The following is a 56,391-nucleotide window of genomic DNA, read 5'->3' as shown; positions in this document are numbered from 1 at the left end:
TGTACACCATGGTGATCAGGCCGGTGACGGCGGCGAACTCGGCGTATTCGTCTTCGATGCGGCGGGCCAGGAGGTTGTAGACCTGCTGGGCCACCAGAGGCCGGGGCGCCCCGACTTCGTCAGCAAGGTGGTTGATCTCGGCGATCTGCCAGGCCGCGTAGTTGGACACTCCGAGGGCACCGATCTTGCCTTCCTCCACCAACTGGGCCACGGTGCTCAACGTGTCGCGCAAGGGTGTGGCGCGGTCAGGCTGGTGCAGATAGAACAGGTCGACGCGCTCGATACCGAGGCGGCGCAGGCTGCCTTCCACGCTGGCACGCAGGCCGAAAGGCGACAGTGGTGCATTGCCGTCGGCATCGGGATGCGGAATCCCGGCTTTGGTGGCGATGGTGACATCGTCGCGGCGACCACGCAGCACCTGAGCGAGGATCTTCTCTGATTCACCCCCGGCGTAGCCGTTGGCGGTGTCGATATGGGTGATGCCGGCGGCCAACGCGGCATCGACCATCTTCCCGGCATCGGCGGCCGCCACGGTGTCACCAAACGTCATGGTGCCCAGCGCGGGGCGGGTGAAGTCGAGATCGGGCATCAGGCTGCTCCTTGCACGGCGGTGTGGGTGGTGGTCATGCGTGCGACGACGTTGCGGGGTTTGATTCCGACCATGGTCGTGGGATCCAGCGCCGCTGCTCGCAGCGCGATGGTGTAGGGCTCGCGGGGGTGGGCGAGAACCTCTGCGGTGGAGCCGGATTCGACGATACCGCCCGATCGCATGACGACGATGGTGTCGCTGATCTCGCGTACCACCCCGAGGTTGTGGGAGATGAACACATAGGTCAGCCCGGTCTCGCGTTTGATGTCGCGCAGCAGGTCGAGCACCTGCGCCTGCACGGACACATCGAGCGCGCTGGTGGCTTCGTCGCACACCAGCAGGTCGGGTTCGCTGGCCAGTGCACGCGCGATCCCGATCCGTTGGCGCTGGCCACCGGAGAACTCGGCCGGCTTACGCCGCAGTGCGCTGGTGGGCAGCCCCACCTGATCGATGAGTTGGGCGGCGCGGGCCTCGCGGTCACGCCGGCTCCGGACACCGCGCAGGCGAAGCGGTTCGCCGACGATGTCCACCGCGTTCAGGTGCGGGTCCAACGATCCGTACGGGTCTTGGAACACCATCTGGATGCGCGAGCGGAAAGGCCGCAGCTTTCGTTCCGAGAGCCCGGCGATGTCCACGCCGTCAAAGCAGATCCGGCCCGACGAGGGCCGCACCAGCCGCACGATCGCTTTGGCCAGTGTGGACTTCCCGCAACCGGATTCGCCGACGACGGCCAGGCATGAGCCTTGCTCGACGCTCAGGCTCACCGTGTCGAGTGCCCGGAACACCCCGCCGGGAACGGGGTATTCGACCACCAGGTCTTCGATACTCAACAAGGGTTCGGTCATGCCGGTACCTCCATGCCGGGCCGGGCGTCCAGCCGGGGAACTGCGTCGAGGAGTCGTTTCGAGTAAGCGGTCTGCGGGTTGCCCAGCAGTGCCTCAGCGTTGCCGCCTTCGACGAAGCGGCCGTCTTTCATGACGTAGATCTGATCGGACATCAAACGCGCCACTCCGAGGTCGTGGGTGATCAGCAGCATGGCCACACCGGTGCGTTCCTGGAGTTCGAGCAGCAAGTCCAGGATGCTGGCCTGCACGGTGACATCCAGTGCACTGGTGGGTTCGTCGGCCACGATCAGCTCGGGTCCGGCTGCCAGCGCGGCGGCGATCAGGACACGTTGCAGCATGCCACCGGACAGTTGGTGCGGGTACTTCGAGAGCTGTTCGGCGGGGCGCGGAATGTGTACCTGGTCAAGCAGTTCCACCGCGCGGGTGCGCTGCGCCGCGCGGCCGGTGACGCCGCTGTGGCGGATCGCGTCGCGCAGCTGGGAACCGATGGTGTGCACGGGGCTCAACGCCGTCATGGGGTCCTGGGGGATCAGGGCGATGTGCCGGCCGCGGACCTTTTTCAGCGCCGCGTCCTTGCCCAGGATGTCGATGTCCTTGAACTGGGCGCGGCCTGACATCACGGCGAGATCCGGGGGGAGCAGCCCCAGCACGCCCATGGCGGTGGTCGATTTGCCCGAGCCGGATTCACCGATGATCGTCACGGTCTCACCGGAGCCGATGCAGAACGTCACCCCGTCGACGGCGCGGATGACACCGGCCGCGGTGATCAGTTCGATCTGCAACTCGTCAATGCGCAGCAGATTACCCATCTCATTTGTCCTTCCGGCGCAACGTGAACAACTTCAGCAGGCCGATCCTGGGGCCTCCGGCGCGGTCGCGGAGTCCGTCGCCGAGCAGATTGACACCGACCACCAGTAGGGCGATCACCAGGCCCGGCAGCGTGACCAGCCACCAGGAGGTGGTGACGTAGTCCTGGCCGTCGGAGATGATGCGGCCCCACGTGGCGAACGGGCGCTGCGGGCCGGCACCCAGGTAGCTCAGGGCGCTTTCCAGCAGCACGGCCTGCGCCAACAGCAGCAACACCACCAGCGAGACCTGCTTGACGATGTTGGGCACGATGTGGCGGGTCAGGATGGCGGTATGTCCCAGGCCCAGTACGTGCGCCGCCGCGATATACGGTTTCTCCCGTTCCACCAGTGTCAAAGATCTTGTGAGCCGGGCGATCTCGGGCCACTGGGCGATGGCGATGACGAAGGTGATGACGGGGATCGACGGACCGAACAGCGCGACCACCAGCAGCAGCATCATCAGCAGCGGCAAGGAGAGCTGTGCTTCGAGCAGGCGGCTGACGACCGTGTCGATCCAGCCGCCGCGGTAGCCGGCCACGGCGCCCAGGGTCAGGCCGATAAGCCCGGACACCAGCACGGCCAGTATGCCGATCGTCAGCGACACCTGACCGCCGTAGAGGACGCGGGCCAGCAGGTCGCGGCCCAGTTGATCGGTGCCGAACAGGTGGCCGTCGGTCAGCGGGGGAAGCCGTCGCGCGGCGAGGTTGGTGGCATCGGGGGAGGGTAGCGGGAGAACCCGCGCCAAGGCCACCGGCGCGACGACGAGCAGGACGGCGATGGTGCCCACCCAGATCTTGACCCGGCTGTCGCGCTGACGGCGGGTGGCGCCGGCGCGGGCGATGTCACGGGCGGTGACCGCCGAGGGGCGGGGCTGTGCCGGCGGGTCGATGACAGTGGTTGCGGGAGTAGTCATTTGCCGCGTGCCTTTCCGAGCCGGACGCGCGGGTCCAGCAGTGGGTAACAGAGGTCGACCAGCAGCTGGACCAGGATGGCCAGCACCGCCGTCACCAGGACGGTGGCCTGGATGAGGGGGTAGTCGCGGGTCTCCAGTGCGCGGACCACCAGCGAGCCGACGCCGGGCCACGCGAACACCACCTCGACGACCACGACACCGTTGAGCATCGAGGCGAAGCGGGTTCCCAACGCGGTGAGCACGGGGATGGCGGAGTTGCGCAACGAGTATCGCCAGATCAGCTCGGTTTCGGACACACCGCGCGAGCGGCCGACGGTGATGTAGGGAGACAAGAACGCGCCGACCATCTCGCGTCGCACCATTCGGGAGATGAGCGCGACTTGCAGGACGGCGATGGTCACGGTCGGCAGGATCAGGCTGGACCAGGTGGTGAATCCGGCCGGCGGGAGCACCGGGAACAGCACGGCGAACACCGTGATGAGCATGAGGCCGGTCCAGAAGTCCGGCATGGACTGCCCGGCGATGGTGACGGCGTTGGCGGCCAGTTCACGACGGCTGTCGGCGCGCCGGGCCATCCACACCCCGAGCGGAATGGCCACCAGGGTGGTCAGCAGGATCGCCGAGACCGCCAAGGTGATCGTGTAGGGCAGCCGGGACAGCACCACGTCGAAAGCCGGGGCCTGGAACGAATACGACGTGCCCAGATCCAGGTGCAGAAGACCCTGCAGGTACTTGAGGTACTGGACGAACACGGATTCGTCCAAGCCCATGTCGGTGCGAATCCGGGCCAGATCCTCCGAGCTGGCCAGCGGCCCGGCCAGCGAGTAGGCCGGGTCGCCGGGGGCCATGCGGATCAGCACGAAGACGGTGGTCAGTGTCAGGAAAACCGTCAGCAGGCTCTGGCCGAGCCGACGCAGGATGTAACGCGGCATCGGCCCCAGCAGTCGGCTGAGTGCACCTCGTGGTGCGGTGCCGGCCGTCGACGCCGGCATGGGTGCAAGAAGCTGGTCGGCCACGTCAGTCACCGACCTCGAGGAATACCTGTGCGGTCATCGTCGACCCTTCTGATCTGCGGCGGCGACCTGTGGTCGGAGCCAGAAAGCGACGGGGCTGTCGTCTAAATCACAATGACACCAATGCGCGTAATACGCAAGGTGTGGCACGCATATTGCGTGTTGTGCGCAGAAGGGCTAGGGTTCGGTGTGGCACCAGTCACAAGCGCGGGACCGCCGAGCGCGGCGCATCCCCGACTGCGGCACCCCTCAAACTCGGAGGTCGACGATGACCGAGTCGCTACTCGATCGACGCTTTTCCCGCAGGTCGATGCTGCGTTCCAGCATGCTGTTCGGCGCCGGACTGGCGCTGGCCCCGGCCATTGCGTCGTGTGCGACACCGACCGGCCGACCGGGACCCGATGCGGTAAGCCTGGGTCTGAACCGGGCGCTGAACACGTTGGACAACAAGCTGTTGCAGTACGACGCGGCGCTCACGGTTCAGCGCGCAGTGCGGCAGGCGCTCACCGAGATCGATTCGAACCTCAAACCTCAACTGGTGCTCGCCGACCAGTTCCGCCTGGTGGAGCCGACGCGCTGGTTTGTACACCTGCGGCCCGGCATCCGGTACTCCGACGGCAGTGCCGTGCAGGTGCAGGATGTGGCGACGGCGTTGTCGATGTACTCCCAGGTCGACGGGTCCTTTGTCGGGGGGTTTTTCCCCGAGTGGCCCACCGTCGAACCGATCGACCAGACCAGCTTCTTCCTCAACACCATTCGACCGGTGCCGGTACTCGACTACCTGATGTCGAACATCCTCATCACCCCCGCGGCGGCCAACAAACCCGAAGACCTCTCCGACGGAGTGGGTACGGGCCCCTACATCGTCACCGCATCCGACCGCGGGTCGGGCACATATTCGTTGGCGCGCAACGAAAACTATTGGAGCGCAGCCCCGCACGTGGAGTCGGTGCAGGTACGGTTCATGCCCGACGAGTCCAGCCGGGTGGTGGCCCTGCGCAGCGGTGAACTCGATGTCATCGATTCGATCACCCCGGATTCCACCGATCAGATCGAGGGCCTGGCCGGGGTGGCCGTCCAGCACGCCGACGGGGTGCGTCTCAACCAGCTGTTCTACAACTTCCGCAAGCCTCCGGGCCATCCGCTGGCCGACGCCCGGGTGCGCCGCGCCCTGACGTACGCCATCGACGGGCAGTCCCTGGTCGACAACGTGATGCAGGGCTCGGCCACCGCGTCGCGTGGCGTCATCCCGCTGAGTCTGGCCGGCGCCATCGAAACCGGCACCTACACCTACGATCCCGACCGCACCAAGGCCGAGCTGAGGTCCCTGGGCATCAACGATCTGCGCGTCAAGATCATCTGGGAGAGCGGCGAATTCGCCGCGGACACCGACATCATGGAGTCGGTGCTGCAGATGCTCTCGGCCGCCGGTGTCGGCGCCACGCTGCAGCAGTTCGAGCCCGGCGGCGACATCGCGCAGTGGCGTCAGGGCAAAGCCGGCGACTGGGACATCCTGGGCAACGGATATCCGAGCCCCACCGGTCTGGCTCTGACCATCATGCAGGGCATGTACGCCGGAACACCTGAGAAAGAAGAAACCCGCGACACCTATCACGGGTACCAATTCCCCGAGATCACCGCCATCATCACCCAGGCCTCGGAAGAGGTGGAGCCCGCCCGCCGTGATGCACTGCTGGCCGATGCCCAGCGCCGCATCTGGGACACCTGCCCCATGCTGTGGTCCTTCGTCCCCAAGGCGGTGCTCGGACGGCGCACCCGTATCGACGGAATCAACCTGCGGCCCAACAACTCCTACGATCTGGCCGCAGTGACCCTGAACGGAAACTCATGACCACCACCGCCGATACCGCCACCCTCCACGCCGACGGCGTGCTGCGGCCCCACCATCAGCACGGCCGCCGGGAGACGTTGCTACCGCCGCCGCACATCCAGAACCACGCCGCCAACCTCACAGTGCTTCCCGACGGCGCCCTGGCCTGTGTGTGGTTCTCCGGCACCCAGGAGGGTGTCGCCGACATCAGCGTGTGGTTCTCCCGGCTGGACGCAGGAGCGGACACCTGGACCGCACCCGTGCAGCTGTCCCACGACGACACCCGCTCCGAACAGAACCCCGTGTTGTACGTCCATGGTGACAACGAGGTGTGGTTGTTGTGGACCTCGCAGCACGCCGGCAATCAGGACACCGCACGGGTACAGCGGCGTATCTCCTCTGACGGCGGGCGCACGTGGGGCGACGTGCACACGCTGATTCCCGCCACCGACGCCGCCGGGGTGTTCATCCGTCAGCCACCGGTCGCACTGCCCGGTGGCCGTCTGCTGCTGCCGATCTTCTACTGCGTCCGAATTCCTGGCGAGAAGTGGGCAGGCAACCGTGATTACAGCGCGGTGATGATCTCCGATGACGGTGGCCACACGTGGAGTGAAGTCGAGGTGCCCGACAGCATCGGCTGCGTGCACATGAACATCGGGCGGCTCTCCGACGGCACCCTGGTCGCGTTGTTCCGCAGCCGCTGGGCCGACTCGATCTACCGCAGCGTCTCCACCGATGACGGGCAGAGCTGGTCGGTGCCGCAGCCCACCGAGCTGCCCAACAACAACTCCTCCATCCAGTTCGTGGTGCTCCCGGATGATCGACTGGCCCTGGTGTTCAACGAATCCAGTGCCGCCGACGCCACCGCGCGGCGGGTATCGCTCTACGACGAGATCGACGACGACGGGATCGCCGACAACCCCGCGCCGGCCCCCGCCCCGGTGGCGACCAGCACCGCCGAACGCACCGCATTCTGGGGAGCGCCACGGGCGCCGATGACACTGGCGGTCTCCGCTGACGGCGGCCTGACCTGGCCGGTGCGACGAAACATCGAAGAAGGTGACGGGTACTGCCTGTCCAACAACTCCCGCGACGCCCTGAACCGGGAGTTGTCCTACCCCTCCATCTGCACCGACGGCGGCACCCTGCACGTCGCGTTCACCCGGTACCGCCAGGCCATCGAACACGTTGCTCTCGAGAGTGACTGGGTGAGTGCAGCCACATGACGGCCCAGCGCGCGATCGTCACCGGCGCCAGCTCCGGAATCGGGGCGGCGATCGTGACGCGGCTGCTCGCCGGTGGCTGGGAGGTCACCGGCCTGAGTCGACGCCGGCCGGACATCGAGGACACCCGATTCACCTGGCTGCGCGCCGACATGACGGATTTCGAGGCACTGGAAACCGAACTGCGCCAGCTGGACTCGGTGGATGCACTGGTTCATGCGGCCGGTCTGCAATTCAGCGCACCGCTGGGCCACCTCGACACCGCACACAGCGCCCAGATGTGGCGGGTGCACGTGGGAGCCGCTGAGGTGCTGGCCAACACGCTGGCGCCGAAGATCCGCGATGGCGGGCGCATCATTCTGCTCGGCAGCCGAACCATGACCGGCAGCGCAGGCAAGAGTCAGTACGCCGCCACCAAATCCGCCCTGGCCGGGATGGCCCGGTCCTGGGCTGCCGAACTGGTTCAGCGTGGGGTGACGGTCAACGTGGTGGCTCCCGGACCTACGGACACCCCGATGCTGATGGATCCCAACCGGACTCACACCCCACCCAAGACACCGCCGATGGGCCGTCTGATCGACGCCGATGAAGTGGCCGGACTCGTGGGGTTTCTGATGAGCCCCGACGCCCGCAGCATCACCGGCCAGGTCATCACCCAGTGCGCGGGGATGTCGCTGTGAGGACGGCACTGTGAGGACGGTACTGTGAGCCTCGACCTCTCCATCTTCGCCGACGACCTCTCCGGTGCCGCCGAGACGGCGGCGGCGTTCCTGGACCGGGATGTCGACCTGGTACTGGAACTCGATGCCGGACAATCGCTTCGGCGCGGTGTCACCGTGACCGACCTCAACAGCCGGACCATGCCGGTGGCGGACGCCGATGGTGTGCTGCGCACCGCATTGAGTGCCGTCAGCCCCGGGCGGATGGTGATGCACAAGATCGATTCGCTGCTGCGCGGCCACGTCGGCGCCGCCGTCGACACCCTCGCCGAACGAGGTCCGGTGATCGTGGCCGCCGGCCTGCCCGCCCTGGGACGGCAGATCCGCGGCGGTGTGCTGTACGTCGGTGACGTTGCGCTGCACCACACCGACCTCTGGCACCTGGAACCGCAACCAGCCCCACCCACCGTGGCCGACCTCATCAGCCATCCGGCTGCGGTGTGCGCCTCGCCGCGTGACGCGGCAACCGCTGTGGCGGCGGGCGAGGTGGCGATCTGCGATATCGCCGACGATTCCGATCTGGACCTCGTGGTGGCTGTCGCACAATCCATCCCGGGGGTTCAGCTGGTCGGTGCCTCGGCCTTGGCCGCTGCGCTTGCCCGCACGCAACCGGTGGTCGCCGCGGCGCGCAGCGCCCCCGCGGGCTCTGCCACGGTGTTGACCGTGGTGGGTACCGCCGCACCGAATGCGCCTTCGCAAGTCGAGGCACTCATCGCCGGCGGCGCCGCCCACGTCGCTGTCGATGCCGACCGGCTGCTGGCCGGCACGGCGGACATCACCGCTGTGACAAACGCGTTGAGGGCACATCGCAATGTCGTCCTGACGATCAGCGGGTCAGTTACGGCGCTGCATCAGCGCGCGCTGTCCACGGCGATGGGCGGCTTCATCGCCGAGGTGGACCGCCACTCGAGGCAACGGCCTGATCTGGTGCTCACCGGTGGGGAAACCGCTCGGGCCGTCATCGACGCCCTGGCCGTCAGCGCCTTGCGCCTCGCCGGCGTCGTCCACCACGGCGCCGTCGTCAGTATCGCCCCGGATGGACGGCGCATCGTCACCCGTCCGGGCAGCTTCGGTGACCGCGCCAGCCTCGCCGAGATCACCGCACACCTGGCACCGACGCCAGGGCCCGAATCAGACACCACACCTCAGGAGAGTTCCGCCATGACACCCCAACCCGGCCCCGAAGCGCGGCCCATCGTCGCCATCACCATGGGTGACGGCGCCGGAATCGGCCCCGAAGTCATCGTCCCCGCACTGCTCGACGACGCCACTCTGAACCGGTGCATCCCCGTCGTCATCGGCGATGCCAAGCGGCTGGCGCAGGCCGCCGAGATCCTGGGCATCCGCTGCGACATCGTGACCGTCGACTCCGTCGCCGACGCGCATCCCGCACCCGGCCGGATCAACGTCATCGATCTCGACCTGCTGCCCGCGGATCTGCCGTGGGGCGAGCTGTCCGCGGTCGCCGGGCATGCCGCCTACGAGTACATCCGCGTCGCCGCCGAACTCGCCGTCCGCGGTGAGGTCCAGGCGATCTGCACCGCACCCCTGAACAAGGAAGCGCTGCACGCCGCGGGCCACATCTATCCCGGCCACACCGAACTGCTCGCCGACCTGACCGGCACCGAAGAGGTATCGATGATGCTGTCGACGCCTAAACTCAAGGTCATCCACGTGACCACACACATCGGTTTGATCGACGCGGTGGCCAAGATCGAGCCGGGGCTGGTGGAACGCACCGTGCGCCGCGGTCACGAGGCCCTGGTGCGAGCGGGTAACCCCCATCCCAAGATCGGCTTGTGCGGCATCAACCCGCATGCCGGCGAGGGCGGATTGTTCGGCTACGGAGAAGAGGACGCCAAGATCGTTCCCGCGGTACAGGCGTTGGTGGCCGACGGCATCGACGCGCACGGCCCGTTGCCCGCCGACACGGCCTTCTTCCTGGCGGGCCGGGGCGACTACGACCTGATCGTGGCGATGTACCACGATCAGGGACACGGTCCGGTCAAGGTGCTCGGGATCGAAGCCGGCGTCAACATCACCGTCGGACTTCCGGTGATCCGCACCTCGGTGGATCACGGCACAGCCTTCGATATCGCCGGTAAAGGGATAGCCGAAGCAGGTAGCATGATCGAGGCGCTTCGTCAGGCGACCGAACTGGCAACCAGCACAACTGTTCTCAAATAGGAGAGGTTGATGCCCCCACGGGGTTCCAAAGCGCGGCGCGCCGAGATCGTCAGACTGGCGCGTTCCACCGGACTGGCCAGCGTCGAGGAACTCTCCACTCAGTTCGGGGTCACGGCATCCACCATTCGGCGGGATCTGAGTCTGCTCACCGATCAGGGACTGATCGCGCGCACTTACGGCGGCGCCATCGCCTTGAAGCGTCACCCGGAATCATCGTTGCGCCAACGCGCGCAGCAGGGCTTCGACGCCAAGCACGCGATTGCGCGGTGGGCCGCCCGGCAGGTGCAGCCGGGAGAGACCATCCTGCTGGATGCCGGAACCACCGTCGGAGCCATGGGGGAGTACCTCGGTCGGGTTCGTGACCTGACGGTGTTCACCGCGGGACTGACCGCGCTGGAAGCGCTGGCCGACGCCAACGCCGTCCGGGTGGAGTGCATCGGCGGCACACTGCGGCATCTCAGTCAGGGGTTCGTGGGGCCACTGGCCGAGGCCACACTCGAGCGGCTGACGTTCGACCGCGCGTTCCTGGGGGCCGATGCCGTCACCGCCGAGTTCGGGATCTGCGAGGCAGAACTGGAGCAGACGCGGCTCAAAGAACTGATGATGCAACGGGCGTCGGAGCTCTACATACTGGCGCACGCAGACAAACTGGGCCGCAGGCCGTTTCACGCCTGGGCGCCCATTCCGGCCGGCACCACGCTGGTCACCGACAGCGCGGCCACCGACGAGCAGATCAAGGCCTTCGAGAAGGCGGACGTCACTGTCGTTCGAGTCAGCGAGCTCTCGGAGACTTCCGACCTCAGCGCGGGGTGAGCGCGCCGGCGCGATGACCGCAGCACCGGAGGGTACCGGGGCTCGAAGGGCAGCCGCGTCAACATCATTCGCCCGGATGAGTTGGCGCTTTTTGCATACATGCCGAAGAGATGAGCTCGGCCTCTGTTGCAATCCGGCAAGTGCTGGCAGGCTGAAGGTGCACGACCGCGGTCACTTCGGAGGCTGCCATGGACGCCGTCGACCACAACGTCAGGAACGTGTGGTTGTCGCGGGCCTTGGGACACAACCCACTGGTGCGTTGCAGCGATCGAGTGGAAGCAGCCCTGGCCGCCGTAGTGGCTGCCGTGCTGCTGTTCTTGATCCCGGTGGCGTGCGCGGTGGGCACCGAGGTGCACGAGACCAAGGCCCGCGCCCTCACCGAGTACATGGCGACCCACCGTCAGGTCAGCGCCCAGGTGATCGCCGAGAGTGTGGGGCCGGCGGATCTCTACACACCGGGCGCGGTCACCCGGGTGCAGTGGACCGACGGAGGGCGTATCCGCACCGATGCCATGTTCTCGCGGGAGTGGCACGAAGTCGGTGACGCGCTGGGCATCTGGGTGGATCAGCGCGGCGAGCGGACACCGCCGCCACCTGAGTCTGCGGTTCCCGCCGCGGTGACCGCGGCGATGTCGGTCTGGGTGGGCGCGGCGGCGGTGGCCGCGACCCTGCTCGGGGTGTTGCGTGTGTGGCTGGACCGACGGCGGTACGCGGTCTGGGAGCAGGAATACCAATTACTGGTCGGGTGACCCGGGGCGGGTCACATAGTGGTGCGCTGTCTCGTCAATACGGGTGTGGGCCGCCGCGGCCCGGCTGACTGATTGGAGAACACCATGGCCACCCGCACGTTGCTGAGCACCGCGATCCCCGAGGCGTACAAGACGATGTTGGCCCTCGACGAGCAGGTGACGCAGGCAGCCGAGGCCGTGGGAATCCCCAAACTCACGCTGGACTTGCTGAGGATCCGGGCCTCGCAGATCAACGGTTGCGCGTTCTGTTTACGGATGCACACCCGCGACGCCCTGGCCGGCGGGGAGACCGCGGATCGGCTGGCGGTGCTGTCGGCGTGGCGGGAGACGCAGTACTTCTCGGATGCCGAGCGGGCGGCGCTGGCGATCGCCGAGGAGGTCACCCTGATCGCCGACCGCACCGCCGTGGACACCGACGCGGTGACCTCCGAGCAGGCCGCGGCGCTGCGGTGGGCCGCCGTCGTCATCAACGCGTTCAACCGGGTGGCGATCAGCAGCCACTACGTCGTCAAGCCGTGAGCCGTGCAGGCCGTCACACGATGCTTGCCCCGCCGTCGACGTGCAGGGTGGCGCCGGTGATGAAGCTCGCCCGCGGTGATGCGAGAAACAGGACGGCCTCGGCGATTTCGGCGGGTTCGGCGGCGCGTCCCAGCGGAACGGACGTGTCGGCGGGCCCGCTCACGACCCTGTTGACCCTGATGCCGTAGGAACCGAATTCCGCGGCCCAGGTGCGGGTCAGCGCGGCGCCGGCATCGGTCTCCCCCGACGAGACGTGGACGATCGACCCCCCACTGTGGCGGATCATGCACGGCGCGACGGCGGCCACCAGGAAGTACAGACCGGCCAACGTATCGAGGTCCGCCAGGGCGGCGTTGTTGACCAAGATGTCGACGGGCATCTGTCTGGCGAGGTGGTCGACGGATTCCAGGTCGGCCAGGTTTGCGGTGATGAAGCTGGCGCCGGGACCGAGCGCGTTGACGGCCACCCGTCCGGCGTCAGCGTCCCGGCCGCTGACGATGACGTGGGCACCGGCGCGCCGCAGTAACCGTGCGATGGAAACCCCCGGTTCGGAGGTGCCCTCGGTGACCAGGGCCGTGCTCCCCGACAGTTCCGGAGCGCTCATCACCGGCCCTCCCTCCGCTGCACTGCGACCACACTGGCAGTCGCGCCAGGCGGCAGGGACCACGGAAAACCCGTAGTCCCCGGGTAGCCCTGCATCCGCCGGGCCGACGTGACAGGATTTGCCGGTACCGCGGCCAGGGACGATGGCCGCATCCGGCGTTCCAGACAGGTGGGCAGCTCGATCGTGACGGCGATCCACGACCGAAGCAACGCGGTGTTGCCCGGCCGCGGCGTCGAATGCCAGACGCTTCGGGAGATGGTGGACGCTCTCCGATCCGGCCGGAGCGAGGTGCTGGTGCTGCTCGGGGAGGCCGGCATCGGCAAGACGGCGCTGCTGACATATCTGCGGGAATTTGCGGGGGACTGCGCTGTGCTGAGCGCGGTCGGCGTGGAATCCGACATGGAGTTGGCGTTCGCCGGGTTGCAGCAGCTGTGCGCGCCGGTGATGGATCTCCGATCGGGCCTACCGCAACCGCAGCGCGAGGCGTTGGAGCGGGCCTTCGGGCTCCGCGATACCGGAACCGCGCCGAACCGGTTCCTGGTGGGGTTGGCGGTGCTCGGACTGCTCGCCGCTGCCGCTGCCGAACGGCCGGTGCTGTGCGTGGTGGACGATGTGCAGTGGCTGGATCAGGTGTCGGCGCAGACGCTGTTCTTCGTGGCGCGCCGTCTGCAGGCCGAGTCGGTCGGGTTGGCGTTCGCGTTGCGCACACCGATCGAGGGCACCGCGGGCTTGCCGACCCTGGCTGTGGGTGGCCTCGACGACGGTTACGCGCGCAAGTTGTTGGAATCAGCGTTCCCGGGGTTGTTGGACGCGGCGGTACTCGACCGGATCGTGGCCGAAGCACGGGGAAACCCGTTGGCGCTGTTGGAGACTCCGAAGGACAGCACGTCCATCCACACCGAGACCGTCAGCGCCGGCATCGAGGAGCATTACCGCGCCCTGATCGCCGACCTGCCCGACGACACCCGGATGCTCCTGCTCGTCGCTGCGGCCGAGCCCGTCGGGGACCCCGCCCTGCTGTCGCGTGCGTTGGCGCATCTGGATCTCAAACCCGCGGCGATGACGCCCGCGCATGACCTCGGTTTGATCGCCGTCGACACCCGCGTGCAGTTCCATCACCCGGTGGCGCGTTCGGTGGCCTACCGCTCGGCCACCGCCGAGCAGCGGCGGCTTGCGCACGCCGCGCTGGCGGCGGTGACCGACCCCGCTGTCGACCCGGACCGGCGGGCCTGGCATCGCGCCCTGGCCGCGGATTCCCTCGACGAGCAGGTGGCAGGAGACCTGGAAAACTCCGCCGGGCGGGCGCTGCAGCGGGGCGGAACCGCCTCGGCCGCAGCATTTCTGACACGTGCGGTGGAGTTGACTCCCGACCCGTCGATCCGTACCGGCCGCGCACTGGCCGCTGCCGAGGCGCACCGCGAGATCGCGTCCTTCGACAGCGCCCGTCGCCTTCTGGCCACCGCGGACCTGGGGCCGCTGACCGATCTGCAACGGGCCCGCTCCGCGCAGCTGCGGACTCGGCTGGCGTTCGCCTCAGCGCGCGCCGGCGGTGATGCCGACGCGCTCGTCGTCGCCGTCTCCGAGTTCACCGCGGTGGCAAAGCAACTGGAGGCCCTCGACAGCACGCTGGCCACCGAGGCCTACCTGGAGGCGCTGAGCGCGGCGATGTACGTCGGGCGCATCGGCGAGCGCCTGGCCACCGATGTTGCCGTGACCGCTCGGTCCGCGCTGGCGACGATGCAGCCGAAGACCCCGCTGGACCTGGTGACCCATGCGCTGGCCGCGCGGTTGGCGGTGGGTGCTGTGGAGGCGATGCCCGCCATGCGCCGCGCCCTGGACGCACTCAAGGAAGCCACGGTCGACGGGTCGGGGTGGTTCTGGCGGGCGTTCCCCCTGGTCCACGACTGCTTGATCCACGAGACATGGGATGACGGCTGGCATGACATCGCGGCGCATGCGGTGCGGCTGGCCACCGACAGCGGCGCCCTGGCGCTGCTGCCGTCGGCGCTGTTGTCGCGGGCCGGCGCCTCCGTCGAGCGCGGTGAACTGGCAACGGCGAGTGCCCTTGTCGCCGAAGCCAACGATCTGTCGATCGCCATCGACTACGCGCCGTTGAAGTACCACCGCATCGTCGTGGCGGCCTGGCGCGGCGACGAACCCGAGGTCACCCGATTGGCGACGGCTGCCCTGGCCTCCGGCCGGGCCCGTGGTGAGGGGCGGGTGATCGGGCTGGCGCATTACGCCACCGCGGTGCTCAACGTCGGGTTGGGCCGCTACGGCGACGCGCTGGCGGCCGCGCGCAGCGCCGCCGAGTACGACGATCTCGGGTTCTACCCGGAGGTGTTGTCCGAGATGGTGGAGGCGGGCGTGCGCGGCGAGCACACCGCCCTTGCCGCGCAGGCCTTCGACCGGCTGCGGGACCGTACGCTGGCGTCCGGCACACCACGTGCGCTCGGCTCGTTGGCCCGGTCACAGGCGCTGCTCAGCAGCGGTGACGAAGCTGAAGCCCGGTACCGGGAGGCGATCGGGCACTTCGACCGAACCGGGCTGCGGATCCAGGTCGCTCGCAGCCACCTGCTCTACGGGGAATGGTTGCGCCGCAACGGTCCTGCCACCGTCGCACGTGAGCCGTTGCGGATAGCCCACCACGAGTTCGTCCAAATGGGTTCGGTGGCGTTCGCCGAACGGGCGCGCCGCGAACTGCAGGCCGCCGGCCAGAAGACCCGTAAGCAGCCGACCAGAGCCGGTGACCAGCTGAGCCCGCAGGAACGTCAGATCGCCGAACTGGCGGGCCAGGGTCTGACCAACCAGGAGATCGGCGGCCAGCTGTTCATCAGTGCGCACACCGTGGAGTGGCATCTGCGGAAGGTGTTCACGAAGTTGGGGATTCGGTCGCGGCGGCAGCTGCGGCAGAAGTTCCCCTAACTGCCCGGGGCAGGCGCTTCGAGCGGCAGGCACACGATGAACCGGGTGTCGCCCGGTGTGGACTGCACCGAGATGTGGCCGCGGTGCCGGTCGACGACGATGCGCCACGCCAGGTCCAGACCCAGCCCGGGGCCCTCACCCACCGGCTTCGTGGTAAAGAACGGGTTGAAGATGCGACCGATGAGGTCGTCGGGAATGCCGGGTCCGTCGTCGCAGATTTCCACCCGGATCATCGAGTCGCCTTCACGTCTGGTGCGCACCGTCAGTGTGCCGTGACCGTTCATCGCGTAGAGAGCGTTGTCGATCAAGTTGGTCCACACCTGGTTGAGATCGGCCGGGTAGCAATGTAGTTCGGGCAGCGACTGGTCGAGGTCCTTGACCAGTGTGACGGGTTTGCCGACCATGGCGACCCTGTCACCGAACATCAGCACGGTGCTGCGCAGCATCTCGTGGATGTCGATGCACTGGTAGGGTCCGCGGTCCATCTGGGAGTAGGGCTTGGCGCCGTTGACCAGTGCCGCGATGCGGTTGCCGGCCTCGGCGATCTCCCGGATCCGCAGGTCGATGTCGATGAGCTGTTTGAGCCAGTTCACGGCACACTCCAGCGACGCCCGTCCGACGGCCGCCGCGACGCAGTTCAGCCAGCCGATATCCAGACCCGCCTCCACCAATGTCGAGGCGTAGCGCCAACTGTCGTTGATGCCGTGTTCGGTGAACCACTGCTCGATCGCGTCCTCGCGATCTGCGGCCTCCAGCGGCGACAGTGCTGATGCCGGCATGGCTACGGCAATCTCGGCCTGAAGGCCCAGCAAGGTCGGCAGGGCGTCCGGAGTGGCAGTGGCGAGCACACCGAGATCGCGATGCGACTCGGCCAAACTGTCGCGGAGGTCGGCGACCGCGCGCACGGTGGCCGCGGCAGGGTTGTTGAGCTGATGGGTGAGCCCGGCGGTGATGGTGGCCAGCGCGTGCTGCTTCTCCTGTAGGCCCAGGAGCTGACGCTGGCGCAGCCCGCCGATCGCGGTGCTTTCGAGCAGATGCACTGCGACGGGCCACACCGTCTGCATGAACCGCGTGAAGAAGTCGGCTTCCACTACGAACAACCGCGATGGGCGCGTCACCCGCACCGTGACGTCGTAGACGGAGCCCCAGCCCGAGATCGCGCCGAAGTAGAAACCTCGTTCCGATGTTCGGTGCAGTTCCACGTCGTGGTCCCCGGAGCGCTTGGTCATCACCACATCGCCACCGTCGAGCAACACGTAAAAGGACTGTGCCGGCTCACCTTCCCGGCACACCGGTCCTGCCGGCATGGTGGTGATGGTGCCGTTCCCGGCGAGGGCGTCGAGTTGCTCATCGGTGAGGAACTCGAAGATGAACACCGTACGCAGTTCGACCTTGAGGCTCTGCGCCGCCACCCGCGGCGCAGGGTCGAGGAGTTCGCGCCACCCTGCCATGGGTTGGCCGGTGGTCAGCGGAGTCTGGCTGTCCATGTCAGTCGTCGAGGAAAACGACGTTGTCGGTCACCGGGTTGCGCGGTGTCTCGATGCTGTTGGCCGCAAAACTCGGGTCGGCGTAACCGATGCAGATACCGCACAGCACGGTGAGCTCGTCGGGGATGTCAAGCTGTTGGCGCACCACGTCCGGGTAGAGGGCGGTGGAGACCTGCACACAGCTGTCGAGGCCACGTTCGGTCAGCGCCAGGAGCAGCGTCTGCAGGAACATCCCCACGCCGAGGGCGTCGGGGAGACCGAGATCGCGATGCATGCAGACGATGCCGGCCACCGGGGCGTGGAAGAAGTCCCAGTTGCGTAGCTGCGCGTTCCAGCGGCCCTCGTCGTCGTCGCGGGCTATGCCCATCGCGCCATACAGCAGGGCGCCCAGCTGGCGGCGAAGGTGGCTGTGCGATTCTGGCAGACCGAGAGTCGGCGGCGGAGTGGTGCGCACCTGCGCTGCCAACGCCGCGCCCAGGCGCTCCCGTCGAGCGCCGGACGCCAGGAACAGCCGCCACGGTTGCACATTGGAGTTCGAGGGTGCGCGCATGGCCAGCGTCAGCGCCTCCTGCAGCAGTTCCTCTGGTACGGGTTTGTCCGGTAGGAACATTCGCGAGGAATGACGCCGAAGGACCACGTCGTCGAAGTCCACCATTCTCCTTTCAGACGGCGGTGCCGCCGCCGTCGACATGCAGAGTGGTACCGGTGATGAAACTGGCGCGCGGGGAGGCCAGAAAGTAGATCGCTTCGGCGATCTCCGCGGGATCCGCCGTCCGCCCGAGCGGCAGTGCCCGGCCGAGTTCGTCGTTGGTGTCACCCCATTCGGCCGCGACGCCCTCGGTGGCGGTCGGACCCGGCGCGACGTTGTTGACCCGGATGTTGTGGGCGCCGAATTCGACCGCCCAGGTGCGGGTCAACTGCTCGACCGCGGCTTTGGACGCGCTGTACACCGAGGCGCCGGGAACACCCTTGGAGGCCACCATGGAGGAGACGTTGACGATGGCCCCGCCACCTCGACGGATCATGGTGGGTACCGTCGCGGCCACCAGGAAGTAGAGGCCGCGCACATTGGTGGCGAAGGTGTGCCCGAACTCGTTCTCGTCCTGGTCGACGGTCAGGCTGGCCGGGAAGCGTGCCGCGTTGTTGACCAGGATGTCGAGCGCGTGCTCGCGGGCCAGCCGCTCCACTCCGGCCGAGTCGGCCATGTCCACGGCGACGAACTGTGCCGTCGGTCCGAGGGCGTCGCGAGCCTGTTGTCCGCGTTGAGGATTGCGCCCGGTGATGATCACCGAGGCCCCCGCGTCCACCAGCCGGCGGGCCGTCGCAAAGCCGATGCCGGCGGTGCCGCCGGTGACCAGTGCGGTACGGCCGGCCAGCTCATTCATCGGTCCAGCCACTCCGCGAGCCGGGTGGTGCCCAATTCGGCGCCGTCGCCGGTGACCAGACTGTTCTGGGCCACGGGGACACCGAAGTAGGTGGCCTGCGGATCGACGACGACGGGCAGGTCCTTGCCCTGAGCGGTGAAGATGGCGCGCGCCAGGTCGGCGAATGACATCTTCTCCGGCCCACCGAAATTCAGCACACCGTTGCGCGGTGCTTCGGTGGCGACACGGGCGACCACCCCGGCGACCTCGGCGGCCGAGACCGGCTGGATCAACGCGTCGGGGGCGTGTACTTCACCGTCGACCACCAGTGATCCGGCGATGCCCTCGGTGAACTCGTGGAACTGGGTGGCCCGCACGATGGTGTAGGGCACGCCGGAGTTGGCCACCAGTTCTTCCTGGAGATGTTTGCCGCGCAGATAGCCGTCGGCCTCGATGCTGCCGACACCGACGATGGACAACAGCACATAGTTCTGCACGCCGGCCTTCTTGGCTTCTGCGAGCAAGGTGGTGGCCGAGCCGGTGAAGAAGTCCACGGCGGGGCCGGGTTCCATACTGGGGGAGTTGAGGACGTCGACAACGGCGTCGGCACCGGCGAACGCGGCCGCCACCCCCTCGCCGCTGACCGCATCCACGTCGGAGGACCGCGATGCTGCGTTGATGGCATGTCCTGCGGCGGTGAGCAATTCGACGACCTGCGCGCCGATCTGGCCGGTGGCGCCTACCACGGTGATCTTCATCCTTCTTGTCCCTTCTGGAAGCGGCGGTCTTTGCGTTGCTCGAGTTCTGCGTCGTCGACGAGGACGAACATGTCGACGCCCGGTTGACAGAGCATGGTCACCAGGAACCGCAGCGGGATGTCGTCGCGGTTGTTGCCGTCGGAGTAGTGGATGACGTCGCCGCCGGGCTCCCAGAACGCTTCACCGGCCTTGATGACCCGCGGCGCTTCACCTTCCAACTCGAAGAGCATCTCGCCCTCGAGGACGTAGCCGAAGCACGGCCCGCCGGGATGCCGGTGCGGCGGGGCGCCTTTGTCGCCGGGGCCCCATTCGATGATCGCGGTCATCGCGTCGGCACCCTCGGGAATGTGGGGCGGTTTGACCGACTGGATGACGGTCATCGCCTTCATCAGCTTGTCCATGACGTCAGACACCGACTGTCCCTCTCTTCAGATTCTTCTGGCGTTTACCGCCTTTGGGCCAGAAGTAGCTGCCCGGCTTGCGGGCCTCCTTGGCCAGGAACGACAGCGTGCCCTTGCACACCGACTCCTTGATGGACGCCGCGAGGCGGCCGCCGATGTGCAGCGGCAGCGCTTCATCATTGAAATGCGACATCTGGATGGTGCCGGCGTGTCGGCCCAGGCTGATGCACTGACCCACCGAGGCTGGGTTCAGGTTCTTGGGCTCTCTGCCGTCGAGGCGCGCCAGGATGGTGTCGGCGGCGTGGGATGCCAGCGGCATGGCGAGCTGGCAGCTCATCCGCAATGGGACACCCGACGGTGAGGCCGCATCGCCGGCGGCGATGATCGAGGGATGGTCAAGGCTGGTGAGGGTCTCGTCGGTAAGGAGCCGGCCGAGCCGGTCGACGCGCAGGCCGCTGTCGGCAGCCAGGGTGGGGACACCGAAGCCGGCGGTCCACACGGTGGCCGCGCTCGGCAGTTCGGTGCCGTCGCGCAATGTGATTCGATCCTTGTCGACGCGGGTGACGGTGGCGTTGTCCAGCACGGTGACGCCGAGCTTGTCGAGGTGTTTGGCCACCGACCTGCGGCCGCCGTTGGCCAGTGAAGGGCCCAGTGCGCCGGTCACCAGGGTGACGGTGCGGCCTGCTTCCGCGAATTCGGAGGCGGCCTCGATCCCGGTCAAACCACCGCCGACCACCACGATCGGTGCCTGCAGCGGGACATCCTTCAGCCGTTCCGTCAGGCGCTGTGCGGCTTCCAATTCGCCGAGCGGGAAGGCAAACTCGCGGGCGCCCGCCACGGTGGCGGGTACGGCTGCGGTGCTGCCGACGGCGTAGACCAGGTAGTCGTAGTCCAGGGTCGCGCCCGATGTGAGGAGTAGTTTCTTGGTGCCGGCGTCGATGCGGTCGGCGCTGTCGACCACCAGCTTGGCGCGGTCGGTCAGGATCGTCGAGTAGTCGGCGACGGCGTCATCGTTGCCGGCGACCAACTGGTGCAGGCGGATTCGCTCGACGAAGGTGGGGCGCGGATTGACCAGGGTGATGTCGATGTCGGGGCGCTGGCTCAGCCGGTTGGCGGCCAGGACGCCGGCGTATCCGCCGCCGACGACCACGATCTTCGTTGTTCGCATATTTCCTCCTATGCGCTATTGCTGAAGTGGCCGGCCTTGGCGAGCAGTGCGTCGGCGGAGTCGGCGGGTGGGTAGATCCACAGGGTGTTGATGGCCAGTTCGGTGGCGCTCTCGAGGCCGGTGAACCCGGCGCCCACCACCACCGCGGTGTACTGGCACTCTTTGGCGAGGTGGGGGAGTCGGTGCGGGTGGGCATCCAGTGCGGTGGCGGCGTCGAGGGTGTCGAAGTCGAAGGCTTGCGCAGAGCCGGGGAAGGTGGGCCGGTTGAGTTGGCTGCCAGTGGCCAGCACCAGCCGGTCATAAGTTGCGGTGACGAGTGCGCCGTCGTGCCCCCGGGCGGTGACGATCTGGGCGGCGACGTCAATGGACTCGACCCGGGCGTTGATGCGGTTGGCGCCGATGGGGCCCAGCAGGCTGTCCAGGCTGATCTGCATCTTGTCGGGATTGCGCTCGTACAGTCGCGGGCGGACCACCATGTCGTCGCCGGCGCTGATCAGCCGCACGCGGAGGTCGTCCTCACTCACCGAGCGGGCCAGGCGAACCGCGCCCGCTGCACTCCATACGCCGGTGAAGCCGCCGCCGAGTACCACTACGTCCTTCATGCCTACGACGATGGCACCTAGCCGCGTGGTCAGGGACCACGGAAAACCCGTAGTCCTTGGTGCGTGGGGCAGGGGCGCAGGCGGCTGTCGGGTCACCCCTGGAATCGGACTGCTGATGCGGTCGCGCGAGCAGCTCAGTCACACCCGTCAATTCCTTACCCGTCCTTACCCGAATTTTCCAGCACCTCTTGCCCGCCTCTGTGCGACACCACCGCGACAAGCGGGGTTGTCGCACCGAAGTCGCACAGAGGGGGGCTAACTGTACTGACCACGGACGTTAGGTACGGATTACGGCGTGGCGTGGTGACATGAAGAAGACCTCCGAGTGAAGTGCGAGCTGTCTAAGGAACGCACCAACTCATCTCGGAGGTCTTCGTGTCCCACCGTAATGCCCCCTTGTCAGAAACCGGGCGTCTGCGCCTGGCTCGCTGCATCATCGAGGATGGCTGGTCGCTGCGACGAGCTGCCGAACGATTCCAGGTCGCCGTCACCACCGCCCAGCGCTGGGCGAAGCGCTACCGCGAGGAAGGGCCGGCCGGGATGGCCGATCGCAGCTCACGGCCCCACCGCAGCCCCAATCAGACCTCGACCCGGACCGAACGTCGCATCATCAAAGTCCGCGTCATCCGGCGTTGGGGCCCCGCCCGGATCGCCTACCACCTGAGCTTGAACGTCTCGACCGTGCGCCGCGTTCTGACCCGCTACAAGCTGGCCAGGCTCTGCTGGCTGGACCGACCCACCGGGCGGGTCATTCGGCGGATGGAGTCCGCCGCTCCGGGTGATCTGGTGCATGTCGATGTCAAAAAGCTCGGCAAGATCCCGGCCGGCGGCGGGTGGCGGATGCTGGGCCGAAGTGCAGGTCGGCGCCACTCTCGGGCGGACAAACGCCACGGCACCGGAGCGGACAACGACGGACGGCGCGGCTATCACTTTCTGCACACCGCCATCGACGCGCACTCCCGGCTGGCCTATTCAGAGATCCTCAGCGACGAATGCAAAGAGACGGCTGCACAGTTCTGGCTACGTGCGCATTCCTGGTTCAACAAATGCGGCTTCACCGTACGGAAAGTATTGACCGACAACGGATCCTGCTACCGGTCTCAGACATTCCGAGACGCGCTCGGTGACATAGAACACCGCCGCACCCGACCCTACCGACCGCAGACCAACGGCAAGGTGGAGAGGTTTCATCGCACGTTGGCCGACGAATGGGCCTATGCGCGCCTCTACACCAGCGACGCCGAACGTTGCGCCGAGTTCCCGATCTGGCTACACCACTACAATCATCACCGCGGCCACACCGCACTCGCAGGTAACGCACCCGCCAGCCGCGTACCTAACCTCTCAGGTCAGTACAGCTAACTCGGTAATTCGTCAGCCAGTGGTGTGCCCGTCTCGGGGACACCTTCACCGACTTGAGTAGGCCAACGCCCGCACCGCGATCTCCCGCCGAATATCGATCACATCCGGGCGCCTAAGACCACGGAAACTTCGGCCCGTGGCGCTGACTACCGGCCGTCCACGCCCTGAGGTAAGTTGCCGACGGTAGCCAGCAAACGGGGGTGGCGGTGGGCATGTCGTTGGCGGATCTCGACCGCTGGGATCCCAACGCTATCGAGACGGTGTTCTCGGCTGCCACCGACAACTCGGCGGCCACCCGCATGACGTCCGAGCAGCTGGGCCGGGTCATCGACGCGATCCCGTGGGAGGGTGAAGCCTACGACGCCGCCCGAGCGGCCAACACCGATCTCCGCCGCGACCTCAATCTGCACGCCGACGAGCTCGATGCCGTCGCCGAGGCCGCCAAAGCCGCCGAGACGGCGATCCGTTCCATCAAGTCGGACTGGCAACACCTACAGCAGGAGGCGGCGGCGGTGGGCATGACCATCGACGCAGCCGCGGGAACGGTCACCTACGTCCAGTCCAGTGATCCGGAGGAAGCCGCGATCCAGGAGGAGAACTACCGGATCATCTGCGCCGAGATCGAACGGTTGTTGAGCCGGGCAGACCAGGCTGACGAGACCCTGGCGTCGGCGATCGAGGGCGCCGACGGAGGCAAGACGGCTGACGAGATCACCCAGGGGCTCAATGAGCACTGGGTTGCCGCCGAGGACGCCGAAGGGATTGTCCACGACGCGCTGGCCGGTGACACAGACGCGGCGGGCCGGGTGAACGGGGTCCTGGACACCATCACGGCGGAGCAGCAGGCCGGTCAGGTGCCGCTCACGGCCGAGCAGGCGGCGGTGGTCAGTCAATTGCAGGCGCAGCAGCACGGTATGTCGGTCGAGGCGCTGCAGACCGCCGAGGGGCGACTTGGTGCCGAGCGGGACATGATCGGCAACTCGTGGCAGCTGATGAGCAATCCGAAAGTCGAGTTCCCGAAGACGGAGCTCAAGCCGGGAGCCAAAACCGATTTCGACACCAGCACCCGGGGCGGCTTCGATCAGTTGCCTGCGAGTGTGCAGGAACCGCTGCGTCAGACCACCTGGGTGGACGGTGAACTGGAGACGGCCCAGGATCTGAGTGTGATCGCCGGGATCGTGGACAACGGCGACAGCCGGTTCCAGAGCGGCACCGACGTCGACCGCGGGATCATGGGCCGCGCCACCGATCTGATGAAGGTGTCAGCGTTCGACCAGCAGTTGGGGGGATTGAACGGCCCGCCCGGGCTGACCCGACAATTGGCGAATCCGTTGGCCGAGCAGCTGTTCGCCGCAGGTAACGCCGACCATGTGGTGAACCACGAGTTGGTGACCAACGTGCAGAACGCGCTGCTTCCCAGCATGGAGCCGGGCGAGTTCGTGCAATACGCCACCGCTAACCACTGGGCCGACGACGGCGAAGCGATCTCCGGGGTGTTCGACTGGACCGGCAGCGCAACAGGTTCCGAGGCGCAGATCGCCGGCCAAACCGCGCAGGCGTATTCGAGCTACCTGGGCGAGAATGCCCCGCGGCTACTGGACATGCCGGGTCATCACACGCTGGGCGAGATCAACCCGAAGTTGGTGCAGGGCTTCGCCGAAGGTCTGTCGCCGTATGTCGCGAACATCGCCGGCGAAAAGAACGATTTGTCGGCCTTCTTCTCGGCGCCCGATTCTGCGGCCGCCCAGGGCGATGACACCATGGCAATTTCCAAAGGAATCTTCTCGGTTCTCAACACCGACCCCGACGCGGCGCGGATGTTCAACGGGAAAGCCTACGAGGAGATTCTGCGCGATCAGAATGCGTACGCCCAAGGTATCGCCAACGACATGCCTGATGCTGTTCTGCGCGATGCCAACATGCAGGAGGCAAACGTTCTTCGAGCCTTAGTAGACGTCGGCACCAACAATGCACTGGAAGCGAAAGGCGTCAACGCGGACGTTCGTGCCGCAGAAGCCTATGCATCCAAGGCGGCTGCTTATGACATGGCGGTCAAGACGCTCGCCGCCGGTGCTGACCTCACACCCGGTGGTCCCGCCGCCGCCTTCGGTGTCGATGCCGTGGGGTCAGCGCTGAAAACCGACATCATCGGTCAGGCACCAACGCCGACCACGCAGCACGCACCGCTTCCAGACATGACCGAAGCCGATTCGCATCGAGCGGTACTCAATGGTCTGCAAGCGAATGGCGTAGAGATCACCCTCCCCCCGTATTTCGTCGAACCTGGTGAAGGTGGATCTTCTGGACGCATCCGCTCTTTCGACGAGTATGAGAGCGTTGCGAAGTCGTCCAGCATCGGCGAGCCGAAGTACAACGAAGAACTTCAGCTCGCAATCGCGAAGGTAGTTGGTAGTGAACATGTTTCGCTGATCGGATCAGACAGCGAATACTATGATCAAGTTACCAAGAACCCGCAACCTTGGGCACCGCCAAAGTCATGATTCGAGAATTTACGATGCGAATAGCCTTGTTGCTGCTGGTGGCGACGGTTCTATCCTCGTGTGCGCAGGAAGTTTCGGGTCAGCCGAACCGGGTTACACCTGTCGAGCCCTGGACGGGCGTCATGGCGGACGTCAATGCGGTGTGGAGCGCTGAACCTGGCACTGATTTGCTGTCCAACCCGGCTGTGGTAGTCCGTGCGTTCGTCGAATCTCACGCTCTAGCAACCGCAATGGGCACCATTGATGTGGTCTACCCAGGATTCACTCGTGCGGTGGCTCGACCAGCAGAGCCCGAGGGCGACCCTGACAGTGCTTGGCCCGGCGCAGACCGCCCGCTCCCGTACCCGCTGGTCGGAACGGAGCGGCTCCACATCCTGCGGGTCGATACGGTGGGTCGCGCAGTCACCGCCATAGTGTGCTCGTACGGCGGATACACCAACGGTTACGATCTCGGGAACGGCAAGTACGGACCGTATCCGGGGGTCGCCGGAGACGACGGCGTCGTCGCGATGCAGATCAGCATGATGTCACCCGAGGTTCCGTCAGCACCCTTGCCGCCGCAACAGGGCCAGGAAAGGGCTCCGAAGGCAGACGTTTTCGGTGGCTGGCGTATCGATTCGCGCCGATTGGACCTCAACAGATTTCAGCCAGAATGGCCAACTGCGCTGGATGACATTCAAGCGTGCCGGGAACGCGCCCCAGACCCGCTGCAGCGACGTGAGTTTCTCAGTCAGGGCGAACACCCACGGTCCGACTATCCGACCCTCCCGGCCTACCCGGGCTGGCCGGCCGCACCACCGTCCTGAGGAGCAGCATGCCGAAACGTCTCTCAGTTGACCCGCATGCAATGAACCAGGCCGCCACGACCGTCACCGGCAGCGGTGATGACTTGTCCACCAGCCACACGGCTGCAAGCTCACGCATTTCGTCCGCCACCTTCGGTTGGGCGGGGCGCTCTGCGGACGCGCTGACCACTCGAACCGCTCGATGGGATTCCCGCAACAAGGTGTTGGTGGCTCGGATAGAGGACCACGCCAACAATATTCGGATCAGCGCCGCTGAGTTCGCGGAGGCGGACGAGAAGCACGGAGAGACGTTGCGTGACGTGGCGTCCGGGCTGTTGAACTCGGAGTAAGCCGGGTCGTCAACGGTAGCGCTCGCGAATCTCGATCAGCCGTCGTCTGCGTGCGCACACCAGGCACGCGGCCTGCCCCACGTGAGGCCGTGACGGCGGCACGTCGTGCGTGGCGGCGAGCCGAGGCGACTACCGCAGAAACTCTATTATCGCCGCAGACGTCTCGGTGGGACTCTCCTCGGCATTGAAGTGGCCGCCGGAAACTTCGACGCCGGTGATCTGCGGAACAAGTGTGCGTCGCCAGATCTCGGTCGGCTTCTCGGGTGCCCGGCCCAGGAAGGCCTCACCCCAGATCACCATTGTGGGACAGTCGATCACGGCGCCGCGGGCCAGATCGGCTCGGTCGAGCTCGGGGTCGATACGGGCGCCGGCGCGGTAGTCTTCGCAGTAGGCATGAATGTGCGCGGGGTCAGCCCAATCCCGTCGGTATGTCGCCAGCACGTCAGCATCGAAGTCGTTCAAAGTCCCCGACATGGTGTGCTCTGCCAGCAACCGGTCCAGTGCGGCCCGTGTCATCGACTCCTCCGCCGCAGCGCCTTCCTGCGCGAAAGTCCGCCAGTGTGGTGTGAATTCGGGATCATCGGCCATGCGGTCCCAGATGAGCGACGCCGGATAATTGTCCATCAGCACCAGGTTTTCCACGGCGGCGGGGGCGTCGAGCGCCATGCGGTAACCGACCAGTGCACCGCGATCGTGCCCGATCACCGAGAAGCGTGGGTACCCAAGCCCGGACATGAACGCCACCACCTCGGCGGCCATCCTGCGCTTGGAGTAGTCGTGGTGCGCACTGTCGCCGCGGGGCGCCTCGGACTGACCGTAACCCTTCAGATCGAGACACACCACCCGATGGGTCGAGGCCAGCGCGGGTGCCACCCGGTGCCAGCACAGGTGAGACTGCGGAAAGCCGTGCAGCAGAACCACCGGTGGACCGTCCTGCGGCCCGCCGACGCGAGCGAACAGTTTCACGCCGTCGGCGTCGGCGAAGACGGAGTCGAATTCGGGAAAGTGATCAGTCACGTCAGTTGCTTTCTCTGCTCAGGGGTTCGGAACTGCGAGTGATTCCAGGCGGGTGGCTTCCTGCGTTCCGTCGACGTGGGCGCGCAGTGACTGCTCGGACGCAGAGGAGAACGACGGTGGCGCCAGCGGATCCAGCCGCCATCCGACCGCGGCGGCGATCCGGTCGCGCGACTCCTCGATCTCGGCAGTCAACGACGGTAGGTCGACATTGATCATCTCCCCGGCCCACTTGCGGGGACGACCCGAGACAAAGACCGAATCCACTGTGGCGCTGTCGATGCCTTGCACGACGGTGCCCACGGCGTTGTTGAAGGGCAGGTTGGACAACGCGTTCGCGCGAAGGAGCAGGACGTCGGCCTGGAAGCCGGGCGCAATGCAGCCGGCCACGCCGCCGAGACCTACATGCAGGGCTCCATTGACCGTCGCCATCTCCAGGACCTCGCGACTCGTCATGATCGGCGGCAGGTCTTCCTCGCCGTGGAAGCGTCGGGTGGCCAGCATCATCCGTTGGGTGGCCATGGTGGCACGCATCTGGGTGAACATGTCGCCGGCCAGTGTGACCTCGACGTCGGTGCTGAGGCTGGGGGCCAAGCCCAGGTCACGGCACCGCTGCGTCGGGGGGACACCAGTCGCGATGCCGATGTGCTGGTCCGAGGTGGTGGCCAGAGTGACGCTGACGCCCTGATCGACGATCGCCTGCCACACATCATCGCTGAGGTCGGTGCAGTGGATCAGAGTCACATCTGGTCCCAACGCCCCCACCTGAGCAAGGTCGTAGAGCTCATCGGAGGCGCGGGGGCCGAGTACTCCGTCGAAGGTGATGGCCAGCCCGGCCTCGCGCGCATGGGCCAGGAGGCGGTCGGTCGGCCAGACGCGTTTGATGTCCAGGCCCATCCGCAGGGTGACCAGACCACGCTCACTCGAGCAGTAGGCGTCCCGCAGTCGGGCCAGATCGTGCGGCCAGTGCTCCTCCCACTCACCGGCGTTCGGGGCCGCGGACGCGTGCACCACCCGGGCGCCGGCCCGTGCATACGCCTCGAACACCGCGTCGCAGTGCGCGCGGCTGCGCGAATTGTGGGAGAAGTCCAGCAGAGTGGTGATGCCGCTGTTGAGCGCGCTGAGCACGCTGACCTGAGTGCCGATCCGCATGTCGTTCGGGGTGTAGTGCAGTGCCATCCCACCGTGGATGCTGGCGACGTAGGAGTCGAGGTCGGCGTCGGCGATCAGTCGTCGAAACGCTGTCTGCCAGGCGTGTCGATGGGCGTCGACCAGGCCGGGGGACAGGATGAATCCGGTGCAGTCGATGGTCACGGCGCCGGCCGTTCGAGGGTCTGAGGCAAGGTTTTCGGCGACGGCGACGATGGCGCCGTCCTGCACCAGGACCTCGCCGCTCGACAGGTCCGGCACGGCCGGATTCATGGTGAGCACGGTGGCGTGCCTGAACCACAGTGTGCTCGCCCCCAGGACCCGCTTCAGCTCGCCTGCTCGACCCGCCGCGGCCTTCATGGAGACACTCGCAGGCTCGAGAGCGCGTGACTGACCCGGGCCAGTTCATCGAGCAGCTGTCCTGCGGCTGCTGTCATTGCGTCCGTGGCCTGGAACCGGTCGTCGTCGATGAGGGTCTGGACGAAGGGGATGTACACCGCTTCGAAGATCGGCGTCATCTTCAGCGTGGTCACCACCTGCTTGAGCATCTGCACGGCGCGGGCGGCACCGCCCGCGCCACCGTAACCGACGAAACCCACTGCCTTGTCGTTCCATTCGCGGTACAGGTGGTCCAGTGCGTTCTTCACCGGTGCGGTGTAGCCGTAGTTGTACTCCGGGGTGACGATCACGAACGCGTCGGCCGCGTCGATCGTCTCACTGAACCGACGGGTGAGCTCCTGGGTGTACTGGCCGAGCCGGGGATGGTGGGGCTCGCTGAGCATCGGTAGGCCCCATTCGAGCAGATCCACCACCGTGACGTCGAAGGCACCATGGGCGGTGGCGATGTCACGGAACCAGGCCGCGACGGGTGCGCCGGCGCGGCCGGGCCGGGTGCTGCCGACGATGATGTGCAGCCGGATCGCGCTCATGGCTCACACCTCGGTCAGCGCGACGGGAGCCAGGTCCACATCGACATGCTGGGATCCCTGCCCGTCGTAGCTCTGTGCGAAGCAGAACGCGCGGAACACCGTGTCCCCGTCGTTGAGCAGCATGTGCGGGGTGTTGGGTGGGGTGTAGATGAGTTCACCCACCTCGATGCGTTTGGCTTCGTCGGCTACCTGCATCACCCCGGAACCGTCGAGAACGAACCAATATTCGTGAGTGGGGTGATGGTGCGCTTTGAGTGCGGCGCCGGGCTGCACCTCGAACACCGACACCAGCCCCAGATATGTGCCGTCGGTCAGATGCTGGAACTCTTCCTTCTCGATCAGGTAGGTGGACGCAGCAGTGCCCTGATGCTCGGCGACGGCTTGCTTGGAGATCGACCAGGTATGCATTCGAAGGTGGTCCTTTCGGTTACGAGTGGGTGCCGACCATGAGATCGGCGAGGTCTTCGGGGGCCAGGAACGACGGAGGAGGCGGCGGCCCCCAGCTGAACAGTCCTTTGGCGCCTTCGAGCACTTCGGGGGTCCAGATCTCGTCGTCGGGAATGCAATCCATGTCGGAGTAGTACTCGGAGAAATTGCCCGCAGGGTCTTTGAGGTACCAGAAGAAATTCGAGCCGGCGTGGTGGCGTCCCAGGCCCCAGACGTGGCGTTCGGGATTACCGTCGAGCATGGTTTTGGCGCCGCGGCCGATCTCGTCGATGTCATCGACCTGCCACGACGTGTGGTGCAGAAAACTGACTGGCATCTGTAGCAGCATCACGTTGTGATGGTCCACCGAGCACCGCAGGAATACCCCCTGTTGCCCCACGGCGTCGCTGACTTTGAAGCCCAGACCGTCGGTGAAGAATCGCCGGGTGGCGGTCATGTCGGTGGACCCGACGACGGCGTGGCCCAGTTTCTTCGGTTGCACCGGTCCCTCACGCAGAATGCCGGGTGCGCGGTCGCCGACGCGGTCGTAGCGACCGGGGCCGTTGTAGCTGGTCGCGGGCACCGGCGTCTGCACCAGGCGCGGCATCACCTCGACGCTCACCCGGATGTCGGTCACCGGTTCAACGGAGGCGACGCCGGCGCCGGTGGCGGCAGTCAGGAACCCCTCGCTGGTCAGGCTCTGGGTGATGGCAGCGACGTCGTCGAGGTCGTCACAGCCGACGACCATGGCAACCAGGCGGCGGCGAGCACTTGCCACGATACGGAGTTGCCGTCCACCCTCGACGGTGGAGAACACCCCGTCGCCCTCGTGGCGGAGCCCGAAATCACAGTAGTAGGAGATGGTTTCGGCAACATTGGGAACACCCATGGTGATCTGGGCCAGCCGGTGCAGACTCATGCTGCGTTCTCCCCAGGAGTCGCTGCGGAGACGAACCTCTGTCGGATCTCGCCGATACCTTCCACCCAGGAGACGAGCTCGTCGCCCTCTTGTAGGTACACCTGAGGGTTGCGACCCAAGCCCACGCCGGCCGGGGTGCCGGTGAAAATCAGGTCGCCGGGGTACAGCTTCACTATCCGTGAGAGCTTGGAGACCAGTGCCGGCACGCTGAACACCAGATCCTTGGTGCGTCCGCGCTGCATCTCGGTGCCGTTGATCGAGCAGCCCAACTCGAGGTCGTCAGGGTCGGAGAACTCGCTGACGGGCACCACCCACGGACCGATCGGGCCGAATCCGGGAAACGACTTCCCGAGGCTGAATTGTGGTGCGGGACCAGCGGACTGGGTGCGGCGCTCGGAGATGTCCTGTCCGACCGTCAGTCCGGCGATGTGGGACCAGGCGTCGGATTCGGCGATGTCGGTGCCTTCGCGGCCGATCACCGCGACGAGTTCGACTTCCCAGTCGGTGTTGCCGTCGTCGGGCAGTGTGACAGCGCAATGCGGACCGGCCAGGCACGAGACGAACTTGGTGAACACGGTCGGCTGATCGGGTACGGCGAAGCCGGATTCCGAGGCGTGATCGCTGTAGTTCAAACCGATGGCAAAGATCTGGCGGGGCGTCGGTACCGGTGCGCTGAGCCGTGCGGTGTCGACCGTGTTGCTGGGGGTGATGTCCACTGTCGCAGCCCATTCCAGAAACTCGTCCCACCGGTCGTACACCGCGGTGGGGTCAGGGCCGAAACGTCCGGCGGAGCCCTCGGCGACGTCCAGGTAGGCGCCATCGTTCCCGATCAGAATGAGCCGCCCGTCGAGATTGCCGACCTTCATATACTGCGCTCCTCACTGTGACGGCGGTTACGGTGTCCATCAGACTCCGTTCGATTCGACATGTCAAGTTACTTTCGAACATTTGTGGATAGTTCGAAGGATTTCGCTGATGCGGCCGTGGGTACCCGCGCTGCGGTAGCATTCGATATCTCTTCGAATGTTCGAAATTGAGGGTGTGATGGCGGGTAAATCGACAGGCCAAGAGCGAGTGCATGCGCAGATGCGCGCCGACATCCTCGGCGGCCGCTTCCACCCGGGACAGCGCCTGCGCTTCGCCACGCTGTGTGAGGACTATGGCGCCAGCGTGGGAGTGATTCGGGAGGCGATGTCGCGGCTGGCCGAACAGGGGCTGGTGACCGGCGCCGCGCAGCTCGGTTTCAAAGTGGTCTCGATCTCCCATGACGACCTCGTCCAGCTGACCCAGGCGCGTGTCTGCGTCGAGGTGTATGCATTGCGGATGGCGATCGCGGACGGCGATTTGGCTTGGGAGTCAGAGCTTTTGGCCTCGCATCACGCCCTGGAGCGCACGCCCATGCTGGCGGCCGGAGAGCCGCCGCACCTCAATGACGCGTGGTGTGCGGCCCACGCGGGTTTTCACGCCAATCTGCTCAGCGGCAGCGGTAACACCCGGTTGTGCTCCATCGCGGCCAACCTGCGCGACTCGGCCGAGATCTACCGGCGCTGGTCGGTCAGCGAGGTGCGCGGACCCGCCCGCGACATCGCCGCCGAGCACCGTGCGATTCTCGAGGCGACGCTCGAGCGGGACGCGGACCGGGCGGCGGCGCTGCTGCAGGAGCACTTTGAACTCACCACCGCTCTGCTGCTGGAGTCCGATCTCGTCGAAAATCCCGGCGAGACTTCATTGCCGACCGGGACGTAGAAGTCGTCCCGATCGAGATTCACCAGCCGTGTCCGGCAGGCAGCTCCGGTGCCGGCGTCGGGATGAACGTGCCGTCCGGCTGCCGGGTCTGCTCGGCCAGGCGTCGCTTCGTCCGATTCAACGCCTGCAGTTGACGCGGCCAGGCGTCGGCGAGCAGTGTTCCGCCGCGCTTCACCAGAGTGCCCGCCACCATCACGGTGTCGATATCGGCCGCCGACGACTGGGTGATCACCGCTGCCTCGGGAAAGTCCTCGACCCATCCGGCCATGTCCGGGCTGGTAGCGCGGAACAGCACCAGATCGGCGTCCTTGCCGACCTCGATGCTGCCGATGCGATCCTGAAGACCAAGCGCTTTCGCGCCGTTGATGGTGGCCCATTCGAGAGCTTCCCGCGATGTCACCGACAGCGACGCGGGATTCTCGCCGCGCGAGAGCTCCTCGGCGGCGTCGGCCAGGCAGGCTGTCTGCATGCCAAGGCGCGCCTGCCCGATGATCCCGCCCCCGCAGCAACCCACCGAATCAACACCGAGTGTCGGGGCCAGGCCGAACTGCCGCTGCTTGCGCAGAGTCGGCTCGCCCAGTGCCATCCCGATCTCCACTTCCACCCCCGCGCAGATGGCCGCGCCGCGATCACGCACGAGCTGATACTCGCGGTCGGTGCTGGTGTTGCCGTGCACGAACACCGTGTCTGCGCCGAGCAGGCCGGCATCCTCGAGCATCTGGATCTCACCCACGCCGTTGCGCACGGCATTGCTGTGCAATGTCAGCTGCGCCCCGTGCTCGCGTGCGAGCCGGAACTGCTGGGCTACCACGTCTATCGGAGCCATGAACAGTTCAACCGGGGCGACGCCGAGCCGGACCAGTGACTTGCCGGGCGCCAGTATCCCGTCGTCGAGCTGGGTGAGAATCGCCCGGTACTGCTCGGTCTCGGAGAACACCCGGGGGGCCAGCGGCGCCTGGCCCATCCCGAGGGCGTAGACACCGCGAACACCAGCATCAACCATCGCCTGGGCGCCGGCGAAGGCGTGGTCGGGAGTATTGACGTTGTGTTCATAGCCCAACACCGTCGTCACCCCGTTGTTGAGGCATTCGAGACTGCCTGCGTAGGTGGCCGCGTAGGTGTCTTCGGCCGTCACGAACGGAGCGATGTGCAATCGGATCCCGATCATGTACTGCAGCGTCGACCAGTCGGCGAAGATGCCGCGCACAGCGGTCTGCCACAGGTGGCGGTGGGTGTCGACGAATCCGGGGGTGAGAATGCAACCCCGAGCATCGATTTCGGTGGCATCACCGGCGTCGAGACCCCTGCCGACAGCAGTGATCCGGTCTTCCTCGACCAGGACATCGGTATCGGCGAGGTTGCCCAGCGCGGGGTTCATGGTGACGACACAACCGTGTCGGAAGACGATCTTCATCGATGTCCCTTTCTGATCAGGAGCCCATGACGGCGACGCCGGTGCGGCGGCGACGGAACACTGCGGACAGGCCGACGGCAACGATGACGGCCAGGCCGTTGAACACGTCGGTGATCCAGGGCTGCACGCCCATCAGGGACAGCCCGCTGATCGTGGTCCCGACGAAGAAGAGGCCGACCAGGGCGCCGACCAGGTTGTAGGTGCCGGGCCGAATGGTGGTGGCGCCCAGAAACACTGCGGCCAGCGCGGGCAGCATGAACCCGATGCCCCCGACCTGGGGGTTGCCGTTGCCCTGGCTGGCGATCTGAAGAATCCCCGCGACACCGGCCAGGAAGCCGGCTCCCACGAAACTGGCCAGTACCACGCGCCGGGTCGGAAGACCGGTGAGGCCTGCTGCCTTCTCGTTGGAGCCGACGGCGGCGAAGTAGCGGCCCAGCGTGGAGTGCTCCAGAAGGACCAGGACAGCGGCGCCGATGAGCACCATGATCACGAACAGCACCGGGATGCCGAGGAACAGCTGATTGCTCAGCCCGGTCAAGGTCGGTGACAGTCCCGTGCTGATCGGGATGCCGCCGGTGTAGGCCTGCACGATCCCGGCGATCACGGTGGAGGTGCCCAGTGTGGTGATGATCGAGTTGATACCCAGGTAGGACACCAGCATGCCGTTGATGAATCCGATGGTGCTGCCGAGGAGCACCGAGAGCACCATCGCCACGAACACATTCACACCGAAGTGCGACATCGCGCCGGCGACGGCGATGGAGCAGAAGCCGACGTTGGCTCCCACCGAGATGTCGAAGCGGCCGGTGACCAACGGAAGGATGAGCGCCATCGCGACCACCGCGAGCACCGATCCCGAGATGGCGATACTGCGGAAGTTGGCGGCGGTCGGGAAGATGTCCGGCCGCAGAGCGGTGAACACGGCGATGGCGCCGATGAACAGCGCGACGAGGCCGAACCGCTCCGTCAGGTCGGCCGCGGCCGATTTCTCCTTGGTGTCCGCCAGGCTCGGAGCCGGAGTGGCCGTGGTGGGGGTGTCGAGCGTGCTCATGACTGGAGTTCCTTTGCTGAGAAGACCTTTTCGGTGAGAAGGCTGCTGTCGATATCGGGTCCGCTGACTTCCCCGGTGATACGCCCGCCGCTGAGGATGAGAACGCGGTCGGACATGTCGGCCAGTTCCTCGAAGTCGGAGCTGACCAGGATCGCTGCGGCGCCCTCGGCTACGGCGTCGGTGATCAGTCGGTAGGCATCGGCGCGGGCACCGACGTCGACGCCCTGGGTGGGTTCGTCGAGCAGCAGAACCGCGGGACGGCGGCGCATCCACCGCGCCAGGACCACCTTCTGTTGGTTGCCGCCCGACAGGGAGGACATCAGCGCTGAGTCGCCGGCGGTCTTGACGCCGTAGGCCTGGATGGACTCCGCCGCGGCTCGGCGTTCGCGGCTGCGGCGCAGGATTCCGGCGCTACTGAACCTGGTGACGTCGGCGGCCGACAGGTTCTCGCGCACCGACAGGTCCAGGAAGGCGGCGTCGGTCTCCCGGTGCTCGGGGATGTAGGCGATGCCCGACTCCATCGCGGCGCGCACCGATCCGATGCCGACGCGGCGCTCGCCCACGGTGATGGTGCCGCTGGTGGCCGGATTCATGCCGAACAGGCACTGCAGCAGTTCGCTGCGTCCGGCGCCGAGCAGTCCGGCGATGCCCAGGATCTCACCCGCACGCAAGGTGAATGAGACATCCTGTATTCCAAGAGCATTCAGATGCTCGAGACGGAGTGCCACCGGCGCGTCCGAGGTGGCTCCGGGGGTGTCGGGGTACATCGCGTCGAGTGATCGGCCGACGATCAGGGACACCAGTTCTGGTTCGGTGAGTCCGGCGGTCGACCGGGTGATGACGTGCGCGCCGTCGCGCAGCACGGTGATGTCGTCGCAGACGTCGAGAACCTCGTCGAGGCGGTGGCTGATGTAGATGACGGCCACGCCGGTGGCGGTGATGGTGCGCATGGCATCGAGCAGGATGGTGACCTCATGCCGGGGGAGGGCAGCGGTGGGTTCGTCCAGGACGACGGCAGCGATCTGGCTGCGGCCCTCCACGTGGTCCTGCAGGGCGCGGGCGATGGCCACCATGGTCTGGTCGGCCAGCCGCAGCTGCTCCATTTTCGTGTCGGGGGTGGCGTCGATCTCGAAGTGATCGAGCAGGCGCTGGGCCCGGTCGCGCAGCGCGCCCCGGCGCACGATCCCGAGCCGGGCCGGGAACTCGTCGCCCAGTGCGATGTTGTCGGCCACGCTCAGGTCGGGAAAGATCCCCGGGTTCTGGTGCACGAACCGCAGGCCTGCGGTGCGGGCCCAGGCAGCGCCGAGCTGGTCGGTCGCGATCCGGGTTCCGTTGACCTCGACGGTGCCGCCCGCGTCGGCGGACTGTACCCCGGCGATGCTCTTGACCAGGGTGCTCTTGCCGCACCCGTTGCCGCCGACCAGGCCGTGCACGGAGCCGCGCTGCACGTCGAAACTGACTCCCTTGAGCGCTTTTCCGCCGGGGTAGGTCTTCTGCAGGTTACGGATGCTGATGGCCGGTGTCTCAGGGTGGGCGGCCGGCACGGCGGGCGCGCTCACAGGGCGACGTCGTACTGTTGCGCCAACCGGGCGGCGAGCTCGGGGGACTGGCTGATTTTCCACTCGGCGGCCAGCTGCGGGGCCTGGGCCAGGGCATCACGGGCGGTGAGGTCACCCATCGACATGAAGTAGTGCTCGAAGTCGCCGGGCGAGGTGATTTCCAGGATCTCGACGTCCTCGTCGGTGACATTCCACACCGAGTGGACCAGGCCGCGGGGGCGCACGGCGATCTCGCCGGGCCCGACGGTCCATTCCCGATCGCCGACGAGGACGCCGAGATGACCCCGCACCACGATCGCGACCTGGTCTTCGTTCTCGTGGGTATGCGGAAGCATCAGCACCGCGGGCGGAATGATCTGTCGCACAACGCTGTACGCGTCGGCCACCTGATCGGCGAGTACTTCGAAGGTGGTGGGCAGCTTGCCGACCATGACGTGCTGACCGAGCGATGGCGCCGGCATGGGTGTTCCTCTCTGGCGGCTGATGAGTTCACGAATTCTTCGTGACGCGGACCACACGATGCTATACGGTGTCGAACACGTGCGGAAGATTCGAAAAAAATTAATCTAGTCGAAAATACGAGTCTGATCGGACGGGGAGCCGCGTGGTGTGGACACGCGGCGAAATCCACCTCACAGCGCAAGGAGATGAGCACATGGTGGGCAACGGCATGATCCCGGTGCGCCGGGCAACCACGGCTGGCGTCGTCGCTTTGGCGGGTGTCGCGATGCTGCTGGGTGCGTGTACGACGATCTCGGACGGACCCCAGATCGCCACCGACCTCACCGCGGAACAGCGCGAGATCCTGCAATCCGGATACGACGGCGATTCGTTGCAGCAGCCGACCGCTGAAGGGCCGGCGGCCCAGCGTGGGAAGCGGGTGTGGGCGGTGTCCTGCGGGGAGGCCTACCAAGCCTGCTCGCAGTTGTCGGCGGGCTTCGTCGAGGCGGGTGCCCAGTTGGGTTGGGACGTCAATCTGGTTGACGGGAAGGCGGACCCGTCAGTGGCCACCGGCCTGATCCGGCAGGCGGTGGCCGCCGATGTCGACGGTATCGCCGTGTTCAGTTACGACTGTCCAGGGGTCAAGAGTGGCCTGGAAGCCGCCCGCGCCGCCCGCATCCCCGTCGTGCAGTTCACCTCGATCGACTGTGATGACGAGGCCTTCGGCGCCGGTCAGGCGCTCTACACCGCTGGGCTCAACGTCATGGGCTCCACGCAGATCAAGGACTACTACCTGAAGTGGGGTGCTGCCCGGGCCGACTACGTGGCAGCGCTGATGGGCGGTGAAGGCAAGTTGCTCCAGATCGCCAACACCGATCAGCGAACCCAGCAGTACTCGAACCAAGGCTTTCGGGAGCAGTTCGCCAAGGCGTGCCCGGACTGCGACCTGGTAGAGGTGCCGTTCACCTTCGCCCAGGTTCCCCGCGAGGCCACCGCCAAGTGGAGCTCCGCGTTGATGCAGAACCCGGATGCCACCGCCGTGTCCACCGGGATCGATTCATTGATGGGGCTGGGGCTGCAGTCGGCGTTGAGACAGGCCAACTTCGGCGGCATCGTTGCCGGCGGGGAGGGGTTGAACCTCGATCTGGTGCGCGAAGGGACCCAGAGCACCGAGACGGTCATCCCGTACGCCCTTGCGTCTTGGGGTCTGGCGAACACGCTGAACCGGATTTTCGCCGGTGAGGACCCCGCGGCACTGCCCACCGAGGGTGGCGGCTGGCAGTTCATCGACAAGGACCACAATCTGCCGGCGCAAGGGCAGCCCTGGGAACCGCCGTTCGACTTCCGGGCGGCCTACATCACCATGTGGAACGGCTGACAGAACCGGTGCCCCAGCGGAAGCGCTGGGGCACCGGCGCTTTTCAGTGCAGTAGTGCCAGCAGGGCGGCCGCGTTGTCCGACCCCGGGCGCAGTGTTCCGTTCTCCACCTGTTCGGCCATGTTCACCACCGCAGCATTGACCGGTGCGGCGCCACCAAGCCTGTGCTGTTCGGCCACGATGTGGCCGTTCAGCTCATGGACTTCACTGCGCCGGCCCTTGCGCCAGTCCTGCAGCACCGTGGTCAATTGCCCCTCGATCGAGAAGTCGTCATGCACCACCGCGAGCAGGGTTTCGGCGAAATGCTCCGGCGTCGTCACATCCTCGGTCGCCATGCCGATGATCGGCAGCAACTGGTGCCCCAACTGAAGGCAGGTGCGCACAGCCTCGTTGCCGGCCTCGATCATCACGTCCTTCATCCGGGGTACTCGCACCGCCTCCATGACCGTCATGTCCAACACGGCCGAAGTCACCAGCTCGGTGCAGTTGGCGATCAGCTTCATCCATTTAGAGGACACGATGTCCTCGGACACCTCCACCCGGCCGGCATGGCGGAGGATATCGGCGATGTCAGGGGCGCGGCGGTGCGCCATCGGATCGGTCCCGCCGACGGCGAACCACGACATCTCCCTGCTGGTATCGCGTTGCACTACACCAGGTTCGAACATGGTGGAGGCCACTTCGATGACGCTGCCGAGAGTGCGATGGCTACCGAGGACATCGCTGATGTCGTTCATCGTCATACCGTTCTGGATGCCGACCACCACACCGTCAGCGGCCAGCACCGGCTTGATCAGCTCGCACGCCCAACGGGTGTCGTAGGCCTTGACCATCAGCAACACCACATCGAAAGGCCGGCGCATCTGCGCGACCTCGCACAGATGCCGCACACGAACCTCGGTGATCTCCGTGCTGCCGGCGATGTCGATGCGAACGCCATTGCGGCGCATGGCGTCAACGTGGTCAGGCCATTGCTCGATGAAGGTGACGTCGAGTCCGGCCCTGGTGAGGTCCGCTCCCACCGAGGCGCCGTTGGCGCCGGTACCCAGAACGGCAATGTGTGTGGTCACGTCGATCCCTTCAGTGCATATTCGAATAACGCAACTTTATTCGAAATTTTAGCAGAGTGGAGGGAACATCAAGGGTCGCCACGGTTTGCGGCGCGCGCGAGGGCGGCGGAGTGAGCCCTCGGGTAGTTGGCTCCTGGCTCATGTTCGAAAATGTCTTGATCTACGAAAATTTTCCTGGTTCACGATGGTGGGCACGGCGGTGGTCTACGCTGCCCTCGTGGCCGAAGCAAAGACTCGCGCGAGCACCGAAGAGGTGCACGATCGACTGCGCGCCGACATCCTGGCCGGCGTGTTCAAACCCGGCGAGAAACTGCGGTTCTCGCCCCTTGGTATCGAATACGCGGCCAGCATCGGAGTCTTGCGGGAGGCCCTGACCCGACTCGCCGAACAGGGGCTCGTGGTGTCCGAGCCTCGCATCGGTTTCACCGTCAAGCCGCTGACGCGCGACGATCTCGATGACCTGACCACAGTTCGCATCGACATCGAAAGCATTGCGCTGCAACGGGCGATCGTCACCGGGGACATGGCGTGGGAGTCGGCCTTGGTGGCCGCGCATCACACGCTGGAGCGAACACCGATGATGACTGAGGGCAAGCCGGTGCGGGTCTCCGATGCGTGGGAGCGGGTGCACGCGAACTTCCACCGCGCGCTGGTGGCCGGCTGCGGCAGCCCGCGGCTCATTGCGATCGCCGAGACGCTGCGCAATTCCTCTGAGCTGTATCGGCGTTGGTCGCAACCGCTGGACAAGAATCGGGATGTGGCCGCCGAGCATCGGGCAATTCTCGACGCGACGCTGGACCGTGACGCTGACCGGGCCGTGGCGTCACTGTGTGCGCACTACGAGCGGACTGCCGAGATTCTCCGGGCGGCGCTGACGGCCTGAGGCCGGCGTCGGCAACTACTTGTACAGTGTGACCTTGTTGGCCCCGGCCGCCGCGGCCACACGTTCGAAAGTGACTGCGCGCAGGCCTTCGTCGTAGAGAAGGCGGGCCGCGGCGTCGAGCACCGCCTGCCGCACCTCGGATGCCGGGCGCCGACCCCGGCCCGGTCGAGTGCTGTTCTGGACCACCATCGTCTTCCACTCGCTGTGCCCGCGGATACGAACGACGAGTATTCAACGCTGGCAGGGACCGCCGATCCTCGGATGACAGCGTCCTGGCGAGGTGGCGCATTCGGCGTCATGGTTGATGAAATGAACGAAGGCAAGCGAGGTCTGCGGGCAGGATTGCACAGGGCCCGAATGAGATTGGTGGACGTGATCACCACGCCGGACGCGTCGGTCCTCGACGTGCTCGGGGGATGGCGTGGCCTGGTCGATGCGCTGGGCCCCAATGTGGTTTTCCTGGTGGTGTATCTCGCGACGACGGACATCGTGTGGGCGACGGTCTCGGCCTTGGCGGTGTGTGTAGTCCTGACACTGGTGCGTGCGACCGCGTGGCAGCCGGTCGGGCCGGCGGTCGGCGGCATGATCCTGGTGGCGCTGTCCGGGCTGATGGCGGTGGCCACCGGAAACGACGGCGATTTCTTCTTGATCGACCTCATCCAGACCGGTGTTTTCAGCGTCATTCTCCTGACGTCCATCCTGATTCGGCGGCCACTGCTCGGCGTCATGCTGGCTCCGGTGCTCGCCGACGGTGCCACCTGGCGCATCAACCCCATCCTGCTCCGCGCCTACAGCTGGGCCACCGCCGTCTGGGCCGTTGCTGCGGCCATCCGCACCGTGTCGAAGATTCCGTTCTACCTCGAGGGCAACCTGCTCGGACTCGGTGTCGTCGACATGCTCACCGGGATTCCGCTCGCCGTGGTGACCACCTACTACCAGCTCCGCATCCTGCGCGGCGCATACGCCCGGCAGCGTGCCGCGACAGCTCCGAAACCCCTTGAGAGGCAACTGCTGTGACCACCACTCTTCCGGCCCGCCAGTGCGGCGCGGACACGTCGGCGTTCATCCGGGCAGCCTTACGTAACCCTGCGCGGATCGGTGCTGTGACGCCGAGCTCGCCGCACCTGGCCGACGAACTCGCCTCCGTTGTTTCCCCACACGCAGCGCCGGTGATCGTCGAACTTGGCCCGGGCACGGGCGTGGTGAGTGCGGCCATCGCCGCCAAGCTGTCCGGGGGCGGCAGGCACCTGGCGGTGGAGTTGGATCCGTCGCTGGCCTGGCATGTGGCCCGGCAGCATCCCGAGGTGGAGGTAATCAACGGTGATGCACGTGAGCTCGTCGGACTGCTGGCCTCCCGCGGCGTCGGCCGAGCGACCTCGGTGGTCAGTGGATTGCCCTGGTCGCTGTTCGACGCCGCAAGCCAGCGGCTGATTCTGCGCCAGGTGGTGGAGATCCTGGGTGCCGACGGGGTGTTCACCACGTTCGCCTACGTCCATGCAGCACCGCTGCGCGGGGCCCGCGCCTTCCGCCGCCTCCTCGGGGAGATGTTCGACGACGTCGAAGTCAGCCGCGTGGTGTGGCGCAACATGCCACCCGCCTTCACCTACCGGTGCAGAAGCGCGTCGGCGGTCGGTTCCGCGAGCTGATGATCGCACGCACGGTGAGCCCCCGCTGCTGCAACGCCTGTATCACACCGTTCCAACTCGACGTGTCCGCCCACGCGCCGTGCACCAGCACGACAGTGGGCTGCGGCGGTTCTGCGGCCGCCGGTGGCGGCCAGATCAGCAGGACGCCGAGGAGTGCGGCGGCCAGACGCCTCATCGGGCCGGCATGATCAGCGGCTTGTCCCGACGCAGCGCGTCGAGGGCGCCGCGGTCGAGGTTGAGCGTGGCGCCGACGACGGCCGCCGGTGTCAGGCCCAGCCATTGGTTCGCGGAGACGTCGGCGAAGCGGTCGCTGCGGAACAGTTCGAGCATCTGGACCGGTTCGTCGCCGACGTTCTCGAAATAGTGGCCCATGGCACTGGGCACGTAACCGACGTCGCCGGCGTAGTAGTCGAAGGTCCGGCCTTGCCGCTCGAGCCGAAGACCGTCATCCGGGCGTGACCGGACAGCCAGTACTGCCATTCGTCGTGGTCGGGGTGCCAGTGCATCTCGCGCAGCGCGCCGGGCTGCAGCTCCACCCAGGCAGCGGCGATGGTCGAGGCGGACGGGAAGTTACGCGAGTCGGTGATCCGCACACTGCCGCCGGGAACCTCGATCGGGTCCTGAGCGAGCATGCGATGGCTCATGCGTTCCGCGGTGCCCGCAGGCGAGGTGACCGCCGCGATGTCGTCGACCAGGGCTCCGGGCACGTCGCCGGGGAAGATGTAGCGCGAGTGCTCGATGTCGCCGGCTTTCGGGATGTTGTCGAATGCCGACGCCGGTACGCCGAAGTTCTTCGCCAGCACATGTTTCGGGGTGTGTGCGAACCAGTCGGTGAGCAGGAAGGTCTCGTTCTCGGAGAAGTTGCCGTCGTCGAAGACGAGCAGGAATTCACAGTCCTCCAGCGCTTGAATCGAGTGCGGGAACCCGGCGCGGAAGTTCCACAGGTCGCCGCGGCCGATGTCGTCGATGAAGTTGCGGCCCTGCGGGTCGATGGCCGCGATGCGGGCGCTGCCGGCGATCATGAACGCCCATTCGGCCTCCCGGTGCCAGTGCAGCTCGCGATAGGCGCCGGCCTTGAGCCGCATGTTGACCCCGGCCAAGGTGGTGGCAACGGGCAGTTCCCGCATCGTCGTCTCCCGCGCCCAGCCGCCGTTGAGCAGCCGGTTGTGCGAGGCGGCGAAGGACCACTTCAGGTTGGGCATGCTGCCGGAGTCGGTGTCGGGGGCTCCGGGGTTCTGCAGCCCGATGGGTACGTTGTCCGGACCGAGGACGGTGGCCCCGTCCTCACCGTCGATGGTGGGAACCGCGTTGTGGGCGTTCACGTCGATGGTTGTCATGCTGACTACTCCTCGCCGTAGAGCGTCTTGATGTTGTCGTGCAGGCGATTCGCCAGCGGCGGTGCCTCATAGGGGTCGGTGATGACCTCGATGTAGGCGGCGCGATCGCCCTCGCTTGCCGTGGCGAGGGCGGCGTCCACCTCTCCCAACGTGGTGACCCGCGCGGTGAACCAGCCGTCGCACCCCAGCGCATGGGGCAGTGCGGAGTAGTTCCACGGCGCGAGGTCGTTGTACGCGATGGCGGGGTCGCTGCAGAGCAGCCGCTCGATCAGGTAGCCGGAGTTGTTCAGCACGAAGATGATCGGCTGCAGTCCGCGCCGGTGGAACTGGCTGACCTCTTGGGCGGTCAGTTGGTGGGACCCCTCACCGGTGATCAGCACGACCCGCTGATCGGGTGCAGCCACGGCGGCGCCGAATGCTGCGGGGGTGGCCCAGCCGATGGCGCCCCAGAGGGTCTGGTTGTAGAAGCGTGCTCCCGGCGGCAACTGGGTGAACGCCAAACCCATGGAGCTGGTGCCGGTTTCGGCGACCACGATGTCCCCGGCCTTGATGAACTCGGCCCACCTGGGGTACAGCGTGTCGGCGGTGATGGGTTGCGCACCGGATCCGGTGAGGTCACCCAGGCCGCCGGGTTTGATACCGGGGAGCGTCCGGGGTCCCACGGTGCGGCCGGCGAGTTCACCCAACAGGTCGGTCAGTTCCACGTTCTGGAACACCCGGCCGCCGACCTGGGTGCGGTGCAGGCCGATGTCGATGGTGCGGGCGGGGTCCAGGTGGGCGGTGAAGGCTCCGGTGTTGAAGTCGGTCTGCCTGGTGCCGATGGTGACGACGACGTCGCAGTTCTCGACGAACTCCCGGACCGTCTCCTCCATCAATCGGCCGTCGTACATGCCGAGATAGTGCGGGTGGTCCTCGTCGATCACCGATTTGTCGGCGAACATCGTCGCAAACGGCAAGCCGGTGTTCTCCAGGAAATCGACTGTCAGCTTGCCGATTCCGAGTCGGTCGATCAGCAGACCGGGCAGCGCACACGCTGTCGGGGCCGCGTCGAGCGCGGCGACGACGGCGTCGGCTGCGGCGGTCAAGGCATCCGGGTCACTGGCCGGCGGTGTCAGACGCGCCGACGAGGCGAGGACGGGCTTGTTGACGACATCGGCGGGGAAAGCCAGGTAGACCGGGCGCCGGTGATACAGCGCTTCGGCGATCAGGCGCTCGGTTTCGGCGACGGCGTTGGCGGGGGTGAGGATGGCGCTCGCGCACACCACGGTGTCGGCCATGGTGCGGAACAGGTCGAATTCGCCGTTGCCCAGTGTGTGGTGGACCAGCGCGCGGTTGTGTTGGGTGGCCAGGTTCGGCATACCCGTCAGGTGGAACACCGGCAGGTTCTCGGCGTAGGCGCCCGCCACCGCGCTGATGGCGCTGAGCTCCCCGACACCGTAGGTGGTGCTCACCGCACCGACGCCCCGGATGCGGGCATAGCCGTCGGCGGCGTAGGCGGCGTTCAGTTCATTACAACAGCCCACCCAGTTGATGTCCGGATGTCCGACGATGGCGTCCTGCGCCGGGAACGCGAAGTCGCCTGGGACGCCGAAGATGTCGGTGATGCCCAGGTCGTGTAACCGGCCGAGGACGTACTCGATGACGGTGGGTGGTGTGGTCATGGGTGAGAGCCTTTCAGCGGACTCGGGCGAGTGCACCCGTGGAAACCACGGGTGTGTAGCGGCCACGGGGGGCGTGCAATGGCTGACATGACAATGAGATCGAGCGGGCAAAGCTGGTCGTTGGACATCGCGCTGTCCCAGGGCGGATTCGACGCGCTGCATCCGGCGGGCAAGGGCACTCTGGAGCAACTGGGCCACGACCACACCGACTTCGACAAGGTGTTCGCTCTGGTGCAGAGCGGCGCGATGTTGCCGAAGGCGTGGGCCGCCATCGCCGCGCAGGCCGAGCAACGTGCCCAACACCACGGGGCTCACGGTTTCGCCCGGACGGCGTCGGATCTGTATCTGCGGGCCGCGGTGATGTACGGGCGGGCGCAGTATTCGATCTTCGACGCCGCCGATGCCCGGAAGGCGAAGCTGCCAGCGCGACGCGGTTGGTGGCGTCATGCCAGCGCGGATCGGCAGTCCCTGCCTGGGCTTCGGACAGGTAGCCGTCCAGTGCGCGTCTGAGATGAGGTGCGGCCGCTGCGTGGCCCTGCGTGAGGTGCACGATCAGCCCGTCCAGCAGGAGGTCGACCGCCCTCGGGGGTTGTGATGCCGGTGGGGCGAGGGCGGCGGCTTTTGCGATCTCGGGTGCACTGGCGGGGGAGTCGGTGGCGCACCGCCCCACCAGGATCGCCGCGGTGACGGCCTGAAGGTACGTTTCGCGGGCCAGCTCGGGTGCGGTGCGGCTCAGCCGTTCAGCCGCTGAGCGCAGGAGGCCCGGCGCGTCGATCCCGCGGCTGGTGCTGTAAGCCGCTCTGGCGCGCACCAGATCTGCTTGCGCTCTGAGGAATTCGTCATCGGTGGCGTCGGCGGTGGCCAGCAGCTCGGGGATGGCCTGCGGTAAGCCGGCGTCGATTTTCGCGCGTGCAGCAGCGAGAGCCCTGGTGGCCCTCACCTGCGGGTCAGAGGTCATGGCGGCGGAGTGGGCAAGGAACGCAGCGGCGGCCGCGATGCCACCACGGGCCTGGGCGCGCTGGGCGGACCCTTCGAGTTCGTCGGCCACGCCGTCATCGCGTCCGCTGACCGCCTGGGCACGGTGCCACGCGCGGTGATCCTCAGCGGATTCCTGGGTGATGACGGCCGCCAAAGCCGCGTGTGCTGAGCGTCTTTCGGCTGGGGGGACGTGCAGGTAGACCGCCGAGCGGATGAGGGGGTGCCGGAAGCGGAGGCCATGCTCAACGGTGATCAGGCCCGCCGCCTCCGCGGGCGCGACGGCCGATTCGAAGTCGATGCCTTGGTGTTCGGCTGCCGCGAGCAACCAGTCGTGTCGACCGGCGGGCTCGGCGGCGTAGTTGGCTCAACTGGCGTTCGTTGAGCTCGTTGAAGGCGTCCCCATCGAAGAGCTCCCGCTGCTGCCGGACCGCGCCCCGGCCAGCAGCGAGTCCACGACGTCGCGTTCAGCGCGACGTCCGACCAATGCAGAGGTGGACACCCAGCTCACGTCCGCCATAGTTGCATCGATCACCGGTACGGACATGTGCAATCGGCCCTCCCGGTCGGGACATCGCGGAGCGCCCCTCAGTCAAACAATCCCCGTGCATTGGTGCACCAGGGATAACCCCGGGTTAGGGGGCACGATGGATTCGCCGCTGTTGTGACTTGGTGGCAGCCGGTGACCCGCCTTTCAGGACGCATTCGCCAGTTTGGACCGGGTAACTACCGCCCTCGTCGATTTGCTGCTAAGCATGTTTCTGGCAGAAAGGACGGGGAGGGGATCGCTGTGTGGCTGAAAGCGATAATCGATCCTCTCATGGCCTCAGGCCCGGCGGTCACGGTTCGCAGTGGCAGCGTTGACAACGGCACTCCTCACCAGGTCGAGGGAGCATGCCGATGGTACTCACGTTTCACGGCGAAGCGTTTCGCTCAAGGCAAGAGCGCATGCGCGTCGTGTTCGAAAACCCTGAGCGGCAGTCAGTTGCAACTGCCGCCCAGACGTAGTGGCTGAGTGCTATGGCTTTGACGATTGCCGACATCGAGCGTTGGGACGCGGGTGACGTCCGCGAGGTGTTCCACGCTGCCACCAGCCGCGCCCAAGCGGTGCAGGACGCGTCCGACGGCCTGGCGACGCTGCCCGCATTCACCACATGGGGCGGTGAAGCGGCGGAAGCGGCGAAAGAAGCGATCGGGAAGACCCGTGCGGACCTCGATGCGCACGGTAGAGAGGCTCTGGCAGTCGCGAATGCCGCCCGCAGCGCGGCCGATGAGATCGAACGTATCAAGTCAGCCTTGTCGACCCTGAAGGCGGACGCCGCTGCTCTTGGTATGGAGATCGACCCTGTTTCAGGTCGTGTGGTTGCAGGTGCTGGCTTCACTGGTAGTCCGATGGAGCTGCTGCTCAAACAGGGCCAGCTTCAGCCGAGGGTTGACAAGCTGATCGGCGAGGCGAACCTGGTTGATGTCGCGCTTGCCAATGCCATCGACATGGCGGGCGGTTCCACTCCGATTCACGCGCCTTATCGCGTCGACAGTCCGGACCTAGACGTTTTCCTGGGGTCGCTTACAGGCGATGAAGACGGCAACGTCCCAGGCGAACGCAGCACCTTCGCCAGTCAGTCCTCCGCCGGTGCAGTGCCTCCGGGAACCGAGGTCCCTTCAAACCACTCTCTTGAGCCATCTACCCTGGCAGAATCGTCGGGGCAGGACGCACCGGCCGCACTGCCGATTCCGCTGAACCCTCGAGCCGTCGACGAGTTCAATTCTGTCGCAAGGGAAGTCATGAAACGCGACGGCGTCCCTGCGGATCAGATCGAGCGACGGCTGAACGACATTGTCATGCACGCGCAACAGCCACTGCCTGACGTCAAAGCACCTGAGCCAGGCGGCACGCCTGCTCCTGGCTTCGGTGAGGGCTTCGGTGACCGCTGGTTCGCAACAGAACAATTGTTGCGGGACCTAACCGGACAAGAAGGGGTGAACGCGCTCAAAGAGTCGTGGAAGGGCCTTGTACAAGGCATTAACGAAACGGTCACCGATCCTGTCGGCACCGCTATAGGGGAGGTCCAGAACGCGCTGGACTCGCCCAGTGCCGCCTACTACCTGGGTGAGAAAACTTTCGACGTCGGAGCCTCAGCAGCGACGCTGCCGTTCGGTGGTGAATTCGCTGCGGTACGGGCTGGGCTCCCTGCCGAACTCGTTACTCCCGGCGGCGCACCCGCCGCCGTTCTGCGGGGCTGGGAGCCTACAGGCGGAATGCCGGCAGCAGAATTTGAGTCCTTGTTCGGCACTCCCGAGTCGCGGATCTGGCCGGGGAACAATGGGTTTCCGACCGATTACCATCCTCAGCCTGCTCAGCTGCCGGAGGGAACCATCATCGACAGATTCGGATCCGAGTATGGCCGTTACCTCGCTCCAGACGGCACTCCGTTCGCGGACCGTGCCCTGACCCCAGAGTCGGTAGGAGGGGAGTACAACCGGTATCTGGTTACAGGACAACCGCTTCCGCCCGGTTGGCAGATTCTGGAAGGCCCTGTTGAGCCCTGGTTTGGACAAACCCCTGCGCCGACTTCCACGCAGTACATGATTGTAGGTCCGGACGGGGTGAAGGTTAGCGTCGAGGAGCTGGTCGACAGGGGTATTCTCGACAGGTATGGGCCGCCCCTTGGACGATAAATCGAGCGAGCTTCAGATCGAATTGGATAGGTTGGCCGAGAAACTTGATGCTCGCCCCATGGCCGTCGGTTTGCGGACGAATGATGGTCTCAATATCTTCTTCACCGATGATGGGAACTACCATTACTCGTTTTACGAGCGCGGTCAGATCAGCTTCGACCAAGTTGGCAATCTCGACGACGTTCTGTACTGGTACTGCAAGGGCGTCGTCAGGAACCGAGCTGCTGCGCAGGTGGGGGACCGCGCGGAGCGCTTCAAATACGAGTACGAACTACTGAGTGGATTCGATCCTGAGTGGGCTAAGCGGCGAGTGCGTGAGCTGGCGAGGACTTTTCGAGATGGTCAGCCCCAGGATCTTGCTCTTCTCCCGGATATCGGCGAACCCCTCTGACGCCCGAGGGTGGTTCCGCGGCAGCGGTTCTGCGCCTTGAACGTCCGAAGTGTTGCAGTGCATGGTTCAGACTCTTGAATACGCCTCACGAGGCACGCCGGCACTGACTCGGGTGAGCACTTCGGTGGCGTCAGATCACACGTCGCTGTCACGGCGGCGCATGTTGTGCGGTCGTTCGTCACCAGTGCGCGGCCTCCTGATCGAAGTGACCGCGCTGATAGTCGGCCTGATCTTGATGGCGCTTTTCATCTTTGGTTCGTGCCGGTACTTCAAGCGGATCCGGACGGCCGGGCTGACCCGCTGGTTGAACCCTTCTGGACAACGGATATGCCACCGTCGAGCCCGCGGCCGCTGGATTCCGACGAACCGCCACGCTGACTACGACTCGCAGCCCGTGCCGTTGCGGTCGCTATCGAGTTTGTAGATGTCGGTGCCGACGACGGTGACGGGCCCCTGGACGTAGGCCGGGCCGTTACCGCTGCCGCCGGCGCAGTCGACGTCGCTCGCGATCGGCACGCACGCGCCGGAGTAGTTCGGGTCGCACGACGAGCCGGGCTCGGCGTTCGCTGGCGCGGCAGGGAGCAGTGCCACAGCGCAACCAATTGCCAGCATCGTAAATTTTTTCACGGCGACAGATCGTAACGGAGGATGGCGAATAACCCGAAAGAACCGCGGACATTTCGTTTTATGAAGCAACCTCGCGAAGCTTGGCGCTCAGTGTTACCGGCTTACTCGGAAGCCGTCGATGATCCCATCGCTCTGTCGTCCGTGGCGGGAAGATCAGCGTGTGCGGCGCTGATCTCGATGCATGTCCTCGACGACTTCGGCACGCAGCCGCTCGCGGGCATCGTTGAAATACCCGGACGGATTCGACACCATGCGTTCGGCGCGGTCGTCTGGCTTCGGGGTGATCTGGACAGCCATGCTCGGACTCCTCTCACGGCAGAGGTTTTACTCTACGTCGTGTTTGCCCAGAATCTAGGGCACAGCACCGACATGTTGCCGTTGAGCTGCGGTTATATGCCTGCGTCCAGCGATGCCGCCAGCAATCCGGCAAACACCCTGATCAGGTCGACGTCGCCGCGGTCGAAATCGTTGGCCACCGCAGAGTCGACGGTGAGCATCCCGAAAGCGATATCGCCCGCGACCACAGGGACGGAGATGAAGGACAGGTAGTCCCGATCGCGAGACGCCCAGCCCGGCGGAGGGTCCGTCCGGACGTCGCGGCACAGCCAGTGCGTGTCATCCTCGACGATCCGTATCGCGGCCTCTCCATCAGGGGTGCCTTCGGTGAAGACCGAGCGACTGGAGCCGGGCCGCCCTTGATGGTTCGACGTGGGGCGCAGCTGTTTCGGGGGGCCGTCGACGAACTCGAAGAAGCAGCTGCGGGTGGCGTTGGTGGTGCCGACGACCTGGTGCGCAGCCGCGATGATCAGCGACATGATCTCCGCCCGGATCGGTTCCTGGGCCCGCTTGCCGGTGGCGAGCGAGAGTTCGCCGAGCTTGCGCACCACTGGGTCCAGCCCTGAGTTGAGCTCGAGCCGGCTTTGGGTGCGCGCGTCGACTTCGGAGCGCTTGGCTCGCCACGCGCCGGACGCCGGTGCCAGTGCCGCGACCATGACGGCAGCGATCTGCCCGGCCAGCCACCACCCGTGAATGGAGCCGGTGCCGTCCTTGGTGAACTGCGAGCAGACAACCGAACTGGCGGCCGCCAAAACCGCGACGGTGATGCAGGTGTAGTCCCACCGGTCGTACCTCACGCGGGGAGATTAGGCGGCCCCTCCGACACCACATGCGTATTGTGTCGCCTCACACGCAAGCAAAGGGGAGCCGTGGCGAACGCACATGAACCGGGGGCGCGGTCTCGCACGTCTACGTCCACCTACGTGGACGTATCGTCGACGGGGCCATCCCGCCGCGCACCAAGATCAACATCGAACACGTCGCGCGCGAGCTCGAGCTGTCGGAGACCCCCGTTCGTGAGGCCCGGCAGAAGCTCGAGGCCGATGGGCTGCTGGACTACCAGCCCGGACGCGGGTACACCACCACGCCGGTACTCGACGCCGCCGGCCTGGACGCGCTGTTCGAACTGCGGTTCCTGATCGAGCCGTGGGCCACGCGCGTGGTGGCCGTCGACCGGGTGAGCAATCCGGGCACCCGGCTTAAGGCCGAGTTGGAGAAGTTTGAGCAGGCTGCCGCCAGTGGGGGAGACCTGCGCCAGGTGGTGATGGTGCACGACAGCGCCTTTCACTCACTCATTCTCGGCGCGACCGGAAACCCGGTGGTGCCAGGCTTTTGAACAAGGCCAGGTGCACCTGCACCTGTTCCGGCAGTTCCCGGTCGATGACTCCCGATCACCCTGGCAAGGCGGCAGTAACGAGAACGCCAACGGGCTGCTACGTGACTGCTTCCCCAAGGGCGTCACCCTCGCCAATCATTCGCTGGGGCACCTGAGGGCATCGAACACGAAACTCAACAACCGGTTCCGCATGGTCCTGTAAGCCCTTTGTCCCGCCGATCTATTCGCGGTCCTGCTAGCCTCACCGGGTCCGTCGGTGTTGCGACGTTGACTAGAATCCGCCTTCTACGGTCATGTGCTCGGGTTCAAGGGATTGGAGCGGCGTTGCTGGTCCTCGTGGTCGACGACTCGAGCAAGTTCGAACGGTCGCGGGAGCGGCTCTACGTCGGATTGTTCCGCGCGCGTGACTAACTCGTTGTTTGCGGGGATCCGGAGTTCATCCGCGAGGTGGGGGGGCGCGGACCTGGCGCGACGGTTGACGGCGGTGTGAGCCTCGTCTTCACATGCTGGCGCGTTTCGGGCGACGGCCGTTCGGTGACGTCCGCCCCGGCGTGAACGGCCCAGACGTACCGAGAAGCCCGAGGCGGTCTGCCGGGACTGCTACCAGGCCCACCCTGGCGAATTGCCTGTCACAACGTAGGTTCGCGTTGGCCGCCAGGAACCCCTACAACCGCTGCAGCTGGATGTATGCCCCACCGCCGACCACCGCTACGGATACCAGCAGCGCTGCCACCGCCGCACCACGCAGCGCCACTGAACTGTCGGTCCGTCGTGCCCGCAGGTACAGCTCGGCGATCACCAGGTTGGGCAGGTAGAAGAAGAAGTCCATGGTGTAGTCGAACCAACCGCGGAAATCGCCTGTGCGGCCGTCGAGGTCGACCAGCGCGGACAGCCCGTACTCCATCCGGTAGAGCCAGGATGCGATCACCAACGCGAACAGTCGCGCCGCCCAGGCTCGGTGACGGTCGAAGTCCCGGGCACGGGCGTAGCGGATGGCCTGCACCGCCGAGAGGATCATCAACAACCCGTACAGGCCGAAGCCGATGTCCATCACGATGCCGCCCACGGTGCGCTGCAGCACGATGAAGCCCAGACCCCCGACCGCCGTCAGGACGGCGGTGGCCACATACAGCCGTCCGACCCACCGGTGCACCACCGGCCACCGGGTGCGGATCACCGGGATCAGCTGCACGCAGCCCAGCACCATCACCACCGCCCCGGTGACGAAGTGCAGCCCGATCGAGCCGCTGGCACCCGGGTTCTCCGGCGAGTACAGACCCGGCAAGAAACCGCCGTTCCACTGCTGCAGGTCGCCGTCGAACAGTCGGGCGATGTAGGTCAATGCGATGTAGAGGACGAACTGCAGGCCACTGACACACAACAGCGTCACCAGTACGGCGCCCAACCACCGGTTGGCCGCACCGAGAGCACCCCCGCCGCGGGCGACGGCAGGCTCGTCCGAAGTCCTAAGTGTCGTCAACACAGCACCTTTCAGCGCAGCAGATCTTCGGGATGGATAGGCAGATCATGAACACGGATGCCGGTGGCATTGAACACCGCGTTGCCGATGGCCGCGGCCGAGCCGACGGTGCCGAGCTCACCGACGCCGCGCGCGCCGACCTCGCTGAAGTCGGGGTCATCGCCGTCGAGGCACACCGCATCGATGAACGGCACGTCGGCATTGACGGGAACCACGTAGTCGGCCAGGTTGGCCGCCGCCATGCGCCCGTTCGGTTCGATCGGGTTGGCTTCCAGCAGTGCGTGTCCGATGCCGAAGATCACCCCACCCACCACCTGACTGCGGGCGGTCTTCGCGTTGATCACCCGCCCGATGTCCACCACGGTGGTGAACCGGCTGACGCGGGTCTCACCGGTGAACGTGTTGACCCGCACCTCGCAGAAATGCGCACCGAAGCCGTGGGCGGCATACGGGACCATGATGTTCTCATCGGCGTGGGTGGCCTCGATCTCCGAGCGGCCCAGCCCACGGAGCAGATCGGCGAACGGGATGTCCCCACCCGCTGTTCGCAGCATGCCGGCTTCGTAGGTCACCGGTGTGCCGGATTCTGCCAGCGGCGAATTGGGGTCGGTGCCGGCTGCCTCGACCAACTGGGCGATGGCGGCGCGGGCCGCGGTACGGGCGGTCGGGGCCAGGCTGCCGGTGGCGCGGGAGCCGACGGCGCCGGCCCCCGGCGGCAGGGCGGTGTCACCTACTTCGACCACCACACGGTCCATCGGCAGGCCGAGCGCGTCGGCGACGACGATCGCCAGGGCGGTGGCCGACCCGGTGCCGATGTCCATCGTGCCCGACTGCGCCAGGACGGTGCCGTCGTCGCGGAAACGCACCCGCACCGCGTTCTCGGCCCGACCGGAAGCCGGGTAGATCGCGGTGGCCATGCCCATCCCGACCAGCCACTGTCCGTCCCGGTTGGTCGCCGGCGTGGCGGAGCGACGGTCCCAGCCGAATCGGGCGGCGCCCACGCGGTAACACTCGTCGAGCCTCTTGCTGGTCCACCGACGATTGGTCCCGGGCACCACCGTCGCATAGTTGCGCAGCCGCAACTCCACCGGATCGACACCGGTGGCAACGGCCAGTTCGTCCATCGCCGTCTCGATGGCGAACGCGCCCGGTGCCTCGTTGGGTGCGCGCATCGCCCAGGTGGGCGGGATGTCCAAGGTGACCTGACGTTGGTCGACGTGCAGATTGGGCGTGCGGTACAGCACGGCGCTGGTCTCGGCAGCCGTGCGCATGGGCCAGCCACCCACCGCCGGATGTGCGGAGTCCGACTCGTGACTGACAGCGTTCAGGGTCCCGTCGGCACTGGCCCCCAGCCGTATCCGTTGCCGCACCGCCGAGCGGTGCCCGACCACGCTGAACACCTGGGTTCGGTTGAGAGTGAGCCGGATCGGGCGGTTCAGCTGCCGTGCGGCTGCGGCGGCCAGCACGGCGTCCGACCACGGCAGTACCCGGCTGCCGAATCCGCCTCCCACATAGGTGGAGATCACCCGCAGCTGATCTGGTCGGATCCCGAGCGCGCCCGTCAGACCGACCACGGCGCGGCCGGGGAACTGGGTGCCGGTATACATGGTCAGCTGATCGCCGTTCCAGACCGCCAGGGAGGCATGAGGTTCCATGGCCGCAGCGTGCTGGGCCTGCTGGCTGACGGTGATGTCAACGGTGACGGCACCGTCCTGCAGCGCGGTGTCGATGGTGCCGACTCCTGGGGCCAGCACCGTGGTTGTGCCGGAGACCTCGGCCGGCATGGTGACACCGGGCCCGGCATCGGCCAGTGAGGTTCGCGGGGTGCGTTCTTCGTAGGAGGCGCTGATCATGGCTGCGGCGTCGCGGGCGTGCTCGAAGGTGTCGGCCACCACCACGCCGATTGCCTGGCCGCGGAACCGGACGTCCTGATCCTGCAGCGGCCGGTAGTTCTCGCCGAGTGCTTGTGGGTCGACGGGTTCCAATGCCAGGGGAGCGAACGGGGTGTACACCGCCACGACACCGGGTGCCGCAGCCGCAGCATCGGTGTCCATGGCGGTGATCCGGCCCAGGCCGATGGTGGAGGTCACCAGGACCGCGTGTGCCATGCCCGGTTCCTGGTAGTCCGCGGGATAGCGGGCCACGCCGGTGGTCTTGACGCGGCCGTCGACCCGGGAGATGTTGGCGCCCAACGGGGTCGTCATGAGGTCTCCGTGATCTCGGTCAGGGCGCGGGCGATGGCGAGGCGCAGCAGAGCGGGTTTGAAAGCGTTGTTGGTCAACGGCCGGGCATCGCTGGCGGCTGCTGCGGCCGCCGCGGTGAAGGTGTCCAGCGTCGCGGGCCGATTCACCAACAGATTTTCCACCTCGGGCAGTCGCCACGGCACGGTCGCGACCCCACCGGCGGCCACCCGGGCCCGGGTGATCGTGCGCCCGCGCATGGTGACGGCGGCGGCCACCGACGTCAGCGCGAACTCATAGGACTGCCGGTCGCGGACCTTGAGATACCCGCTACGGGTGGCCGCGGGAAGCGGAGGAACGATGATGGCCGTGATGAGTTCCCCAGGCGCCAGGTCATTCTCAACGTCCGGGGTGTTCTGCGGCTGCCGGTAGAACTGCTGAAGGGGCACCGTTCGTTCGCCGTCGGCGTTGCTCACCTGCACCGAGGCCTCCGCGGCGATCAGAGCCACAGCCACGTCGCTGGCGTGGGTGGCCACGCAGGCGTCGCTGGTGCCCAGCACCGCGTGCATACGGTTGTACCCGGTGATCGCCGGGCAGCCGGAGCCGGGATTGCGCTTGTTGCACGGCATCGACGGATCCCGGAAGTAACTGCATCGCGTGCGCTGCAACAGGTTTCCACCCATGGAGGCCATGTTGCGCAGCTGCGGGGAGGCGCTTAGTTCCAGCGCCCGGGTGATCAGGGTGTAATCGCTGCGTACCGCAGGATGGTCGGCCACGTCGGTCATGCGCTCGAGTGCGCCGATGCGCAGGCCGTTGCCATCGACGGTGATACCGGTCAACGGCAGGCTGTTGATGTCGACCACCTGCTCAGGGGTCAGCACTTCGAGCTTCATCAGATCCACCAGGGTGGTTCCGCCGGCGAGGAAGGTGGCGCCGGTGCGGCTGGTGGCCGCGGACACCGAATCCGCGACAGCGTAGGTGTAGGGCCGCATGTCAGGCCATCCGATCGCGTGCAGTCTTGACGGCTTCGACGATGAACGGATAAGCGCTGCACCGACAGATGTTGCCGGACATGTGTTCACGGATCTGTTCGTCGGACTCGGTGTTCCGGTCCTCGATCACCGCCACGGCCGACATGATCTGGCCGGGCGTGCAGAATCCGCACTGCATCGCGTCGTTGTCGATGAACGCCTGTTGGACGGGGTGCAA

56 protein-coding genes and 2 pseudogenes (2 of these 58 only partly in view) are annotated in these 56,391 nt (G+C 66.4%); 23 read left to right on the top strand and 35 right to left on the bottom strand.

All coding sequences use genetic code 11. The features are described 5' to 3' along the window. The 5 genes in view from NL241_RS23180 to NL241_RS23160 are tightly spaced (at most 1 nt apart) and all read right to left on the bottom strand, a layout consistent with a single transcriptional unit that may run on beyond the window. A protein-coding gene (locus NL241_RS23180; RefSeq protein WP_487687363.1) for an aldo/keto reductase crosses the window boundary here: on the bottom strand, positions 1-589 show its 5' portion. Its footprint begins 368 nt before the window's first position; 589 of the gene's 957 nt are visible here — the first part of the coding sequence; it begins with the start codon at positions 587-589; its stop codon lies beyond the left edge, outside the window. Beyond that, complete coding sequence (locus NL241_RS23175; RefSeq protein ID WP_487687366.1) at positions 589-1,434, bottom strand: ATP-binding cassette domain-containing protein; 846 nt, start codon at positions 1,432-1,434, stop codon at positions 589-591. Before NL241_RS23175 ends, NL241_RS23180 begins: the two co-directional genes overlap by 1 nt. After that, complete coding sequence (locus tag NL241_RS23170) at positions 1,431-2,243, bottom strand: ABC transporter ATP-binding protein (RefSeq protein ID WP_487687368.1); 813 nt, start codon at positions 2,241-2,243, stop codon at positions 1,431-1,433. The genes NL241_RS23175 and NL241_RS23170 overlap by 4 nt, the downstream gene beginning before the upstream one ends. Before the next feature lies 1 nt (position 2,244). Then, complete coding sequence (locus NL241_RS23165; protein ID WP_494395155.1) at positions 2,245-3,195, bottom strand: ABC transporter permease; 951 nt, start codon at positions 3,193-3,195, stop codon at positions 2,245-2,247. Beyond that, positions 3,192-4,211, bottom strand: a complete 1,020-nt coding sequence (locus tag NL241_RS23160; protein WP_487687373.1) for an ABC transporter permease — start codon at positions 4,209-4,211, stop codon at positions 3,192-3,194. Before NL241_RS23160 ends, NL241_RS23165 begins: the two co-directional genes overlap by 4 nt. Positions 4,212-4,476: 265 nt before the next feature. Between NL241_RS23160 and NL241_RS23155 the strand changes: the two genes are divergently transcribed. The 7 genes from NL241_RS23155 to NL241_RS23125 all read left to right on the top strand — a co-directional run bounded on the left by NL241_RS23155 (position 4,477) and on the right by NL241_RS23125 (position 12,249). Further along, complete coding sequence (locus NL241_RS23155) at positions 4,477-6,060, top strand: ABC transporter substrate-binding protein (RefSeq protein WP_494395154.1); 1,584 nt, start codon at positions 4,477-4,479, stop codon at positions 6,058-6,060. Then, entirely contained in the window at positions 6,057-7,265 is a 1,209-nt protein-coding gene (locus NL241_RS23150; protein WP_487687378.1) for a sialidase family protein, read from the top strand. Before NL241_RS23155 ends, NL241_RS23150 begins: the two co-directional genes overlap by 4 nt. Then, positions 7,262-7,942 (top strand): SDR family NAD(P)-dependent oxidoreductase, encoded by a 681-nt coding sequence (locus NL241_RS23145; RefSeq protein ID WP_487687380.1) that lies wholly within the window; start codon positions 7,262-7,264, stop codon positions 7,940-7,942. Before NL241_RS23150 ends, NL241_RS23145 begins: the two co-directional genes overlap by 4 nt. A 24-nt stretch (positions 7,943-7,966) precedes the next feature. Next, positions 7,967-10,168, top strand: coding sequence for a 4-hydroxythreonine-4-phosphate dehydrogenase PdxA (gene pdxA / locus NL241_RS23140; RefSeq protein WP_494395153.1), 2,202 nt, complete (start codon positions 7,967-7,969; stop codon positions 10,166-10,168). Between the two features lie 9 nt (positions 10,169-10,177). Next, complete coding sequence (locus tag NL241_RS23135) at positions 10,178-10,981, top strand: DeoR/GlpR family DNA-binding transcription regulator (protein ID WP_487687386.1); 804 nt, start codon at positions 10,178-10,180, stop codon at positions 10,979-10,981. 188 nt (positions 10,982-11,169) lie between these two features. Beyond that, a complete protein-coding gene (locus NL241_RS23130) occupies positions 11,170-11,730 on the top strand; it encodes an Rv1733c family protein (RefSeq protein WP_487687388.1) in 561 nt (186 codons plus the stop codon). 84 nt (positions 11,731-11,814) lie between these two features. Then, positions 11,815-12,249, top strand: coding sequence for a carboxymuconolactone decarboxylase family protein (locus tag NL241_RS23125; RefSeq protein WP_494395152.1), 435 nt, complete (start codon positions 11,815-11,817; stop codon positions 12,247-12,249). Between the two features lie 13 nt (positions 12,250-12,262). Here NL241_RS23125 and NL241_RS23120 read toward each other — a convergent pair whose 3' ends face one another. After that, positions 12,263-12,853, bottom strand: a complete 591-nt coding sequence (locus NL241_RS23120) for an SDR family NAD(P)-dependent oxidoreductase (RefSeq protein WP_494395151.1) — start codon at positions 12,851-12,853, stop codon at positions 12,263-12,265. Positions 12,854-12,961: 108 nt separating this feature from the next. Here NL241_RS23120 and NL241_RS23115 point away from each other — a divergent pair, with 108 nt between their 5' ends. Beyond that, on the top strand, positions 12,962-15,778 hold the full coding sequence (locus tag NL241_RS23115) for a helix-turn-helix transcriptional regulator (protein ID WP_494395150.1): 2,817 nt from the start codon (positions 12,962-12,964) through the stop codon (positions 15,776-15,778). Here NL241_RS23115 and NL241_RS23110 read toward each other — a convergent pair. From NL241_RS23110 to NL241_RS23080, 7 genes are all read right to left on the bottom strand, one after another. After that, positions 15,775-17,190, bottom strand: a complete 1,416-nt coding sequence (locus NL241_RS23110) for an ATP-binding protein (RefSeq protein ID WP_494398371.1) — start codon at positions 17,188-17,190, stop codon at positions 15,775-15,777. The genes NL241_RS23115 and NL241_RS23110 overlap by 4 nt on opposite strands. Before the next feature lie 76 nt (positions 17,191-17,266). Then, a complete protein-coding gene (locus NL241_RS23105; RefSeq protein WP_494395149.1) occupies positions 17,267-17,920 on the bottom strand; it encodes a nitroreductase in 654 nt (217 codons plus the stop codon). A gap of 7 nt (positions 17,921-17,927) precedes the next feature. Next, complete coding sequence (locus NL241_RS23100; RefSeq protein WP_494395148.1) at positions 17,928-18,650, bottom strand: SDR family NAD(P)-dependent oxidoreductase; 723 nt, start codon at positions 18,648-18,650, stop codon at positions 17,928-17,930. Then, the gene (locus NL241_RS23095) at positions 18,647-19,387 is read right to left on the bottom strand and encodes an SDR family oxidoreductase (protein ID WP_494395147.1); all 741 of its coding nucleotides are present in this window, start codon (positions 19,385-19,387) and stop codon (positions 18,647-18,649) included. The genes NL241_RS23100 and NL241_RS23095 overlap by 4 nt, the downstream gene beginning before the upstream one ends. Next, complete coding sequence (locus NL241_RS23090; protein ID WP_494398370.1) at positions 19,384-19,788, bottom strand: cupin domain-containing protein; 405 nt, start codon at positions 19,786-19,788, stop codon at positions 19,384-19,386. Before NL241_RS23090 ends, NL241_RS23095 begins: the two co-directional genes overlap by 4 nt. Before the next feature lie 4 nt (positions 19,789-19,792). After that, positions 19,793-20,956, bottom strand: coding sequence for an NAD(P)/FAD-dependent oxidoreductase (locus NL241_RS23085; RefSeq protein WP_494395146.1), 1,164 nt, complete (start codon positions 20,954-20,956; stop codon positions 19,793-19,795). Positions 20,957-20,964: 8 nt separating this feature from the next. After that, complete coding sequence (locus tag NL241_RS23080) at positions 20,965-21,558, bottom strand: FAD-dependent oxidoreductase (RefSeq protein ID WP_494395145.1); 594 nt, start codon at positions 21,556-21,558, stop codon at positions 20,965-20,967. Positions 21,559-21,933: 375 nt separating this feature from the next. On the opposite strand from NL241_RS23080, the gene NL241_RS23075 reads away from it, so the two are divergent. The 4 genes from NL241_RS23075 to NL241_RS23060 all read left to right on the top strand — a co-directional run bounded on the left by NL241_RS23075 (position 21,934) and on the right by NL241_RS23060 (position 26,556). Then, positions 21,934-22,920 (top strand): IS481 family transposase, encoded by a 987-nt coding sequence (locus NL241_RS23075; protein ID WP_494395144.1) that lies wholly within the window; start codon positions 21,934-21,936, stop codon positions 22,918-22,920. A gap of 212 nt (positions 22,921-23,132) precedes the next feature. Then, positions 23,133-25,421: a TPR repeat domain-containing protein gene (locus tag NL241_RS23070; protein WP_494395143.1), complete on the top strand. Its 2,289-nt coding sequence runs from the start codon at positions 23,133-23,135 to the stop codon at positions 25,419-25,421. Then, positions 25,400-26,227 (top strand): hypothetical protein, encoded by an 828-nt coding sequence (locus tag NL241_RS23065; protein ID WP_494395142.1) that lies wholly within the window; start codon positions 25,400-25,402, stop codon positions 26,225-26,227. Before NL241_RS23070 ends, NL241_RS23065 begins: the two co-directional genes overlap by 22 nt. A gap of 8 nt (positions 26,228-26,235) precedes the next feature. Next, on the top strand, positions 26,236-26,556 hold the full coding sequence (locus NL241_RS23060; RefSeq protein WP_487687414.1) for a WXG100 family type VII secretion target: 321 nt from the start codon (positions 26,236-26,238) through the stop codon (positions 26,554-26,556). 129 nt (positions 26,557-26,685) lie between these two features. Here the strand turns inward: NL241_RS23060 and NL241_RS23055 are convergent, their stop codons facing one another. The 6 genes from NL241_RS23055 to NL241_RS23030 are packed head-to-tail and all read right to left on the bottom strand — an operon-like array spanning position 26,686 to position 31,859. Beyond that, on the bottom strand, positions 26,686-27,573 hold the full coding sequence (locus NL241_RS23055; protein ID WP_494395141.1) for an alpha/beta fold hydrolase: 888 nt from the start codon (positions 27,571-27,573) through the stop codon (positions 26,686-26,688). Between the two features lie 18 nt (positions 27,574-27,591). Next, positions 27,592-29,079, bottom strand: a complete 1,488-nt coding sequence (locus NL241_RS23050) for an amidohydrolase family protein (protein WP_487687419.1) — start codon at positions 29,077-29,079, stop codon at positions 27,592-27,594. After that, on the bottom strand, positions 29,076-29,648 hold the full coding sequence (locus NL241_RS23045) for an NADPH-dependent FMN reductase (protein WP_487687421.1): 573 nt from the start codon (positions 29,646-29,648) through the stop codon (positions 29,076-29,078). The genes NL241_RS23050 and NL241_RS23045 overlap by 4 nt, the downstream gene beginning before the upstream one ends. Positions 29,649-29,651: 3 nt before the next feature. Then, positions 29,652-30,056 carry a cupin domain-containing protein gene (locus tag NL241_RS23040; protein ID WP_487687424.1) on the bottom strand — a complete coding sequence of 135 codons (405 nt, stop codon included), beginning with the start codon at positions 30,054-30,056 and terminating at the stop codon, positions 29,652-29,654. A 19-nt stretch (positions 30,057-30,075) separates the two neighbouring features. Beyond that, the gene (locus NL241_RS23035; RefSeq protein ID WP_487687426.1) at positions 30,076-30,993 is read right to left on the bottom strand and encodes a VOC family protein; all 918 of its coding nucleotides are present in this window, start codon (positions 30,991-30,993) and stop codon (positions 30,076-30,078) included. Further along, positions 30,990-31,859, bottom strand: a complete 870-nt coding sequence (locus NL241_RS23030; RefSeq protein WP_494395140.1) for a fumarylacetoacetate hydrolase family protein — start codon at positions 31,857-31,859, stop codon at positions 30,990-30,992. The genes NL241_RS23035 and NL241_RS23030 overlap by 4 nt, the downstream gene beginning before the upstream one ends. Positions 31,860-32,016: 157 nt before the next feature. On the opposite strand from NL241_RS23030, the gene NL241_RS23025 reads away from it, so the two are divergent. Beyond that, the gene (locus NL241_RS23025) at positions 32,017-32,739 is read left to right on the top strand and encodes a GntR family transcriptional regulator (protein WP_494395139.1); all 723 of its coding nucleotides are present in this window, start codon (positions 32,017-32,019) and stop codon (positions 32,737-32,739) included. Positions 32,740-32,758: 19 nt separating this feature from the next. Here the strand turns inward: NL241_RS23025 and NL241_RS23020 are convergent, their stop codons facing one another. From NL241_RS23020 to NL241_RS23005, 4 genes are read right to left on the bottom strand one after another with little or no spacing between them, the layout of a single operon-like run. Then, positions 32,759-34,153, bottom strand: a complete 1,395-nt coding sequence (locus NL241_RS23020) for an amidohydrolase family protein (RefSeq protein WP_487687433.1) — start codon at positions 34,151-34,153, stop codon at positions 32,759-32,761. Between the two features lie 16 nt (positions 34,154-34,169). Next, on the bottom strand, positions 34,170-35,204 hold the full coding sequence (locus NL241_RS23015) for an ABC transporter permease (protein WP_487687435.1): 1,035 nt from the start codon (positions 35,202-35,204) through the stop codon (positions 34,170-34,172). Next, positions 35,201-36,763 carry a sugar ABC transporter ATP-binding protein gene (locus tag NL241_RS23010; protein ID WP_487687438.1) on the bottom strand — a complete coding sequence of 521 codons (1,563 nt, stop codon included), beginning with the start codon at positions 36,761-36,763 and terminating at the stop codon, positions 35,201-35,203. Before NL241_RS23010 ends, NL241_RS23015 begins: the two co-directional genes overlap by 4 nt. Further along, the gene (locus tag NL241_RS23005) at positions 36,760-37,224 is read right to left on the bottom strand and encodes a cupin domain-containing protein (RefSeq protein WP_494395138.1); all 465 of its coding nucleotides are present in this window, start codon (positions 37,222-37,224) and stop codon (positions 36,760-36,762) included. Before NL241_RS23005 ends, NL241_RS23010 begins: the two co-directional genes overlap by 4 nt. A gap of 194 nt (positions 37,225-37,418) precedes the next feature. Between NL241_RS23005 and NL241_RS23000 the strand changes: the two genes are divergently transcribed. Beyond that, complete coding sequence (locus tag NL241_RS23000; protein WP_487687444.1) at positions 37,419-38,582, top strand: sugar ABC transporter substrate-binding protein; 1,164 nt, start codon at positions 37,419-37,421, stop codon at positions 38,580-38,582. Between the two features lie 43 nt (positions 38,583-38,625). Here NL241_RS23000 and NL241_RS22995 read toward each other — a convergent pair whose 3' ends face one another. Beyond that, on the bottom strand, positions 38,626-39,651 hold the full coding sequence (locus NL241_RS22995; protein WP_487687447.1) for a ketopantoate reductase family protein: 1,026 nt from the start codon (positions 39,649-39,651) through the stop codon (positions 38,626-38,628). 217 nt (positions 39,652-39,868) lie between these two features. On the opposite strand from NL241_RS22995, the gene NL241_RS22990 reads away from it, so the two are divergent. Next, entirely contained in the window at positions 39,869-40,534 is a 666-nt protein-coding gene (locus tag NL241_RS22990) for a GntR family transcriptional regulator (protein WP_487687449.1), read from the top strand. A 15-nt stretch (positions 40,535-40,549) separates the two neighbouring features. Here NL241_RS22990 and NL241_RS22985 read toward each other — a convergent pair whose 3' ends face one another. Then, complete coding sequence (locus NL241_RS22985) at positions 40,550-40,723, bottom strand: helix-turn-helix domain-containing protein (RefSeq protein WP_487687452.1); 174 nt, start codon at positions 40,721-40,723, stop codon at positions 40,550-40,552. Between the two features lie 168 nt (positions 40,724-40,891). Between NL241_RS22985 and NL241_RS22980 the strand changes: the two genes are divergently transcribed. Next, on the top strand, positions 40,892-41,551 hold the full coding sequence (locus tag NL241_RS22980) for a DUF3159 domain-containing protein (protein ID WP_487687454.1): 660 nt from the start codon (positions 40,892-40,894) through the stop codon (positions 41,549-41,551). Beyond that, positions 41,548-42,180, top strand: a complete 633-nt coding sequence (locus NL241_RS22975) for a class I SAM-dependent methyltransferase (RefSeq protein ID WP_487687455.1) — start codon at positions 41,548-41,550, stop codon at positions 42,178-42,180. Before NL241_RS22980 ends, NL241_RS22975 begins: the two co-directional genes overlap by 4 nt. 171 nt (positions 42,181-42,351) lie before the next feature. Here NL241_RS22975 and NL241_RS22970 read toward each other — a convergent pair whose 3' ends face one another. The 3 genes and pseudogenes from NL241_RS22970 to NL241_RS22960 form a co-directional block, all read right to left on the bottom strand. Next, positions 42,352-42,552, bottom strand: coding sequence for a cupin domain-containing protein (locus NL241_RS22970; protein ID WP_494395137.1), 201 nt, complete (start codon positions 42,550-42,552; stop codon positions 42,352-42,354). A 107-nt stretch (positions 42,553-42,659) separates the two neighbouring features. Beyond that, a pseudogene (locus NL241_RS22965) lies at positions 42,660-43,517 on the bottom strand (cupin domain-containing protein); the annotation flags it as partial. Positions 43,518-43,522: 5 nt separating this feature from the next. Beyond that, positions 43,523-45,178: an alpha-keto acid decarboxylase family protein gene (locus NL241_RS22960; RefSeq protein ID WP_494395136.1), complete on the bottom strand. Its 1,656-nt coding sequence runs from the start codon at positions 45,176-45,178 to the stop codon at positions 43,523-43,525. Positions 45,179-45,265: 87 nt separating this feature from the next. Here NL241_RS22960 and NL241_RS22955 point away from each other — a divergent pair, with 87 nt between their 5' ends. The 4 genes from NL241_RS22955 to NL241_RS22940 all read left to right on the top strand — a co-directional run bounded on the left by NL241_RS22955 (position 45,266) and on the right by NL241_RS22940 (position 49,223). Further along, positions 45,266-45,688, top strand: coding sequence for a hypothetical protein (locus tag NL241_RS22955; protein ID WP_494395135.1), 423 nt, complete (start codon positions 45,266-45,268; stop codon positions 45,686-45,688). A 457-nt stretch (positions 45,689-46,145) separates the two neighbouring features. Continuing rightward, a complete protein-coding gene (locus NL241_RS22950) occupies positions 46,146-46,325 on the top strand; it encodes a hypothetical protein (protein WP_487687463.1) in 180 nt (59 codons plus the stop codon). Positions 46,326-47,173: 848 nt separating this feature from the next. Next, entirely contained in the window at positions 47,174-48,832 is a 1,659-nt protein-coding gene (locus NL241_RS22945) for a TNT domain-containing protein (RefSeq protein WP_494395134.1), read from the top strand. Between the two features lie 58 nt (positions 48,833-48,890). Continuing rightward, positions 48,891-49,223, top strand: a complete 333-nt coding sequence (locus tag NL241_RS22940) for an Imm63 family immunity protein (protein ID WP_487688122.1) — start codon at positions 48,891-48,893, stop codon at positions 49,221-49,223. A gap of 378 nt (positions 49,224-49,601) precedes the next feature. Here the strand turns inward: NL241_RS22940 and NL241_RS22935 are convergent, their stop codons facing one another. From NL241_RS22935 to NL241_RS22925, 3 genes are all read right to left on the bottom strand, one after another. Beyond that, on the bottom strand, positions 49,602-49,814 hold the full coding sequence (locus NL241_RS22935) for a hypothetical protein (protein WP_487687468.1): 213 nt from the start codon (positions 49,812-49,814) through the stop codon (positions 49,602-49,604). Between the two features lie 189 nt (positions 49,815-50,003). After that, positions 50,004-50,147, bottom strand: a complete 144-nt coding sequence (locus NL241_RS22930; RefSeq protein WP_487687471.1) for a hypothetical protein — start codon at positions 50,145-50,147, stop codon at positions 50,004-50,006. A gap of 92 nt (positions 50,148-50,239) precedes the next feature. Then, positions 50,240-50,983, bottom strand: a complete 744-nt coding sequence (locus tag NL241_RS22925; protein WP_494395133.1) for a GAF domain-containing protein — start codon at positions 50,981-50,983, stop codon at positions 50,240-50,242. A 134-nt stretch (positions 50,984-51,117) separates the two neighbouring features. Between NL241_RS22925 and NL241_RS22920 the strand changes: the two genes are divergently transcribed. Together NL241_RS22920 and NL241_RS22915 are read left to right on the top strand one after the other, a co-directional pair. Beyond that, complete coding sequence (locus NL241_RS22920) at positions 51,118-51,522, top strand: GntR family transcriptional regulator (RefSeq protein WP_494398369.1); 405 nt, start codon at positions 51,118-51,120, stop codon at positions 51,520-51,522. Between the two features lie 274 nt (positions 51,523-51,796). After that, a pseudogene (locus tag NL241_RS22915) lies at positions 51,797-52,012 on the top strand (nuclease); the annotation flags it as partial. A 174-nt stretch (positions 52,013-52,186) separates the two neighbouring features. Here NL241_RS22915 and NL241_RS22910 read toward each other — a convergent pair. The 4 genes in view from NL241_RS22910 to NL241_RS22895 are tightly spaced (at most 11 nt apart) and all read right to left on the bottom strand, a layout consistent with a single transcriptional unit that may run on beyond the window. Next, positions 52,187-53,002, bottom strand: a complete 816-nt coding sequence (locus NL241_RS22910; protein WP_494395132.1) for a DUF2306 domain-containing protein — start codon at positions 53,000-53,002, stop codon at positions 52,187-52,189. An 11-nt stretch (positions 53,003-53,013) separates the two neighbouring features. Then, entirely contained in the window at positions 53,014-55,206 is a 2,193-nt protein-coding gene (locus NL241_RS22905) for a xanthine dehydrogenase family protein molybdopterin-binding subunit (protein ID WP_494395131.1), read from the bottom strand. Further along, complete coding sequence (locus tag NL241_RS22900; protein WP_494395130.1) at positions 55,203-56,174, bottom strand: FAD binding domain-containing protein; 972 nt, start codon at positions 56,172-56,174, stop codon at positions 55,203-55,205. Before NL241_RS22900 ends, NL241_RS22905 begins: the two co-directional genes overlap by 4 nt. A gap of 1 nt (position 56,175) precedes the next feature. Then, positions 56,176-56,391, bottom strand: partial view of a (2Fe-2S)-binding protein gene (locus tag NL241_RS22895; RefSeq protein WP_494395129.1) — the end only. 438 nt of this gene lie beyond the right edge of the window; 216 of the gene's 654 nt are visible here — the last part of the coding sequence; its start codon lies off the right edge, out of view; the stop codon is at positions 56,176-56,178.

Source organism: Mycolicibacterium sp. SMGY-1XX (assembly GCF_059132455.1).
Note: the sequence above shows the minus strand (reverse complement) of the source record. Positions and strands in the feature narration are given on the sequence as shown.

Coding starts and splice junctions, on each gene's coding strand:
- NL241_RS23175 (WP_487687366.1), bottom strand. CDS start 1,434: ATGACCGAACCCTTGTTGAGTATCGAAGACCTGGTGGTCGAATACCCC.
- NL241_RS23170 (WP_487687368.1), bottom strand. CDS start 2,243: ATGGGTAATCTGCTGCGCATTGACGAGTTGCAGATCGAACTGATCACC.
- NL241_RS23165 (WP_494395155.1), bottom strand. CDS start 3,195: ATGACTACTCCCGCAACCACTGTCATCGACCCGCCGGCACAGCCCCGC.
- NL241_RS23155 (WP_494395154.1), top strand. CDS start 4,477: ATGACCGAGTCGCTACTCGATCGACGCTTTTCCCGCAGGTCGATGCTG.
- NL241_RS23150 (WP_487687378.1), top strand. CDS start 6,057: ATGACCACCACCGCCGATACCGCCACCCTCCACGCCGACGGCGTGCTG.
- NL241_RS23145 (WP_487687380.1), top strand. CDS start 7,262: ATGACGGCCCAGCGCGCGATCGTCACCGGCGCCAGCTCCGGAATCGGG.
- NL241_RS23135 (WP_487687386.1), top strand. CDS start 10,178: ATGCCCCCACGGGGTTCCAAAGCGCGGCGCGCCGAGATCGTCAGACTG.
- NL241_RS23130 (WP_487687388.1), top strand. CDS start 11,170: ATGGACGCCGTCGACCACAACGTCAGGAACGTGTGGTTGTCGCGGGCC.
- NL241_RS23125 (WP_494395152.1), top strand. CDS start 11,815: ATGGCCACCCGCACGTTGCTGAGCACCGCGATCCCCGAGGCGTACAAG.
- NL241_RS23120 (WP_494395151.1), bottom strand. CDS start 12,853: ATGAGCGCTCCGGAACTGTCGGGGAGCACGGCCCTGGTCACCGAGGGC.
- NL241_RS23105 (WP_494395149.1), bottom strand. CDS start 17,920: ATGGTGGACTTCGACGACGTGGTCCTTCGGCGTCATTCCTCGCGAATG.
- NL241_RS23100 (WP_494395148.1), bottom strand. CDS start 18,650: ATGAATGAGCTGGCCGGCCGTACCGCACTGGTCACCGGCGGCACCGCC.
- NL241_RS23095 (WP_494395147.1), bottom strand. CDS start 19,387: ATGAAGATCACCGTGGTAGGCGCCACCGGCCAGATCGGCGCGCAGGTC.
- NL241_RS23090 (WP_494398370.1), bottom strand. CDS start 19,788: ATGGACAAGCTGATGAAGGCGATGACCGTCATCCAGTCGGTCAAACCG.
- NL241_RS23085 (WP_494395146.1), bottom strand. CDS start 20,956: ATGCGAACAACGAAGATCGTGGTCGTCGGCGGCGGATACGCCGGCGTC.
- NL241_RS23080 (WP_494395145.1), bottom strand. CDS start 21,558: ATGAAGGACGTAGTGGTACTCGGCGGCGGCTTCACCGGCGTATGGAGT.
- NL241_RS23070 (WP_494395143.1), top strand. CDS start 23,133: ATGTCGTTGGCGGATCTCGACCGCTGGGATCCCAACGCTATCGAGACG.
- NL241_RS23060 (WP_487687414.1), top strand. CDS start 26,236: ATGCCGAAACGTCTCTCAGTTGACCCGCATGCAATGAACCAGGCCGCC.
- NL241_RS23050 (WP_487687419.1), bottom strand. CDS start 29,079: ATGAAGGCCGCGGCGGGTCGAGCAGGCGAGCTGAAGCGGGTCCTGGGG.
- NL241_RS23045 (WP_487687421.1), bottom strand. CDS start 29,648: ATGAGCGCGATCCGGCTGCACATCATCGTCGGCAGCACCCGGCCCGGC.
- NL241_RS23040 (WP_487687424.1), bottom strand. CDS start 30,056: ATGCATACCTGGTCGATCTCCAAGCAAGCCGTCGCCGAGCATCAGGGC.
- NL241_RS23035 (WP_487687426.1), bottom strand. CDS start 30,993: ATGAGTCTGCACCGGCTGGCCCAGATCACCATGGGTGTTCCCAATGTT.
- NL241_RS23030 (WP_494395140.1), bottom strand. CDS start 31,859: ATGAAGGTCGGCAATCTCGACGGGCGGCTCATTCTGATCGGGAACGAT.
- NL241_RS23025 (WP_494395139.1), top strand. CDS start 32,017: ATGTTCGAAATTGAGGGTGTGATGGCGGGTAAATCGACAGGCCAAGAG.
- NL241_RS23020 (WP_487687433.1), bottom strand. CDS start 34,153: ATGAAGATCGTCTTCCGACACGGTTGTGTCGTCACCATGAACCCCGCG.
- NL241_RS23015 (WP_487687435.1), bottom strand. CDS start 35,204: ATGAGCACGCTCGACACCCCCACCACGGCCACTCCGGCTCCGAGCCTG.
- NL241_RS23005 (WP_494395138.1), bottom strand. CDS start 37,224: ATGCCGGCGCCATCGCTCGGTCAGCACGTCATGGTCGGCAAGCTGCCC.
- NL241_RS23000 (WP_487687444.1), top strand. CDS start 37,419: ATGGTGGGCAACGGCATGATCCCGGTGCGCCGGGCAACCACGGCTGGC.
- NL241_RS22985 (WP_487687452.1), bottom strand. CDS start 40,723: ATGGTGGTCCAGAACAGCACTCGACCGGGCCGGGGTCGGCGCCCGGCA.
- NL241_RS22980 (WP_487687454.1), top strand. CDS start 40,892: ATGAGATTGGTGGACGTGATCACCACGCCGGACGCGTCGGTCCTCGAC.
- NL241_RS22970 (WP_494395137.1), bottom strand. CDS start 42,552: ATGGGCCACTATTTCGAGAACGTCGGCGACGAACCGGTCCAGATGCTC.
- NL241_RS22960 (WP_494395136.1), bottom strand. CDS start 45,178: ATGACCACACCACCCACCGTCATCGAGTACGTCCTCGGCCGGTTACAC.
- NL241_RS22955 (WP_494395135.1), top strand. CDS start 45,266: ATGACAATGAGATCGAGCGGGCAAAGCTGGTCGTTGGACATCGCGCTG.
- NL241_RS22945 (WP_494395134.1), top strand. CDS start 47,174: ATGGCTTTGACGATTGCCGACATCGAGCGTTGGGACGCGGGTGACGTC.
- NL241_RS22940 (WP_487688122.1), top strand. CDS start 48,891: ATGGCCGTCGGTTTGCGGACGAATGATGGTCTCAATATCTTCTTCACC.
- NL241_RS22930 (WP_487687471.1), bottom strand. CDS start 50,147: ATGGCTGTCCAGATCACCCCGAAGCCAGACGACCGCGCCGAACGCATG.
- NL241_RS22905 (WP_494395131.1), bottom strand. CDS start 55,206: ATGACGACCCCGTTGGGCGCCAACATCTCCCGGGTCGACGGCCGCGTC.
- NL241_RS22900 (WP_494395130.1), bottom strand. CDS start 56,174: ATGCGGCCCTACACCTACGCTGTCGCGGATTCGGTGTCCGCGGCCACC.